The sequence below is a fragment of the Leeuwenhoekiella sp. NPDC079379 genome (assembly GCF_044542075.1).
In the GTDB taxonomy this organism is placed as follows: domain Bacteria; phylum Bacteroidota; class Bacteroidia; order Flavobacteriales; family Flavobacteriaceae; genus Leeuwenhoekiella.
The window spans coordinates 1-57,671 of sequence record NZ_JBITTU010000001.1; the positions used below are offsets into that span (position 1 = coordinate 1).

The window sequence follows — 57,671 nt, forward strand, 5'->3', positions numbered from 1 at the left end:
ATAATATTCCACGATATAAGGAAATCTAATTATCTGCTCCTAAAAGCAAATGCTCAAAATGGTTATTCTAGTCTTTAATTCAAATATTATCTATCTCTAGATAATACGCGTTGTCAATTCAATATGTCAAGGAACTTTCTCTATATCTCAAGAGAATTTCTTCGTTAGATGCTAAGGAATCGAACCTTATTTTTATTACCAAATCACCCTGTTTCAATGTGCGTTGCTCTCTGTGAAAGCGGCTGCAAATATACAACCTTTTTTATTTACCAAACAAGCTAAAAATTATATTTTTTTTAAGCTGATTTTTAATAAATCTCACAAGAACTAATCCTCATTTCGTTGCCAAAATTCAGGAGGGCAAAGATACTACCCTTTTTTAATTCAAAACAAATTAATCGTATCTTTTTTTCAAACCACACTTTCTAAGAACGTAAAACCGATTTTTATACCCGATTTTGGAGGCGCAAATATAGAACGATTATCTAACCCAACAAGCCTTTTCTAAAAGTATTTATAAAGTAATTTACCAAAGCTTTATAATCAACACCTTACAACTCAAATTAATTTTAAAGTATTCTTAATTTTGGGGATCTAGCTTAAGCTAGCTTCCTTAGATAAACATTAAAAAAGATCGATCTACATAAATTAAAGGAATCTACTCGTTCAAATACAATCTTGTAGCGCTTGTTTTATTGTAAAATAAATTTTGAATCTTCGCGAGAATCAAGGGGAATAAAACGGCCTGTTTGAGCTCTAATTTAAAGACCTAAGTCTTTAAATTAAGTGAGTAGTGATAGCCCGGTCGTTACTTAAGGCAGTTAAAACCACTAATAAGATTATAGAAAGAAATTCCACACTAAACCGAATCGTAATGTAAAATCTCTATAAGGATAGCCAGGAGCGCTGTAGTAATTATTATTAGATGCTAATGAATTGATGTGTTCTGCTATAAAGAATATACGGGTCTGGCGAACTTTCATATTAAAAAATAAGTCTATCAATGGAAAGCTTCCTAATTCTTGATCATTCTGAACATAGAATTCTGCTAAAACAGGATCGTAACCATTCATAGCATACTCAGTAAAATAATTAAGACTCACTCCCGTTTGAACAAACAGGGCTTTTTTAAACCAGTTATCTGTGTAATAAACCGTATTACGAGTTGTAATCTCCGGAACATTAAGAAAAGAATCTCCGGAACTTACTGTTTGATATGCAACAGTATTATCTAAAGCAAATTTACCAAACCTAAATTCTTTACTTGCCTTTAACTTCAAATAAGTAATGTTATCATTTGTCTGAAATGAATTTACCTGAGAGGTTGCTGGGTCTATAGCGAAATAAGCGTAATCTTTAATATTCACAAAGCTAGCAGAAGCATTAAGCCATTTATTAGATTTTATACTAAAATCTAAAGAATTCGTTTTTACGGTATCATAGTTTTCGGCATTGTACCAATTGTAATTTTCATAACTACTCTGATATAATAAATGATTATAATTAGCTGCTGCGGCATTTAAATGTATACCTCCAGAAAAAGTTGCATCTTCATTAATTTGATAACTCGCTTCGGCTTTTAAATCATATCCATCAAAATCACCCGAAATATTTGCTTGCGCTTCTCCCTTTAACTGAAAACCTCTGTATGCCTTTTTAAAACTTACCCCAGCAGCAATTAAATTGCCATTTAATACATTAAGGATTCTATTATTTTCTTGAATAAGCACAGAGTTATAACCATACTTATAATAGGTATGGTTTACTTGAAAAGAAATACTACCCAAAATATTATTTGTATACTTTACCCAAAGTTCATTATTTAAATCTGTAACATCTACCTTATCTCTAAGATTTGTGGTTACAAATGAATTGCCAAACAACGACGAAGGAGCAGTCTGCCGATACTCATAATATTTATCATCATAGTTAAATATATGCCCAACTTCAATTCTATTGTTAGAAACACTATCGTTTTGCTGAATTAAATCGTATTTATGGTTTATGTAAATACGCTGGCCATCTAGAATGCTTTCTGCATTTTCAAAGTTTACACTTAATCTAGACCTGTCTTGAAACTGGCTATCATTACCTGCAAAATTAATTAAAGCCTGGTTTGTAAGTCCGCCATTTTCTTGATTGAGCAAATCTTGAGCAACGTAATGCGCCTTTAATTCATACCTGTTATTTTTAGACTTATAGTTTGTTGTAAATCTAAAATTACCGGTGCTCGTTAATATATGCTGATACTTACCTAAACTACGCAACCCTTTATAAGCAATTGAGAAATTAAATCTACGTGAGGTATTCATCGTAAAGAAAGCATCTAAGTTTTGCCCCTGTTCAAATACACTTTTGTAATACAACTCTGATAAAGGTGTAGGAACCTCATAATACAACATATCCTTCACCTCCATATAATTGAAGTGTCGTGCTCTAGCACCAAATAATGGCCTTATGCGTTGAGAAGAAAAACTGTATAAAAGAGTATTATAGGTTTGACCTTCGTTTGAAAACGGAAGTAATCCAAAATTATCTTTTCTTAGATAATTGTATTTATAGAGTTTTTGAATGGTCAACGAGGTATCAACAATAGTGGTATCGTTGTCTACTGTAAACATTTTATATAATTCAATAGGCGGGCGCTCTTGTTCTTTTTTTGCCTTAGGTCTTATCGAGCCACTTTGAGAATCACCATCAGGCTCTAAACCTCTTGGTTCATCAACCTGAGCAAAAAGTGTACTCCCAAAAAATAAACCTATTATAAAAAGTAAGCTATTACGCATCAAAAATGTTTGTGTCAAAAATATAGTTTTTAAACGTAAAGCTGTAAGGAAAATTATGGCATAAAAAAACCACCCGAGTAGGGTGGTTTTTAGATTTAAATATTAAACTATATAAATACTAGTTTTGACTAGTTATATTATTATTATCCTGCAATTCTTGTTGTGGAATTTCAAAAGTCAACTTTTCATCATCAAAAGGAATAGACACACCAACAAAAGATAAGTGATTACTTGCTCTAACAATTGTAGCCTTATTGCGCTTCATTGCTAAATAGCTCTTACCTTCACCCCAAAGTTCTAATCTTGTTTGCTTATAAATCTCATCATAAAGCGCTTGGCCACTAAGTGCTGCAACATAAGAAACATCACCAACTCTATTCTCTAAGAATGTTGTTAATTTAGTTTTAGCTAAACCTTCTTGACCCGATTTTGCCAAAGCTTCAATATTTAAAAGCAATAATTCTTCATATCTCATATAAACATAATCTGCTTTAACAATTTGAGATGTCCCAAAAACAACTTTATCAGAGTCATAAAACTTTAAGTATGGCTGTAAATATCTTGAAGATGTTGGTGAATTTAAGAATTGACCTCTACGAATATCATCTGAAGCCATACTTTCATATAAATCTGCATCCATAGCTTTGTTATCCCCTACTGCTGCATAACTATAGGAGTATAAATCTATTTGACCCCACCAAGAAACTAAACCTAAACCTATATCTGCATTGAGGTCTACACCCCACATCCAAGATCTTGAATTTACATCATTAAAACCTCCTTTAACACCATTAACAACTTGAGTTTCATCATTTGCTGTATTTGGATCATCAATACCAATTAATAAAGATGCACTGGTATTAGCTAGAGCAGCATTAGTAACGGTTGCAGCATCAGCCCATCTAGTTCTAGTTGACCCAAGTACATAACCTAAAATAGTTTGCGCTACAGATATATCTACCTGTGTTTTAGTAGGGCGAGAATACCCTTCTAATAATGTAATCGCTTTTGTTAAGTCATTCTCCATAAGCTCATACACTGCCTGCGTAGTTGATTTAGGATTACCTACAAAACCTGGCTCTGTGTAGATCGGTAAAGTTTCTGAGTTCCATGAAGCTTCGACATCATTTATCATGAACTGAGTCAGATAAAAATAAGAATGCGCCCTCATAGCTAATGCCTGACCTAAGGTATATTTATTGTCATCACTTTCTGGTATTGCGTCATTACCTCCTAAACTTGCAATAACCAAATTTGACTGGTTTATTATACGGTAGTAATATCGCCAAACCTGATAATTCTCCAATTGGGTGAAATCTAATGGAGCTTGATATTCAGTAACTCTAGCACGATACCACCCGTAGGTACTAGTTGATAATGCCATATCACTACAAAGCATATCTGCATAAACATCATAACCTTTTTGACCAAAATCTTGTTGAGAAGTTGTACCCCCAGTTCCGGTGGTAAACATAGTAGAGTAAATACCTGTAACAGTACCTGCTCCCAATGAAGGGTTTAACTCAACAGCATCAGATAATTGATCTGCATTAATTATACTTCCTGTTGGCTCTTCTACAAGAAATTCTTCACTACAACCGACTGTTAAAACGGCAATAGAGACGAGCCCTAAAATTTGTTTAAAATAAATTTTCATATTCTTTTTTTTTAAAATTTAGCTCTTAATCCAAAGGTAAAAGTTGTAAGCGGCGCATACAATCCTCTACCTGAATTACCACTTTCAGATGTAGTAGGGTTAAAACCATCTCTAGCACCTTTAAAATAAAGATTATCACCAGAGGCATATAAATTTAAACCTGCTAGTCCCAATCTATCTAAAGTATTTTTGGGGAAATTATACCCTAAAACAACATTGTTTAACGCAATAAAATCTGTTTTAGTTAAAAATCTAGTCGACTGCGAGTTCACATTAGGAATAACTCGATCTGCAATTAAAGGAACATCGGTAATGTCCCCTGGCTGACGCCATCTATTACGAACATCTGTGTGACGGTTCTGTGCTGTTATACCTCCATTATTATCGTGCATCAATTCGGCATATTGGCTATCGTAACCCCAACCACCTACAGAATACGTGAACTGAGCCGATAAACTAAAATTATAAAAACCAGTATTTAATCTAAATGCACCCTGAATATCTGGAATACCAGATTTATCTACATATTTCTGAGTAGAATTTGCGTAAGTTTTAGTCGTTTGACTCGCAACATTAGCATTGGGATTCTCATCAAGGTAGGGAGTTAAAGATGCTATTGCGTTTTCGCCGGCATCTAAAGTTCCATTTGAATTTGCATCATCAAAATATTGATTCCACATAGGGTAGCCATCCTCAGGATCTACACCCGCATACTCTCTAATGTAAAAATCATAAATTGAAGAACCATTAGAATAACCATAAGCCCCCACAATATTAAGAACTGAAGGCGCACCCGTTTCTGGGTCAAGAGGCATCGTTCTAATTTCATTACTATAAATCGCACCGTTAATTGACAAGTCTACAAAAGCATTAGACGTTTTTAGGATGTGCCCTGTAACATCAAATTCTAAACCACTATTTCTCAAAACACCATCATTAACTGTAATTGTAGCAACCCCTGAAGATGGAGTGATTCTTCTTGAAAAGATAAGATTATCAGTATCCTTAATAAAGTAATCTACTGTCGCATCAATATAAGAACCTAAACCAAATTCGATACCTGCTTGATATTGATTAGCAGTTTCCCAAGTAAGATCTGGGTTTGCGAATAATTCGGGAGCAACCGCAAAATCGTTATTAACATTAGTTACATCAAAAGTGTTTATACCAGTATAAAAATCAACTCCACTTTCATCACCTGTTACACCATAAGAACCTTTAATTTTTAAGAAATTAAATAAGTTACTATCTGCTAAGAAATCTTCATTAGAGATAACCCAAGCAGCACCAACTGAACCAAATGTGCCCCATTTGTTATTAGCAAACCTTGAAGAACCATCACGTCTTATAGAACCTGTTAAATAATACTTATTATCAAAATCATAGTTTAATTGACCAAAATATGATTCTAAAGTTCTAGCTTGACTAAAACCAGTAGGTTGCTGAAGATTAATTATGTAATTATCTAACTCTAAGCCACCAGGAATAATTGCCTTAGCTTTAAACGCTGTTTCAAGAGTTTGCTCAAAATCATTGCTCTCATGTGCAGCTAGAAGCTCAAAAGAGTGAGCACCAAAGTCTTTTTTATACCTTAAAAGCTGTAAAAAATTTGTAGTAATTGTTTCTGTATTTCTACGAAATAAATCCCCACTATTTGCAGTTGAGACACCATAGAATTGATTACCCATTGATTTAAAAACATCATTATAGTACTGCATACCAAATGTTGATTCAAAAGTAAGACCTTCTAAAATATCTAAAGTTAAATTGAAACTACCAATAATCTCATTTCTATCATTTCCATTTATATCATAGAGAGCAGATGCTATAGGATTTAAATTATTAGCATTTGGTCTGTTTCTAAAACCAGAATTTCCACCATAATCATATTGAAAGCCACCATAAATTGGATCTGGAACTCTCTCACCGTTATCATCTCTTAAAAAAACAGGATAAAAAGGGTTTATTTTATCCGCAAATTCAAATAAGTTTTCAGCACCATCAGTTTGACCATTATTCAGGCTTTCAGAGTAAGTGTAACCTAAATTCGCACCTACATTTAACCATTCTTTAACCTGAGAATTCAGATTAAGCCTTGTATTATACCTTTTGTAACCAGTATTTATTGCATACCCATCATCATTAAGATATCCTCCTGATAAGAAATATTTGGATTTTTCATTACCTCCACCCATTCTTACATTCACTTCGGTTCTATATCCAGAATTAAAAGATAGATTTTCAAAACTTTCAGGATTGTACTTACGTGTCACACCTTGTCTTACCTGACCGGTAGCAGGATCAATTAATTCTGCTCCATTTGCAACATTCCACATATTATATCCAGGAGCTAAAATAGTCGTAAATAAGGTATTATTTACCGTCCCAATTGGGTCTGCATTTCCATTTAATCGCTCACGATTAACTTTTGCCTCCCACACTAGACCTATAGATTCTTCAGGAGATCTTATCACATCATACCTAGGTAGTATTTGCATATTCACACCAGTTTTAACATCAACTTCGATGTAATCTTTTGCAGAAGATCCTGATTTTGTTGTTATTAAAACAACCCCATTAGCTCCTCTCGAACCATAGATAGCTGTAGCAGAAGCATCTTTCAAAATTGTTGTAGACTTAATGTCTGAAGGATTAATTGCATTTAAACTACCTGTACTAACATTATTACCATTAGCATCTAGAGAGTTTGTGGTCAAAGGAACCCCATCTACAACATATAAAGGGTCTCGATTTCCATTTACAGAACCAAAACCACGAATACGAACTGTAGATGTAGTACCTGGCTGACCTGATGTATTAATTACTGTTACACCTGCAGCTTCACCAGCCAATGCTTGCGTTACATTAGAATAGTTTTTCAACTCTATGTCTTCCGCCTTAATTGTTGTTGCAGTACCTGCAAAAGCTTCTCTTGTAGATGTACCATAACCTACAACTACGACTTCGTCTAACGCCTCGCCAGCTTGAAGAGAAATATTAATAGTACTAGACGCTCCTATGGATATTGTCTGTTTTTGAAAACCTATATAAGAAAAAACTAATTTATCACCTTGATTAGCGGTGATTGAATAATTCCCATCAAAATCGGTTTGTGTCCCTGTATTAGTCCCCTCAACGAGAACATTTACTCCAGGTAATGCCACTCCGTCTGGATCAGTGATCGTCCCTGTAACTGTTTTTTGCTGAGCGAATGTTAACTGTGTGATAAACAGTAAACAAAGCGCTAAGCACCATGTAATGTTTGATTTCATAAAATTTATTTATTTGAATTTGCCATCGCAAACATCACAAAACTTTCTCACAAATGCAATTAAATTAGTTAAACATACCTTAAATTAACATAAACAATCTTTAATTTTTAAGGGTATTTTGAACTTTAATTACACTTTTAATGGTTCTTTTGCATTTTTAATAATAATAATTTAACTCTTCATAAAACTCTCCTAAAAATTAAATTGAATTATATTTAATTTATAATCAACCATATAACCTTTTTTTTAATAAATAAAATGCCATTAAAATTATTTTCACAAACTAATTTAATTGAATGCGGTACAGACGAGGCCGGAAGAGGTTGCTTATCTGGACCTGTAACCGCTGCTGCAGTAATTTTACCCGCTAATTTTAAAAATAAACTGTTAAATGACTCTAAATTACTTTCACATTCATCTCGTGAACGATTAAGAATTCTAATTCAAGATCAAGCTGTAGCATATGCTATCGCACATGTATTCCCTAAAGAAATTGATGAGATTAACATATTAAATGCTAGTATAAAAGCGATGCATCTGGCCATTGCATCGCTTAAAATCGCTCCTCAACATATAATAGTAGACGGAAATAGATTTAAGGAGTATAGAGATTGTTCTCATGAGTGCATAATTAAGGGAGATAGTAAGTACTTATCAATTGCTGCTGCGTCGATTTTAGCAAAAACCGAAAGAGATAGATATATGATTAAGCTTCATAAATTATATCCTCATTTTAATTGGGCTAAAAATAAGGGATACCCTACCAAAGAACATAGAGCCGCTATTAAAGAGTTTGGCGACACAATATATCATCGCAAAAGCTTTAAACTACTTCCTACTGAGGTTTTATAGACTAGATTTGAAAAGATTTAATTTTAATTGCGTTAGGAAGACTTTATATCTTTACAGTTCAAAAATTTTGATCTCTCTATTTAATCTTATATGAAGAATATTTTCTTGCTTTTAGTGCTTATACTTTTTTTTTCTAATTGCACAAAGCAGCCGGAAGCAGATACAAATCTTCTACATTTAATTCCTCATAAATCAGCGGCGATTTTAAGGGTACCTAATTGGAATACGTTTAAAAACAATTTAAAATCTAATGAACTAGCTAATAAAATAAAACCAACCGGTTTTGCTAAAACTTTAGAAAACTATGCTAGCCTGTTTTCAAAGTTTAATCCCGAAAATGAGAGCTATATCTCTTTTGTAGCTCTAGGAGATAACGATTATGATATTGCTTTATTTACTGAGGTCTCAAAAAACGTTGCTTTAAAAGACTCTACATTTACTAAAAGTCTTAAAAAAACTGATTATGAAGGCACTACTATAAACACATATATAGTTAACGAGATAGAAGTATATTATATAATAAGCAACGAGATTCTAATTGCCAGCACTTCAAAGCTAGTTTTAGAAAACACCATACTTCAAGGCAATACAGGTAGAGATCCCATAGATTCTTCTCTTCAAAAAATGATTAAAACCAGTGATGCCAGTCACGCAAACCTATACATAAAGGGTAGTTACTATAAACGTCTCTTTAAAGATATTTTATCACAGTATAAATTTGCATTGAAAGAAGTTCCTTTTGAGTGGGCAGCTATAGATTTAGAAATCGATAATAAAAAAACTCAATTTACAGGCGTACTTACTTCTGCTATCGAGAATGGCCATACATTATCTCTTCTAAATGAATTGGAGTCTGGTTCTTCTAAAGTTGCTTCAGTAACTCCTGCTTCAAGCATTGGGTTTAGCAGCTTATCTGTTAACAACTGGGAACAATACAAAATTAACTTAGCAGAAAAAAGAGCGATTTTACTCAAAGATTTTAAACTCCCATTAGAGGATTTTTTTCAGTCTGTAAATGAGGTTGGGCTTATTTATACGAGTAATGAAAATTTAATTTTTGCAAATAGCGTAGATAATCAAAGTTCTGAAAAGGCGCTAGCAGCCTATTCTTCTAAAAGATCTGAATATAGAGAAATTCCTATTTACGAATTAACCGACTCACTTGCGTTTAACAGACCATTTTCAGAATTACTAAATCCGCCTGCGGTTCACACTTATTGTAAACTTGACTCTTATTATGTGTTTTCTAAAACAACTAGTGCTCTAGAAGATCTTATTGCTAATTATCAAAATGGTGCTGTTGTTACAAATTCTGATTCCTATAAACAGTTTCAAAAGAAGCTAAGTGATGAATCTACATTATTTTATTATGGGAATGTATCTCCACAAAAAACATTTTTAGAAAAGAAGGTAGACAAGTCTGAAGGTAAAATTTTAACTAAAATTAATCTTGAAGACTACCCTAATGCTGGAATACAATTTATACAAGCAGATAACTTTACTTACGTAAATGCTGTTATTAGCAAATATAATGTTCACAATAAAAAGACTCAGGTTTCTCAAATTGCCAGTATAAAACTTGATAATGATGTATTAGATAGTCCTCAGCTACTCGATAATTATAGAACTAAGGGCAAAAACATTCTTGTACAGGATATTTCAAACAATCTGTATCATATAGATAGCAGCGGGAAAATAGAATGGAAAAAAGAAATAGACGGACCTATATTAGGTAAAATTCAACAGGTAGATCTTTATAAAAACGGAAGATTACAATATGCTTTTACAACTGCAAATCGATTTTATATTTTAGCTAGTGATGGAGAAATTGTAAAACCCTTCGGGCAAAAGTTTGAAAACATAATAACACAACCACTAGCCGTTTTTGATTATGACGGCAGCCGTAATTATAGATTTGTAATTACGCAGGGAGCAACATTACAAATGCTTGACAATACTGCATCTATTGTAAAAGGTTTTGATTACGATAAAACCTCAAATCTTTTAAATGCGCCTCAACACCTACGGTCAGGAACTAAAGACTACATACTAACCCAGTTAGAAGATGGATCTTTAAATATTCTGGATCGCCGCGGAAATAATCGAATAACCATAAATCAGAAATTTAAATTTTCTGGGTATCCGATTTCTATTAAAAATGGAAATTTTATACTTTTTGAAGCTGATGGAACGCAGATTGCAATTTCAGAAAGTGGAAAGATTACAACTAAGAAAAACAAATTAAGTTCTGGCTTCTTATATGATAACTTAGGATCTGTAGAAGCTGCGTTGTTTGAAAATAAACTTGTGATTAATGGCCATGAGAAAGAACTTGAGCTTGGTATTTACAAGGGTCTTAAAGTTATAAGATTTGAGAAAAAATACTATGTTGTTCTCACAGATTTACAAACAAATAAAATATACCTCTTTAACACCGAAGGTATTCTTTTACCCAATTTCCCTGTTTATGGTTCTTCAAACGCTAATGCAGGCAGCCTCAATTCTACCGCTAAAATGGGCCTAGTTACCAAAGGTGAGTCAAACAGCGTTATAATTTATCAAATAAACTGAGTTTTTCCCTGTTAAGCAACCCTTTGTTAAAGGGGGATTTTCCTATTCGATATTCTAAAATAATATAATATTTTTAACTGTACTTATTTGCCTTCTCTAAGTCTTAGATAAATTATCAGTATATAATGTGCTAATTTATAATTCGCTATCAGTTTCCCTAAACTAAAAATGGTAGTCATATATTATAAATGACAATTTTTGATTTACATTAAACTGCCGGGATGTATTATCCTAAATAATATTTAAAACTTTTGATATGAAAGCATTCTACATTTTAATCTGTTTTAATACACTATTGATTAATAAGTGTATTTCTCAAGAAAATTGCTCGAGTCTCTTTACATTAAACACTGATAGTACTTTTGAGATGAGTGCTTATGGAACGGCAAATAATTTACTTTCAGTAACAAATTATGAGGTTTCTCGTATCAAGCAGACGTTAGATGGTAAAAAAGCTTTTCTATCTGCTGTAAATAAAGATGCATCCAAAGAACGGGATACATTAGAACAGTCAAATTATGAGATCGAGTGCACTTCAAAATCTGTAGTTCTTAATCACCGTAACGTAGTACCCGCCTTTTTATATGATGAGTATAGTAATCTTGAGTTTGATATATCAAGAATATCACTTGAGGTACCTAAAAAATTAGAAGTAGGACAATCTCTTGACGATGCTGTTTTAGAAATAGACATTCTTGCTACTCCCATTAAACACAAGATGAAGTATCTATTAAGAGACCGTTGTGTTACGGCTACAGAAACAATTACCACTCCTGCAGGAACTTTTGACTGTATTGTTATTGAATCTAAAACCAGTATGAAACCTCAAAATGAAAATGCAGGCTTCGTAAAACATTGGTTTGCTGAAGGTGTTGGTTTTATAAAACAAGTAGATTATAACAAAAAAGGACAGGTCTCAAGTGTTAATATTCTCACTGAACTTCAACTTTAACTAGCAACTATTTTAAAACTTCTGCTTCAAATAAATTTGCGAAGTGCTTTAAAATTTTTTGCTTAACCTCATCTTCGTCAACTTTGGCTCTGCCTAATTCAACATTTAAAGAGGTAACTGCCTTTTCTTTTATTCCACAGGGAATAATATTATCAAAATAACCCAGGTTAGCATTTACGTTAAATGCAAAGCCGTGCATAGTGACCCATCTGCTCGCACGCACGCCCATTGCACAAATTTTACGAGCAAATGGGGTTCCTACATCTAACCAAACTCCGGTTTCACCAGGTGACCGTTCAGATTTAATACCATAGTCGGCAAGTGTCAAAATTATGGTCTCTTCCAGAAATCTTAAGTATTTATGAATATCTGTAAAAAAATTTTCCAAATCTAAGATAGGATACCCCACAACTTGTCCGGGACCATGATACGTAATATCTCCTCCCCTATTAATCTTATAAAACGTAGCGTTTTTTGCTTTTAATTGTTCTTCAGAAATCAATAAATTACTAATGTCCCCGCTTTTACCTAAGGTATAAACGTGAGGGTGCTCAACTAATACTAAGTAATTAGGCGTCGTAAGTTTTAAATCTTCTCTCCTATTTCTTATTTTGAGATCTAAAATCTCTTTAAAAAGACGTTCCTGGTAGTCCCAAACTTCCTTGTAATCGCGACTTCCTAAATCTTCTAGTCGAATTTTCTTATTCATACTGCAAAGATACAATTACTAAGAGGCAAGCTTAATATTTTCTATTCACAATTATTAATGCTGCAATAATTCCAGGTATCCAGCCGCACAGTGTAAGTAAACCTACAATTAATACAGAACCACAACCTTTATCTAGTACCGCGAGTGGCGGTAAAAAAATTGCAACCAGTGCTCTTAAAAAACTCATTTTTTGATTTAATTTATGATGATTGATGATCTATTTGACACATCTAAGAAGCTTTTGTTACAGTTATTGATTTGTCGCGGGCGAGTTGTTATATTTGCGCTTCAAATGAGTGCCTGCTTTATGAGCAAAACCATTGATTTTAAAATGACATCTATTTTGGGGAGCTCCTCAAATAATTAAATTCCACAAGGTGGATTAAAGACAGCTTATGCAACTTTCAGAACAAGAACTAATACGACGCGAAAAGTTAGGTAAATTAAGAGCGTTAGGGATTAACCCTTATCCGGCAGATTTATACCCAGTAGATCATACTTCAAAACAGATTAAATCTAATTTTACCGAAGGCAAGCAGGTGATTATTGCCGGTCGTCTTATGGTTCACAACATACAAGGCAAAGCATCTTTCGCGCAACTGCAAGATAGCGAAGGTCGCATTCAGCTGTATTTTAATAGGGATGAAATTTGCCCAGGGGAAGATAAATCACTTTATAATGATGTCTTTAAAAAATTACTCGATCTTGGAGACTTTATAGGTGTTGAAGGAACGCTTTTCACAACTCAGGTTGGCGAGAAAACTGTGATGGTTAAAAATTTTAAGCTGTTAAGTAAGGCTTTAAAGCCATTACCTATACCAAAACAGAAAGACGGTAAAACCTATGATGCGTTTACAGATCCAGAAATGAGATACCGTCAGCGCTACGCTGATCTTGCTGTAAATCCAAAGGTTAAAGAGGTTTTTATCAAACGCACCAAGTTATTTACAGCTATGCGTGATTTCTTTAACGACAAAGGTTACTTTGAGGTTGAAACTCCTGTATTACAATCTATACCTGGAGGTGCAGCAGCAAGACCATTTGTTACGCATCATAATGCCTTAGACATTCCTCTATATTTGAGAATCGCTAATGAACTTTATTTAAAACGTTTAATTGTAGGTGGTTTTGATGGGGTTTATGAGTTTTCTAAAAACTTCAGAAATGAAGGTATGGATCGTACTCACAACCCTGAGTTTACCGCTATGGAAATTTATGTAGCGTACAAAGACTACAACTGGATGATGAAGTTTACAGAAAATCTACTAGAACATTGTGCTCTAGCTGTAAATGGTACTACAGAAGCTAATTTCGGAAACCACCAGGTTGACTTTAAAGCTCCCTACAAGCGCATCACTATGACCGATGCTATAAAGCAGTTTACTAATTTTGATATTACCGGTAAATCGGAAGAAGAGCTTCGTAGTGCAGCCCTAGAGATGGGTATAGAAGTAGATAACACGATGGGTAAAGGGAAACTCATTGATGAGATTTTTGGAGAGAAATGCGAGGGCAACTTTATACAGCCTACATTTATCACAGACTATCCTAAAGAAATGAGTCCGCTTTGTAAAGAGCATCGGGAAAACCCAGAGCTTACCGAACGTTTTGAACTTATGGTTTGCGGTAAAGAAATTGCAAATGCGTACTCAGAATTAAATGATCCTATAGATCAACGTGAGCGTTTTGAAGAACAATTAAAACTTGCCGCAAAAGGAGATGACGAGGCTACAGAATTTATAGACAATGACTTCTTAAGAGCACTTGAGTATGGTATGCCTCCTACATCTGGTTTAGGTATAGGTATGGATCGATTGATAATGTTTTTAACAAACAATCAATCTATACAAGAAGTTTTATTCTTTCCTCAGATGAAACCTGAGCGTAAAAAAGTAGATTTATCTGAAGATGAAAAAGTAATCTTCAACATTCTAAAGAAAGAAAAAAACCTTCCGTTAGAAGAATTAAAATCAGCAAGTGACTTAAGTAATAAGAAATGGGATAAAGGAATAAAAGGCCTTACCAGACAAAAACTTGCTAAAGTTGAAAAAGAAGGAAAAACATTAACCGTTTCTATTATAGATTAGCATATAGATTTAAACATTTTTATACTAAGGCCTTTCAGTAAATTCTGGAAGGCTTTTTTAATATAACAATTTCTTTCCCTTTAAAATTATAAGCCCCCATTTAAACCTTTCTCTTTTATTAAAGTCTTAGATATATAACAATAAAATAAATAGATATGAGAAAATTAATTGCAATAGTAGCTTTATTCGTTTCAGTAACTGCTTTGGCACAACAAGGAAATCGACAGGAAAGAAGTAAGAAAATGATGGATGCTACTCCAGAGGAAATGGCAGATATTCAAACTAAACGTATGACCCTGGCATTAGTTCTTGATGAGAAGCAACAAAAGGAAATTTATAATCTTGAGTTAGCCAATGCTAAAGAACGAAAAGCAATGTTCGCAGATCGCGCAGCAAAAATGAAAGATGGTGAAAAACCAACTGAAGCTCAACGTGAGACTATGCGTGCAGAACGCAAAGCAAACTACAGCGCTAGATTAGACAAACAAATTGCACAACAAGAAAAGATGAAAAAAATCTTATCTGAAGAACAATTTGACAAATGGCATAAAATGCAATCTAAACGTCACGATCGTATGGCAAAAAGAGATGGCAAGCGTGGTGATCGTTCTAAGAACAGACGAGGAACTGAAGGTGAACGTAAGTAAACGCATTCCCACCTCATTAAAAAACCCCTGTAACTTATGAGTTACAGGGGTTTTCTATTATATTAGATACATCTAGTTTAACTCTGGAGCAATTTTAGCAACTGCAGCAATAGTCTCGTCTAAATCCTCATAACTCAATGCATCTGTAATAAACCAGGTTTCATAAGCGCTGGGAGCTATGTAAATACCTTCATTTAATAAACCGTGAAAGAATTTTTTAAACGTCTCATTTGCTCCATTAGAAGCAGATGCAAAATCTGTTACCGGCTCCTTAGCAAAATGAACCGAAATCATAGACCCTATTCTGTTAATCGTATGCACTACTTTACTGTCAAAAAGTACCTTTTCTATTCCTTTATGCAAATACGCTGTTTTTTCGGCAAGACGTTTAAAAACTGCGGGGTCGTTATCTAAAGCTTCAAGCATTGCTAAACCTGCAGCCATCGCTAAAGGGTTTCCACTTAAAGTACCCGCTTGATATACCGGTCCTACAGGCGCCAGATAATTCATAATCTCATTACGTGCAGCAAAAGCTCCCACGGGTAGCCCTCCTCCTATAACTTTACCAAAAGTTACAATATCTGCCTGTACTCCTAATAATTCCTGAACACCACCTGCAGCGAGTCTAAAGCCTGTCATAACCTCATCGAAGATAAGTAAGGCTTCGTGTTTATCACACAAATCACGTAGACCTTGTAAAAAACCATCAGCCGGCGGAATACATCCCATATTTCCGGCAACGGGTTCTACTATAATTGTTGCAATCTGATCTTTATTGCTTTCAAAAAGTGCACGCACCTGATCCAGATCATTGTAAGTAGCTAACAAGGTATCTTTAGCTGTCCCTTGTGTAACACCCGGGCTATTAGGAGTACCAAAAGTCACTGCGCCACTCCCCGCCTGAATTAAGAACGAATCTGAATGACCATGGTAGCAACCTGCAAACTTTATAATTTTATCACGCCCTGTAAACCCACGTGCAAGTCGTACGGCGCTCATACAGGCTTCGGTACCACTATTTACAAAACGTATTTTGTCTATACCGGGAACCATTTTTACAGCGAGTTCTGCAATTTTAGTTTCTATTTCTGTAGGCATCCCAAAAGAAGTGCCTTTTTTTGCTTTATCGACTACGGCATCTACAACCGGTTGATACGCGTGCCCCAGTATCATAGGACCCCAGGAGTTTATGTAATCTATTAAACGGTTACCATCCTCATCATATAAATATGCTCCTTTAGCCTCTTTTACAAATATGGGATCACCACCTACTGCTTTAAATGCTCGTACCGGCGAGTTTACTCCACCAGGTATTACTTTCTGTGCTTCAACAAACAAAGCACTGCTTCTTTTATAATTCATCATTAAAATCCGTTATACTGTGGGGTTACATTTAACTGCTGCCCTACGCTTATCGTATTATCTCGTAAACCATTATTTTTTTTCAATTCGTCAACTGTCAGGTTATACATACGCGAGATGCTGTATAGGGTCTCCCCTTTTACGACCTTGTGTAAGACGACTTTATCTGAAGGCTCAGGCTTAAAATCTTTAACCTTAGTCCCTAAAATTTCAGCATCATAATTATACATCGCATAGCGTTCTATAATAGCAACTAATTTTTGAGGATATTTAGGATCTGTTGCATAACCTGCTTTACGCAATCCCTTAGCCCAGCCTTTATAATCGTCAGGATCCAGATCAAATAAATCTGCATATCTAGATCTTCCTGTTAAGAATAATGAATGATCTCTAAATGAAAATTTAGGATCACGATATTTTCTAAAACATTCTCCTGCTTCATCATCATCGTGATAAACAACCTCACCGGTCCAGTTATGACATTTTATACCAAAGTGATTATTTGCTTTTTTAGTAAGATTACCATTTCCGGCTCCAGATTCTAGAACAGCTTGTGCCATAGTAATACTTGCAGGTATTTTATATAAACGCATTTCTTCTTTTGCAATAGGTGCAAAATGATTTATATAATCTTCAACACTAGCAAAAGAAGCATATTCATATGCTTTTTTAGTTTCTCTAGATGTTTCTCCGGGAGTATCATCAACCGGTTTTGCTTTTGGGTTCTCATACGATCTTGAAGGTCTAACAGACAGTTTTTTCTTAGCCGCCCGTTTACTACCACCGCATCCCACGAGCAAAAGGCTCAAAATCAAAACAACTGTAATTTTTCTTATCATATTAAACTTTAATGGTTGATTTTCCAGATTTTTTAAGTCGATAATTAATACCGGAAATTCCTTGTAAACCTCCTGTATGAACCGCTAAAATACGGGTATTTTCAGAGAAAAAAGCATTTGAAATAAGATCTGTCAAGCCATACATCATTTTTCCTGTATATATGGGATCTAATTGAATATTGCGAGCTTTCTTAAAGGAATTTATAAAAGCTATAAGGTCTGAATTTACCTTTGCATAACCTTCAAAATGGTAATTCTTATTTAATTCCCAGTTGTTCTTAGAAGTAAAATTTTCAATCTCTGAGCTTAAAAATTCTCCTTTAAGTGCAGGAAATCCTATTACTTTTTGATGTGATAGACTGCCTTCTATTAAACCTGCTATCGTTCCTCCTGTTCCTACAGGACACATAATGTAATCGTATTCTGCTGTGTTTTCATTCAAAATCTCTGCACAACCCTTTACAGCCAGATGGTTTGTTCCACCTTCAGGGATCTCATAAAAATCTCCAAATTTCTGTTTTAGGCTTTCGCGAAAAGATGTCGAATTCTTCAAACGATAATCAGATCTAGAAACAAAATAAAACCTCATCCCACAATCGTAAGCTAAACGTAACGTAGCATTTTGCTGAAGGGTTTTAGTTAAATCAATACCTAGCTCTTCTCCACGAATTATACCTATAGTTTTGAAACCACAAATTTGACCAGCCTTTGCGGTTGCTGCAATATGATTAGAGAAGGCACCACCATAGGTTAAGAGCGTGTCTTTCCGTTGCTCTTGAGCTTCAATTAAATTGTATTTAAGCTTTCTAAATTTATTTCCTGAAACTTCTTTATGCAGGAGGTCTTCTCGCAAAATAGAAACGAAAACATTATTAGACCTAAATATGTGATCATCTATATTTTGTATAGACACTTGTTTTTCTGAAGAAAAGAGCAATTGAGGATTTGCCATAATAGGTTTTATCATACAAAAATAATGACATTTTTAATCCTAAGAAGTACTATGCCACAAAAGCTTTAAAATACAAACACCTTAATTTAAACGCACTTAATCGGGAACAACTCACTTAAGTAAAACATAACACTCATTTTAACTATACTTAATTAGTTAAAATACAGGTAAAAAGCAACTATATGCCGATAAAAAACATATTTTTGCACACTCCACAAGACTATACATAACATTTAATAGCCCCTAATAATTTTATATGCGAATAAAATTACTTCCCCTAAAGTTTTCCTTTTTAATTATCGTGTTGTGCTTTTCATTAGCTTCACACGCACAGGTAGGTATTGGGACTACCACACCTGCAAACGGATCGCTTCTTGACATAGAAGCATCAGATAAAGGTCTTTTAATTCCGCGAGTAAGTCTTACAGGGATAACAGATAACACTACGATTACACCGTCTGCTACTAAAGGCTTATTAGTTTTTAATCAAGCAGTGACAACAGGAGCTAATGCTGTAACTGAAGGCTTTTACTACTGGGATGGCACAAAATGGGTTGCCCTTACCACTCCCGCTGCAACAGGCGATAATATCTATACTGTAGATGGAACTTTAGCAGAAGATCGAGTTGTTTCTCAAGAAGATAAGAAAATTGAATTTACATCTGTAGGTGCACAAGATGCTTTTACACTCAGACGCTCTGCAAATGCGAATGCATCAGGATTAGCGTTTAGAAATTCGGGAAGTTCATATGATGCCTCAGTTTATATGGAGTCTGGAACAAACACTGGCCTTGCAGTGGCAACAGGAGGAAATAATCCCGATATTACTACTTTAGGTTTAACCGCTGTGTTCAATAATGATCAAACCACCTCATTTAGCAAAAGTTTAAACGTATATGAAGGTGATGCTAATCTTAATGATATTACCGCATCACTTTACTCTACTGCTGATGATGGAGTATTAGATCTGTTTGAAAATAATACATACAATCATCGTATAGCTGCAAATGGACCGACCATATTTAATGAAAAAGGCCTAAACTTAAACTTTAGAGTAGAAACTGATGCTGATGAAAATACACTTTTTATACAGGGTAGTACAAATCGAATTGGTATAAAAACGGCAACTCCACAAGGTAGTCTTCACGTTTATGAAGATACCGGTACGACACTTGCGGGCAACGCAGGGACAATTGTACTTGAGCATGGTAATGCCGGGGGACAATCATCAATCTTGTTTAAAAGTTCTGTAAATGCTGTGAGTGATTACGGTTATATTAAATATTCTGATGATGGTAGTGGTAACGGTTCTACCACAGAAAACAGTCTATTAGAAATTGGAGTACAAAATGATGGTATAGGTGCTAACCAAGATGATATTAATATAACTCCTACCGGCAATTTAGGAATAAGTAATACTGCTCCAAAAGAAAAACTACACATTGGGGGAGCAAATTCTACTATACGTGTTGATGGTTTAAACCGTCCTAACAATACTAACAATGTACAAAATGACCCCATGCCAGTTTATGTAGACGATAATGGTACAATGGTTTTACAGCCCTCGTTAGTGCAAACATTTATGCCTGTAAATCGAGTGAACTTTCTAACTGGCACTAATAATTCAGTAACTTCTGATAGTGGAACTGGCGCTTCAAAAGATCGCCTACTTCTTACTGAAACAATAACACTTTCCCAAAAGTCACTTGTACAATTAATATACTTTTATAGTGTATCAATAACAAGAAGAGACGGAAATGCTATTGTTGATGGAGCCCCTAGATTATACCGTGGTTGGATAACAGTGAATGATGGAGCTGAACACTTTGCATATGATACAGGGACATATACTAATGCAAACGGTGGAAATGGTGGCCCTACAGTCTACGCAGCTGGTTACTATTATTTAAATGGAACATCTTATGTTGAATTGCCGGCAGGTACCCATACACTTAAATTATATGGGAGAGGTTTTGGAGCTGAATATGATTATAAAATGATTTTTGGAGAATCTGATTATGATCGCTTCCAAGTAATTGTTCACCGTTAATTCAAGTACTTCAAAAAACCCCAAACTTGTCGGTTTTTTAAATATTCAAAATCTCGCTCCTTAGCATAAGCTTCTTTTTCAAAACTTATAGCATGATACGCTGCGTGTCTAGATTTTAAATGTATTAGATGTATTAAATACTCAGTGAAATACCAAAGGTAAAATGGGATTATTAGTAATTCTATTTGTTGCCTAAGATGTATGCGCTCGTGATTAATGAATACAGCATCTTCTTTTAAACCCACACGTTTAACGAAAATAAATGGCCAAAAAGCACAGCCTATAAACTTCCTAAACAAGATAGGTGCATGAATTAAAATAGCCATTTAAAGAGTATCATTGTACTTATAAAATTCGAAATTAGATTTAAGTCTTTATTTACACAAGTCTTATTGATCTTTTATACCTTTAATTGTGAGTCAATTTAAAAAACAAATACCGTTAGAAGAAGGCGATTATTATTTAACACCAGAAGGCTATAGATGCTTTACAGAGCAATACCACTTAAAGAGAGGATATTGTTGCAAAAGTGGGTGCAGACATTGCCCTTATGATTATGATAAATCACGCAGCTAATTATCTGATCTTGGTATAATTATTGATACTTATAAAATAGAATTTGCTCATTTTCAATAACCCATAAAATATTTCATATGAAAAAATTAAAACCCTTTATTCTGCTTGCTGTAGCAGTACTGCTTTCGGCGTGTAGCACTGTGCGAGTATCATCAGATTATGATCAGAGCGCAAATTTTAGTGAATACAAAACCTTTGCTTTTTTTAAACCCGGTATAGATAAGGCTGAAATTTCTGATCTTGACAAAAAAAGAATATTGCGTGCAATTGAAGATAATATGCTTGCTAAAGGCTTTGTAAAATCTGACAATCCTGCAATGCTGGTAAGCATCTTTACTACAGCGCAACAACGTGTTGATGTATATAACAATTTTGGTTGGGGCTGGGGAGCCTGGGGTCCCTGGGGACCTTTTGGCGGCGGCTTTGGTAATACCGTTTCAAGAACTACCGAAGGCACTTTATATATAGACCTAATAGATGCCGGCAAAAAAGAACTCGTGTGGCAAGGTCAGGGAACTGGTTATTTAGCTAGAGATGTTGAAAGAAAACAAGAACGTATCAACGAAATTGTAGGAGAAATTATGCAAGAATATCCTCCTAAAAAAATGGCCTCTAATTAAGAGATCCTTTTATTAAAAAAGCCCTCATTGAGGGCTTTTTTTTATGCGTAAGATTTTAATTTTTCTTTAGTAAACTTTGACAAAACTAGATTACCACTTATAGAAGCTCGCTCTTCGAGAAAACTTGACCAGTGGTCTGTACCCTCCCAAAAAATACGCTTTGCCTGCTTCGTAGCTTCCGGGTTATAGGATGCTAGATTGTTTGCTAAATCTTTTATAGCCAGATCCAGCTCCTCTACAGAATTATAAACTTCAGCATATAAACCTTGAGCTTGTGCCCAAGATGCGTCATAAAATGCTGTAGCATTAAAAGTCATCTGTGAACTTGCGGACACACCAATTTTACGAGTTACCGCCGGTTCTATTACAAAAGGTCCAATCCCTATTGTTAATTCGCTAAGTTTAACTGAAGCAAATTTAGAAGCAAAACAATAATCTGCCGCCGCCGCGATACCTACTCCACCTCCTACAGCTTTTCCTTGGATACGTGCTATTATAGGCAGCGGACACGATCGCATTGCTAATATAACCTTAGCAAAACCCATAAAAAAGCTTTTCCCCTCATCTTGATTACTTATAGCAATTAGTTCTTTAAAACTTGCACCTGCACAAAAGGTACGATCACCACCACTCTTTAATATTAGTACTCTTAAATTACTCATCTTTCCGGCTTCAATAATCTTGTTTTCGAGATCACTTAGGATACTGCTGGGCAGCGCATTGTGATCTGGAGTAGAAAAGGTAAGTATGCCTACGGCATTCTCAATATCAAGGCTTACAAAAGAACTTTGCATAAATATTATTTAGTAAATGAATATTATAATTAAATATTCCTCAAATTTAAACTTATAAACTAAGAATGTCTGAAATTTGATTCTATCAACTTGAGACAATCTTTGTAAATTTGATTTATGAATTCAGAATTAGATAAAAATATAGAAACTAATCCACTTATAGAGCGCCTTCCTGCTCATTTAAAGCAATTCATAAAGCCACAGCATTATGACGCTTACACTCCCATAAATCAGGCAGTGTGGCGCTATGTAATGCGTAAAAACTTTGACTATCTCGCTACTGTGGCTCATAAATCATATGTAGATGGTTTAAATAAAACCGGTATTTCTATAGATCACATACCTAATATGTATGGTATGAACCGTATTTTGAAAGAGATAGGTTGGGCTGCAGTTGCTGTAGATGGTTTTATACCTCCGGCAGCATTTATGGAGTTTCAAGCTTACAAAGTCTTAGTTATTGCCTCAGATATAAGACAATTAGAACATATTGAATATACACCCGCACCAGATATTATACACGAGGGTGCAGGTCACGCACCTATTATTGCAAATCCTGAATATGCAGAATACCTAAGACGTTTTGGAGAGATAGGATGCAAAGCTATTTCTTCGGCTAAAGATTACCAACTTTATGAGGCTGTACGTAAACTTTCAATTTTAAAAGAGGCCGAAGATTCTTCTGAACGTGAAATTGAGGAAACAGAAAATGAGGTAGCTCATTTGCAAAATAATATGGGTGAGCCTAGTGAGATGGCGCTTATACGTAACTTACATTGGTGGACAGTTGAATACGGCTTAATAGGTAGCCTAGAAAATCCTAAAATCTACGGAGCCGGTCTTTTATCTTCTATAGGCGAGAGCGCCTGGTGTATGACCGATGCCGTGAAAAAAATACCTTATAGTCCTGCTGCGGCCTATCAAGAGTTTGATATCACAAAACCACAACCCCAGCTTTATGTTACTCCTAACTTTGCCTATTTAAGCGAAGTTTTAGAAGAGTTTGCAAATACCATGGCTGTAAGAACCGGTGGCCCTGAGGGGATTGATAAGCTTATAAAAAGTAAGAATCTTGGTACTGTAGAATTAAGTACAGGACTTCAAATCTCTGGCGTTTTTAAAAATATTATAATTCATAAAAACAAAGTTGCTTATATTCAAACTGAAGGTAAAACTGCTCTATCTTATCACGAGAAAGAGCTTATAGGTCACGGCACGCTGAACCATACTCAAGGATATGGCACCGCATTAGGTAAACTAGAGGGTATAAATCTGGCAATTGAAGATATGAGCCCTAAAGATCTACAAGCTTATAAAATTTTTGAAGGTGAAAAAATTGAATTAAAATTTGAGGGAAATATTTTAGTTAGTGGTGAAATTATTACTGGCACCCGAAATCTAAAAGGTAAAATCATTCTTATTAGTTTTAGAGATTGTACTGTTTCTCAAGGAGAACAAATTTTATTTAAACCTGAATGGGGAGTTTACCATCTGGGTGTTGGAAAGCGAATAGCTTCTGCATTTTCAGGCCCGGCAGATTTTAATTCGTTTAATTTAATAAATCATCAGGTTAGCAGCAGCACGGTTAAAACAGCTTATAATGAAAAACGCCGAGAGCTCGAAAATCTCTATCTGGCCGTTAGAAATTATAGAGAAGGGAAAAACACTCAATTTTCACCTGAAGCTGTTTTTGATATTTTAAAAGAATACCACTCAAATGATTGGTTACTTTCTATAGAATTGTACGAGCTCGCAGTTGCAGATAATATAGAGAATCTAAAATTAGCCGTTTTAAAACACTTAGAACAATTACAATCTCAAAAACCAAAACTAAAACACCTTATTAAAGATGGTTTAGATCTGATTAACAACTCACACGTATTAAATTAAATTTAGGGTAACGAACTTTTAATATCTTCTAATTGCTCTATAGTTATAGGCTTAATAACATAGTTAGACACACTATTAAACTTTTTAGCACGCTTTAAATCTCTGGGGTCTATTGATGAGGTGAGTATGTAGATAGTCATCTCCTTTGGTGGATTAATTTTAGTAAATTCTTCTAGAAATTCCCAACCATCCATCACGGGCATGTTAAGGTCAAGCAACACTAATTGCGGAACGTCTTCCCCTTTATTTAAAATTGCTGTTAATGACTCTAATGCTTCTTGACCATTTGAAAAAACAAGAAAGTTCTCACAAAACTGAGTGAGTTTCATCATCTTTTTAATTCCAAATATAAATATAGGATCGTCATCGACGATGCATGCCAGTTTAATTTTTTTCATGAAGTTTTATTGTAAATGTGGTCCCTTCGCCTACTTTGCTTTGTACAGTTATTGCTCCTCCCATAACCTCAACTTGAGATTTAGTCATATAGAGACCTAAGCCACGTGCATCAGAATGTTTATGAAAGGTTTTATAAAGACCAAAGATGCGATCTCCATAACGCTCTAGATTAATACCTAGACCATTATCTGAAGCAGTGATAATCACATAACCGTTAATACGTTCTGCTGAAATTTGCAACCAGGATTTACGTTTTGGATCTCTGTATTTAATCGCATTTGTAATAATATTTAGAACAATGCTTTCTAAATAGGCTGGCACTGCATAAATTTTAAATCCTTCAGCAACGCGGTTGACAATTTGAAAATTTACCTCGACCATAAGACCTCGTACAGACCGTATTCCATTTTCTATATACTTGTACAAATCTAACTCCTCTTTGTCCTGGTAATTTATATCTACAGATACCACATCGTTTAAATGTGATATGGTTTCTGTTAACATTGATGAGGCTTGAGCAAGCATATCAAATTGCATTTCACGCTCTTCTTCATCTTTTTCATTTTTCAAAAAATCAATTAACATACCTATATTACTAGAATGGGATCTTAAATTATGAGATACGATATGCGCAAAATTAATTAAGCGTGTATTTTGATTTGTAGTAACTTCAATGAAGCGATTTATTTCTTCATTTTTTTTCTTAAGCTCTGTAATATCCTGTATCTGAGCAATAATCTTATTAGGTTTTCCTTTAGAATCATAGTTTAAAGAAAAATAAGTTTTAGCTATTATAGAATTACCATTCTTATGCAGTAAATTCTGCTCATTTTCAATTTTATGAGAGTGTTGATGGTATAAGTTTTTTATTAAAAGATAGTTCTTCTGAAATTCTTCGGGCTTGTATAAATCTGTGATTTTTTTCTTCAGAAATTGATTCTTATTATATCCAAATACGTTCTCACAAGCCTCATTAACTTCTAAAATTTTAAAATTCTCAACGTCGATAATAAGAAATGCAATAGGTGTATTTTCGAAGGCAAGTCTAAATTGTTTTTCACTTATACTTAATTGTTCATTTTTAAGGACCCTATCTGTAATATCTTGAAAAGTACCTAAGAGTCGCACGCAATGACCGTCTTCAAATTCTGCTTTACCTCTGGCGTTTACATAGATTTCCTTACCCAGATAGGTTATGATAGTAAAATCTTCGTCCCAGGACTCACCGTATTCAATAGCTCGATTAATTACTTGCGTAAGACGCGCTCTATCTTCTCCCTCTTTGTAAAAATTAATACCAGTGTCTAAGTCTAGTTGAAAATCATCTGGTATCTCATGTATCTTTCGGGTAACCTCAGACCAATATATATTCTTTGTAATTAAATTTAGCTCCCAAAAACCTATATAAGCGACCTTGTTAGTTTGCTTTAAAAGCTCTTCTTTTCTATATTCTTCTGGTCGTGTACTTAAAATACGTTGCGCTAAAATAAAAGTCTCACCTTCGGTTTCAAATTTGCCAAACTTATATTTGTAACGCACCTGCTTAATTGGTATGTCAACAATAAAATGAGCATTACCCTCAATAAGTGCCTCATTTATTGCTTTCTCAAATCTTACTGATATGTCAATTTGCGTATTGCGAGATTTTTCTAATTCTCGCTTAACCGTATTTTTCCATTCTTTTGAAGATGATAAGACATTACAATCTTTATCAAAAACAGCCAGTGAACCCGGCAACATATTAATAGCTTCTAGTGTGGGAGAAGTAATTTTCATTTTATTGTTCTTGGTATACAAATCAATCTAAAATATTTTTTAACTCCTTAGAATTAGAAATCTCAGTTTGGTTGTATTTTAAAGTCCAACCTAATGTATTAACGGCTACGTATATATTAGAAAGCTCTGCTATAAGTCTATTTTCTGCATTCTCCCGAAATTCTGAAGCTTCAATTTTCTTTTTCAAACCTTCCATAACACGTTTTTTAATAATATTATAATCTGAAGCTCCAAACTGGTTAAGGTAATCCTGCGTAACATCATAATACTCAATATCAGGATTAATGTTAATTTCAGCTTTGGGAATGTGTGTAATTGTAATGGTTTTGTTAGCCACATCAACAGCTGTCTCTAAAGCTCTTAAATCATACGCTATAGTGACTTTTGCATTTACTACGACTAAAGCTTTTTTATTAGCAGTAAGAATATCTAAATACATTTTTTTAGAGTCTTTATACGTAAAGACTTGTGCAAAAGATCCTTCGGTAACAATGAGCTTACCTACATTTTTAATTTCTTTCTCAATTAATGCTGTAGCCTGTGTTAATTCTGCGCGTTGATCGCTTTTATCTTTAAAATAGAGATAGGTAAATATTCCTAAAACAATAATGGTTATAAGAATTAAGATTCTGCGCATATAGAACTGCTGATAAGGGTAAAATAAGTTTTAAATGTAACTACAATTAAAATCAAAAAAAAAGGATCCCCTTTTTTTAAGAAAAAATTAAACCGACCCGCTCTAAACTAGAGTAAACTATTATGTTTTGCGTTATGCATGTCTTATAATGTAACTGGAGTCTTTTTTAACTAGTTTAAAAGTTTTTGTATTTACCTTTTATTGAATAAACAGTCGCTCGCTTTAATAGTGCTTAGCTAAAAGAGTTTACTATATTTCAAAATTATAGCCACTTTCAAGAAGTTCCTGGTATTTTTCTGAATCAAAACGATATAAGTATGCACCACGCTTTGAACTCGTTTTATCTTTTTCGTCAAGCTTAACAAGTACTTTCAAAGACAATACTTTTTTTCTAAAATTGCGAGGATCAAGTTCACGCTGGTATATTGCCTCGTATAACTTCTGCATCTGCGGAATCGTAAATTTTTCTGGTAACAACTCAAACCCTATGGGTTGATAACGTGACTTACGACGCAACATATCTAATGCATCGGTAACCATTTGATTATGATCTAGTGCCAAAACTGGCAAATCTTTTAATGTGTACCAGAATGCACCATGTTCTTCTACTAACTGCTTATCGTAATCATCTATGCGTATAAGCGCATAATGTGCTACAGACAAACAACGGTAACCGGGGTCACGATCTGCTTTTCCGTAAGTTTTAGACTGTTCTAAAAACAATTGATTAAGACCTGTAATCTCTTTTAAAACCCGTCTCGCTGCCTCATCTACATCTTCCCCTAGTTTGACAAAACTTCCTATTAATGACCATATACCAGAGTTGGGTTCTACCCTTCTCTTAAAAACAAGTAATTTAAGATCACCATCATCAAAACCAAATATTATACAATCTGTTGCTACATAAATTTTGTCATTTTGAGCATAAAAATCTTTGTGTTCTAAATGCATGTCACTGGCAGAACTTGGGGTCATACTTATAATTTTAAATGTTTAAAATACGTTTTTTTGACTAAATATAAAGTTAGTTATTATTTGAGTCGAGTACTTTCTTACTATAAAAATCTAATCTAAATAATTTTACATATCATATCTAGCTGGATATCTATTAGATTCAAGAGTTATTAGAACACATTAATTATAATCAAGTTTTAGTTATAAGATGCTTGTAAACACATCCTAATGCTTTCATTAAAGTAATTATCGGGTTAACAATCACTAATAAACTTTACTATTAGAAAGAAATATAATTCTGAAACTTTGACAAAAGTGCCGTAAAGAATTCACACTATTTAAATTTAATGTGTGGAAGCTCCTGCTGTAGACGTGTAATTTTATCACTCAGCTTATCTAAAAATTTCTGATGCTTCTTAGATTCAGGATTGAAAGCTCTATGCGCTAACCCACGCTGAATCTCTCCTATCTTGTTGAAAAGAATGTGTGTGTTTTCAGTAAAATAAGCCATCCTAAAACGTTCCCATATAAAATCTATAGCGAGTTCATTAGGATGAATTAAATCTCGATTATAGAATCTATAATCACGCAATTCATCCATCATTATCTCGTAAGATGGAAAATATTCAACTGTCTCATTGCTATCTACTATTGAATGTATTGCAGTAAGTAAATGAGCCTTACTTCGCTGATTTTCTACAAAACCATCTTTAAGATGGCGTACAGGCGACACGGTAAATATGACCGAAGCTTCTGGGTTTATCGCTGATACAGATTTTAGAATACGCTTTAATGCATCCTCAACCTCAACAACACTTGCTAACTCTTTTGTGAAATTTTTCTGTGGAATCTTATGGCAATTTGCCACAATTTTATTTTGTAAAATACACCTATAACCCCAAGCAGTTCCTAAGGTTACAATTATATGAGATGCCTTTTTAAGTTTATTCTGAAAATCTTCTAATGCTTTATTTAAATTGAGAATAACAGCATTATCTGTAGTGGCATTTAGATTAGAATGTGCGTCTAATGAAACATAATAGTCATCTACTAACGTTGCGTCTGCAACGGTAAATTGCTTTTGAAGAACAGCGCGTTCAAAAAGACGGGCGATTGCTTCGGGGTGAAACAAAATTCCAAAAGGATTAGTAAGCGACTTAAATTTAAAGTCGCTTAACTTAGCTCCTATATGCTCAACAAAACAACTCCCTACTAAAAGCAATTCTGAATCGTAGTTTATATGACGTTCAGATTGTTTCAGCGGTATAATTGTTTGTAATTTCAATACGTAGTTTTAGATAATATATGATTTTACCGCATTCAAAGCAGCGTCAATACCTTCAGGATTTTTACCTCCGGCTGTTGCAAAAAATGGCTGGCCGCCGCCGCCGCCCTGTATATGTTTCCCTAATTCGCGTACAATGGTGCCTGCGTTTAAGTTTTTAGCTTTAGCTAAGTCTTTATCAATATAACAACTTAGTAGAGCCTTACCTCCCTGTCGAGAAGCTAACAGAAGAAAGAGATTATCTACCTCACCACCTAACTGAAATGAAAGGTCTTTAATTCCGTTTGCGTCAAGATCTACCTCTCGTGCCAGAAAATTAATTCCATTTAATGCTTCTAATTCTGTTTTAAGTTCGCCTTTAAGACCCTTAGCCTTTTCAGCTAATAAAGATTCAAGTTGCTTTTTAAGTTCGTTATTTTCTTCCTGTAAATTTTCAATAGCTTTTGCAGGTTCTTTAGTATTGTTCAACAGATCTCTTACCGCCTCAAGTTGCTCATCTTGCTCTTCAAAATACTGCATTACCGCATCACCGGTAATGGCTTCTATACGACGTATCCCAGATGCTACAGCACCTTCTGACTTCACTTTAAAATACCAGATGTCTGCGGTGTTTGCAACGTGCGTTCCTCCGCACAACTCCATAGACTTACCAAAACGAATAGCACGTACAGCATCTCCATATTTCTCACCAAAGAGTGCAATTGCACCTTCTGCAATTGCCTGATCGTAAGGAATTGCGCGTTGCTCTTCTAAAGCTAATTGTTCTTGAATACGCGCATTTACAAATTGCTCTACCTGTTTCAATTCGTCTGCATTTACTTTTGCGAAATGCGAAAAGTCAAAACGCAAATACCCACTGTGTACCATAGATCCCTTTTGCTCCACATGAGTACCTAAAATAGATCGCAATGCCTGATGCAATAAATGGGTCGCCGTATGGTTAGCAGCAGATCTGCTGCGTTGTTTCTCATCAACAACAGCAGTAAAGGTATTCTCAAGATCTTTAGGAAGGTTCTTAGCAATGTGTATAATAAGGTTGTTTTCTTTCTTTGTATCGGTAATGTAAACTACATCACCGTTAGCAGCTTCTAAATATCCTTTATCACCTACTTGCCCACCACCTTCAGGATAAAATGGAGTAAGACTAAAAACAAGTTGATATTGATCACCTTCTTTAGCCGTATTTATTTTACGGTAACGCGTAATTTTTACAGGAGTTTTTAACGTGTCGTAACCCACAAACTCTTCTTCTGCATCATCGCTCAAAATAGACCAGTCTCCTGCTTCTATTTTACCGGCTGCACGAGAGCGGTCTTTTTGCTTTTGCAATTCAGTTTGAAAGCCTTTTTCATCCAGACTAAAACCTTTCTCACTTAGAATAAGTGCTGTTAAATCTATAGGAAACCCATAGGTATCATATAATTCAAAGGCTTTTGCTCCAGATACTTCCTTACCTGTAGTCTCTGCCAGTATCGAATCTAATAAAATTAAACCCTGATCTAAAGTGCGTAAGAAACTTTGTTCTTCTTCCTTAATAACATTGTAAATTAAATTCTGTTGCTTTTTAAGCTCGGGAAAAGCTTTGCCCATCTCATCAGAAAGAACATTTACCAGTTTGTAAATAAAGGGTTCTTTAGTATCTAAAAAGGTAAAACCATAACGTATTGCACGACGCAGTATACGGCGTATTACATAACCGGCACCAGTATTACTTGGCAGTTGCCCATCTGCGATAGAAAAAGCCACAGCTCGTACGTGATCTGCTATTACTCGTATTGCAATATCAGTTTCTTCTGTAACTGCGTATTTAGAATTAGTAATGGTTTCAATCTCTCGAATTAAAGGTGTAAAAACATCGGTATCGTAGTTTGATTTTTTGTCTTGCAACGCCATACATAAGCGCTCAAATCCCATCCCGGTGTCAATATGTCTTGCAGGAAGATTTTCTAGACTTCCGTTAGCTTTACGATTGTATTGTATAAAAACTAAATTCCATACCTCAACAACTTGTGGGTGATCTGCATTTACCAGTGAAGCTCCATATACTTTTGCCTTTTCTTCCTCGGTACGTAAATCAACATGAATTTCTGAACACGGCCCACAAGGTCCCTGATCGCCCATTTCCCAAAAGTTATCCTTTTTGTTTCCGTTAAGGATACGGTCTTTGGCAACGTGTTTACTCCACAAATCATAAGCTTCAGTGTCACGATCCAGATTTTCACTGCTGTCACCTTCAAAAATGGTAACATATAATTTGTCTTTATCTATTTTATAAACTTCAGTTAGAAGCTCCCAGGCCCAATTTATAGCTTCGGGTTTAAAATAATCTCCAAAACTCCAGTTGCCCAGCATTTCAAACATCGTATGGTGATAGGTATCCTTACCTACCTCTTCCAGATCGTTATGTTTTCCGCTCACGCGCAAACATTTTTGCGTATCTGTCACCCGCGTATTTTTTGGAATACTGTTACCTAGAAAAAATTCCTTAAATTGGTTCATTCCTGCGTTTGTAAACATCAACGTAGGATCATTTTTAATAACCATTGGCGCAGAGGCTACAATGGAATGATTTTTGGATTTAAAAAATTCTAGAAATTTATCGCGGATTTCTTGAGATTTCATGTGCAGATTTTAATAGCGTTTAGTTAAACTAAAAGTGACACTAAACTATTTTTTATATTTGTTCGTTTTCCCCTTGGTAAAAGCGGATTTTGAGCCGAAAATTTTAACGCAAAAATAGAATAAATTAGCTAATGTCTAAGGTTAAATATTATTACGACAGAGATACCCTTTCTTACAAAAAGATTGAAAAGAAAAAAGGCCGTAAACTAGGCTATGTTTTACTATCTATTGGCGCTTCTTTCTTAGCCGGTTTTATCTTACTTCTTATTTATCTCAATATTCCAGATTTGGAAACACCCCACGAGAAAGCCTTACAACGCGAATTGCAAAATATGAAAATGCAATATGGCGTACTTAATAAAAAATTAGATCAGGTGCAGACGGTTCTGGGCGAGATAGAAGAACGAGACAATAATATTTACCGCTTGTATTTTGAGGCAAACCCAATACCAGATGAGCAGCGCAAAGCTGGTTTTGGCGGGGTTAACAGATACAAAGATTTAGAAGGCTATGACAATTCTAAAAAAATCATAGAGACCAGTAAACGTCTTGATATTTTAACTAAACAACTCGTAGTACAAAGCAAATCTCTAGATGAGATTGCTGTTTTAGCAGAAGAAAAAGAAAAACTTCTTGCTGCGATACCAGCAATACAACCGGTTGCTAATAAAGACTTAACGCGCATTGCCTCAGGTTACGGTTTACGATCTGACCCATTTACTAAAGAGCGCAAAATGCATTGGGGTATGGATTTTACTGCCCCACGAGGCACGCCTATTTATGCTACAGGAGATGGCGTTATTGATCGTGCAGATAATAATGCTACTGGTTACGGTAACCATATACGTATTAACCACGGTTATGGTTATGAAAGTTTATATGCCCACCTTTACAAATACAATGTAAAACCGGGACAAAAAGTTAAGCGTGGAGATTTAATAGGTTTTGTAGGTAGCACAGGCCGTTCTGAGGGACCTCACGTGCACTATGAGATTTTTAAAGACGGTGAACGTATAAACCCTATTAATTTTTACTACGGAAACCTTTCGCCAGAAGAGTTTGATGTAATTTTACAAAAAGCACAACTCGAAAACCAATCTCTGGATTAATGCATATTCAACTGCCCGAAAAACTATATTATAGCATAGGCGAAGTAGCTGATGCCTTTGATGTAAACACATCACTTATACGCTTCTGGGAAAAAGAATTTGATGTCTTAAAACCAAAAAAGAATGCCAAGGGCAACCGTAAATTCACTCCAACAGATATAAAGAATTTGGAGCTAATTTATCACCTGGTAAAAGAACGTGGCTTCACCTTAGAAGGTGCAAAAACACATTTAAAAGAAAATAAACAACAAACACTAAACAAATTTGATCTTATTAGAAAGCTAGAAAACATAAAAGCTCAGCTTCAAGAATTAAAAGATCAACTCTAATCAATCTAACATGAAAAAAGGAATTATCGCAATTATCGTAGTTGTAGTACTTGGAATCATTGCTTACTCATTTTTTAAAGGTTTTTACAATACCGCAATCACATTAAAAGAAGATGCCGTTGCACAATGGGGTAACGTTGAGAGCTCGTACCAGCGTAGATCTGATCTTATTCCTAATATCGTTAATACAGCAAAAGGCTATGCAGAATTTGAGCAGAAGACACTTACAGATGTTATCGAGGCACGTTCAAAAGCTACAGGTGTTACTATAGATCCTACAAATATTTCTCCAGAACAACTGGCACAATTTCAACAGGCACAAAGCGGTGTTAGCTCAGCATTATCAAGACTTTTAGTTACCGTAGAACGCTACCCAGATTTAAAAGCAAATGAGAATTTTAAAGAGCTTATTAATGAGTTAGAGCGTACAGAAAATCGTATAAATGTAGAGCGTAACCGTTATAATGAGGCTATTGCTCCTTATAACAAACACATTAAAACATTCCCAAATAATATGGTAAATAACTTCATAGGTAACTTTGAAGAGATGGGTTATTTTAAAGCAGATGAAGGTGCACAAAATGCTCCTGAAGTAAATTTTGACTTCAACGATAAAGAAGCAGCATAATGGCATCTTTAGTTGAAGAATTTTTAACTGCGGAAGAAGAACAGGAAATCGTTGAAGCGATACGACAAGCAGAGCTTAAGACTTCTGGCGAGATACGCGTTCATTTAGAACGCGACTGTGAGCAAGAAGCTTTAGATAGAGCTAAGGTACTTTTTCATCAATTAAAGATGGATAATACTAAAGCCGAAAATGGTGTTCTTATTTATGTTGCAGTAGATGCAAAGAAATTTGCTATTTGTGGGGACCGTGGCATTAACAAAGTGGTACCTACAGATTTTTGGCAAAGTACAAAAGATCTTATGCAAGCTGAATTTAAAAATACTCACTTTAAAACCGGCCTTGTAAAAGGCATAGAATCTGCCGGAGAGCAACTCGCGCATTTCTTCCCTTGGGATGATGATGACGTAAATGAACTCTCTGACGAAATATCGACCTCTTGATTTATTTACCTCAATTATATACCATTCGGCATTTTTTAATTCTGGCTTTGTTCTTTTGTCTTTCAGCAAAAGGCTTTGCTCAGTACGATATCCCTGAAAAACCTTCAGAGCAAACCAGTGTTTATGATTATGCAAACCTGTTAAATGCAGGTCAAAAAGCTGCTCTAGAAAATAAGCTTGTCAAATACAGTGATACCACCTCAACACAAATTGTTGTCGTTGTAATTCCTAGCACAAAAGGGGAAGACATTAGTATGCTAGGAGCAAAATGGGGGCAAAAATGGGGAATAGGTCAGGCAGATAAAGACAATGGTATTCTTATCACTTTAGCTACTCAAGATCGTAAAGTAGACATCAATACCGGTTACGGTATTGAAACTATTATTACAGATAGAATGGCAGAACAAGTCGTAAACCGGGTAATGATACCCCAGTTTAGAAATGGGGATTTTTATGCAGGTTTAGACCTGGCTGCAGATGCTATTTTTCAAATGCTACATGGCGAATATGAAGGCACACGACAGCAAGAAAATTCTAAGCCGTTGAGCTTACTGCCCATAATTATAATCTTCATCGTAATTGTCTTTATTTTGAGCCGTTCACGCGGCGGCGGTGGTAAAAATGGCGGTAGTCGCAGCGGCGCCGGCAGTTTACTTGACGTAATCATACTTAGCAGTATGGGTCGTGGTGGCCTAGGGGGCGGTGGCTTTGGAGGTTCTTCCGGTGGTGGCTTTGGAGGTGGTGGCGGTTTTGGAGGCGGCTTCGGCGGTGGTGGCTTTGGAGGCGGTGGCGCTTCTGGAGGCTGGTAGATACTTTATCTAACTCGCAAGACTCAACATTTAAAAACGCATTTCTTGAATTCTTTTATAGACCTTATTCATCAAGTCACACAGTTCGGAACTAAAACTGTGATCCTAGATAACAAACACAAAACACTTAAAAAAGCACTTGCAGACGTTTATGCGCTTTATATAAATCTTGATTCAAATTTTGATCAACAGGTGTACAATGATGTAAAACGTTTAGACTATGGTCTTGTGTACGCTCAGGTAAAATTGAATTTCCCAGATTTAGGATTCTATTCAAATTTAGATGGAATATTAGATCATAATAATAAGCTTCAAATCGAAAAAGGTGATGCCTTAGACGACCTTACAGACCTTATCTTAGATTTAAGCGAAGTGGCTTGGCGTTTAGAGAATACTAGCTTAAATGACGGTCTCTGGTATTTTAATACATTGATGCGTGTTCACTCAGAACAACATTTATTAAATCTTCTTAAGTACCTAAAAGCATTAGAAGCTTAAATTTATTAAAATACAAAACGACTCTACTGTAGAGTCGTTTTGATCTAACTATCAAAACCTGTTGTGTAACCAAAACAGGTCTTGATGTGTGTTTCTTAGTTGTTTTTTTGATACAGTTTTAAATCGCGTGTATTTTTCTGAACGGTTACCGCAGCAAACATACTTAGAGTAAAAGCCATACCATAGAACCCTTTTTCACTAAGCATAAGATCTGCATTCCACAGCCCTACTATTAATAATAAGATTGAAGCAATTGTCGTAAACCAGCTTATACTATAATAAATATCTGTAACTTCTATTCCCTCCTGTCTATCCCTAACACTTTTTTGTACAGATATTACCGAGAATAACCCAAATAGTAAAATCGTAAAATAATACCCTTTCTCGTTGAGTAACATAGAGGCATTCCATAAACCGATGCAGAATGCAGTCATACCAATAAAAAGAGCTGACCAGGCAGCAGATACAAATGCAGATGTAGGTTTACTGTTTAATACGCTGTTCTGCACTTTACTTTCAGAATTTAATGTACTTTTTTCATTTTCAAATGTAGTTTCCATACTAGTTGTTTTTGATAATTAGATGACAAAGATGCCATGACAAAATATAAACTGAAACTTCATTTTTTTTAAATACTTACTATTTAATTCATACTAATCAATATTCATTACTTAAATTTATTGGCTTTATCTCATCAATAACTTACGATTAAATGTCTGCTCTATTTCAATTAATAAATACTTTTACTGCTGAAGAGCAACATCAGGTTATACAGTTTTTGAAAAATAAAAACAGGCGAGGCGACACAAAAAACATTGAACTGTTTAAAAAAGTTTGTAAAGGCGAAACCACAAATCTTCACGAGTCACTCTATAAAAAACCCAACCGAAATGCATATCACGCATTAAATAAACGGTTATTAGATAGCCTCCTAGATTTTATAGCTTCTAAAAGTTTTTCTGAAGAATCTGGCGAAGAGATGATGACGCTAAAACTAATTATGGCAGGTAGAATTCTGTTTGAACAAAAGCTTATTAAACTAGGCTGGAAAACAATTTGCAAAGCAGAAGCACTTGCTGTTAATTATGAATTATATACCGCATTACATGAGATTTATGATACGCAGCTGCAATATGTACATCTAATTGAGCATATTAATTTTGAAGATGTTTTAGTTAAAAGCAGTAAAAATTTAGAACATCTTAATTCTGCTTTTAAATTACAACAAGCCTACGCATCATTAAAAAACCAATTGCAAAACACTACACCAAACGCATTAAACATTTTAGAAGAAACGTTTAAGCGCTTTGAAATTATGCCTAATGAGGAATTCACGTATAAATCTTTGTTTCAGTTTATGGATTTATTGAGTGACACGGCAGAATTAGAGAGCGATTATTACCATATAGCCCCATTAATGGAAGAGGCTTTTACTTTTATAAAACAAAAAAACACTTCAGAAAAACACAGCTATTATCATTTGCAGATTTTATATTTAATGGCTTCAAATGCATTTAGAAATAAAAAATTCAAAAAATCAATTGCTTATCTTGAGGAGTTAAATACACAACTCACAGATAAGTATCGCAATCAATTTTACATTTCGGCTCTGGTGCTTAGATCGCTCGCATTAAACTATCTGGGACATTATAATCAGGCTATTTTACTTTGTGAAAACGTAAAAGATAAGTCTCCCAGAGTGCAATTGCTTTTAATGACACTGTATTTTCATCAAAACAGGTTTAAAGACGCTTATACAACTTATAAAAAGCTGAATCATAGTGATCAGTTTTATGAGAAACAGCTGGGCCTTCTTTGGGTTGTTAAGAAAGAAATCATTGCGCTGCTTTTATTAATTGAGTTAGATAAACTTGATCTTGTACTTCAGAAACAAAAATCTTTACATAAACGATTCTTTAACAAACTCCTTGCTTTAGGAGAAGAACGAGCGATGCACTTTATTAAACTTGCAGGTATGTACTATGATAATCCGCAGATTGTAACAACAGTATCTTTTTTAGAACAGGTTGAAGGGTCTTTTAAATGGGTAGGTAATGACCGTGAAGATCTATTTGCCATGAGCTTTTATGCCTGGCTGAAATCTAAAATGTACAAGCGCAATCTTTACGAGGTTACTCTAGAACTCGTTAATCAAACCAATTATTCTCTCTTACCTCACCTTTCTTACCCAGTGTATTAAACTTATAGCTATAACTCAACATAAAATACTGCTGTAAAACGGTGCTTTGTACATCTTCTACATACGACTCTGTAGCATTACGACGCGAGTTTGTATTCTGGTCAAGCAGGTCATATACTTTAAAGGTAATTAACGATTTATCTTTCATAAAAGAATATGCAAGAGAAGTATTCCAAAAAATAGCGTCTCGCTGAAAATCTGCACCTACATTAGGGTTATAAACATATCTGATGTCATTTTCCCAGGTGAGCCACTTTGGAAAATAGGTAGTGGTACGTATGCGCATGTTATGCTGTGTAAAATTTCGGCCTTCGAAGAAATCTCTATTAAACGAAGTTTCAGTAAAACTAACTCTGTATTCCGGTCGAATCTCAAAGAGATCTTTCCACGTAAACCGAAGTCCTAAAGCTGGTGTATAACTCTTAGTCAAACTCGCATATTGATCTGCATTAAAGAAATTTACAAACCTATTTAAATTTCCGTAGGTGCTTAATTCTACTGTAAGAGAGCGTAAACTGTCTAATTTAAAAATCTTATTATAACTGAGACTCGCATATGCATTATAGGTACCATCTACATTTGTAAAGGTGGTATTTCTTACAAAATTGTCATCTACCTGCGTTTGATTAACAACTTGATTATTAGTGACATTTACACTAAAATAACTATAGTAACCGGTTCGCGAAGCCCAGTCATAGTTATTTAAGCCTAAGTTAAATGAATGCCTGTTTGTGGGATCAAGGTTAGGATTACCCTGTATTGTATTCAATGGATCTGAAACATCTACATATGGCGACAATTGTCGCACGTCTGGGGCATCGTTATTAAGACGATAACTCGTCCATAAACTCATTTTTTTATTAAACCTGTATCTAAAGTTCGCATTTGCCTCAACCGCATCAAAATCATTCTCAAAATCAATATCCCGCACCCGGTCACCATTCTCATCTGTAAGACGATCTTCACCGGTAAGCTTCCTCATAACATAACCTGCACTTAAACCTGCATTTAATTTTTCTCCATTATAATTAAATCCTAGCTCTGGTCGTTGATAGGTATTTTCACTTTTAAAATCGGTACTTTGAGGTAATATGATTTCGTTATACAATTGGTCTGTTGCGTCAAAACCATAAACGAGCTGCGTATTTGTTCTGCGTTCTGCATTATACTCGTATTTAGTCTCTACAAAAAGCTTTTTAGCGATAATAGGTAAGCGCCACGATACACTTGAATTAAATTTTTTAACCAGATCGTTTCCGTCTGTAAATTGATTTCGATCTATTTCTTGCGGGTCATTGCCAAAGACATCTGTTTGGGAATTTAAAAAATCATCTCGCTCATTATCATTACTACTCACATTTGCATTGGCTCTAATAAAACCACCTCCATTACCATATTTTTTAGTTGTGGTTAATCGTGTTTCAAATTCGCGATTGGTTCTAACACCACGGTTGTTGTATTCACTAACATTTACCTGCTCACCATCTGCATTTGTAGTAGATGATCTCCCAAAGTTGTTATTTCTTCCTTCAACATATTTCAATTTTGGTAAGATCTCAATCATAAGCGTAGAATCTATTTTAGCCTGAAAACGCATATTTGCGCTATGATTGTCTGTGCTGGTATTTGAAGAAGAAAAAGACTCTGAAAAAAAACGATTCTGAGGTAGAATATTTTCGCGTGAGCGGTTTGTTTCTTCAAAGCTATCTGCTGCCGAATAGAAATAATCTGCAGAGGTTTCTATCTTTTCTCCAAAATCATTAGCGAGATTTGCTCCCGCTGTACGAGAATTAGTCACTCCCTGACCTCCTCCAAAGCTTCGGCCATTAATATTAAATGATCCATTGTCATTAAAAGCAATATAGTTAGCCCCGCCAAACATTTTCTCAATTTCTCCAAAACTAAATCCGGGGGAATTAATATTGTTTCCTCCTCCCAGAACGCTTACGCGTAAGTCATTGTCAAAATAATTAACCAGACCGGCATATTCAAAACGGTCATCTGTACCCGCACCTGCCGCAACTCGCCCAAAAATTCCCTTGTTTTTATCTTCGTCTATTGTGATATTTATCGTTTTATTGTCTGCATCTCCCTCTTCTCCCGCAAATTCTTCAGACTCAGTTTTTGTATCTACAACCTGTATTTTATTAATAATTTCTTTAGTAAGGTTACGTGTTGCTATGGTAGGATCGTCGCCAAAAAATGGCTTTCCATTTACTAAAATTTGGTTTACAGGCTTCCCATTTATACGTATTTGCCCGCTTTCATCAACTTCTGCTCCCGGTAATTCTTTTAATAAATCTTCAAGCGTAGCATCTGGTTTAGTCTTAAAGGAGGCTGCATTAAATTCTAACGTATCTTTCTTAATAATCACAGGTGGAGTTCTCGACTTAACAATAACATCTCCTAAAGATTCTACCTGAAAATCTAAGAAAACCGTTCCTAAATCTAGATTGCTACTTTTAGAAATGTCTATTTCCCGTTCATAGGACTCATAACCTACAAAAGTTACAAAAAGATTAGCCTTTTCTATTTGTGTACGTCCTTTTAGCTCAAAGCCACCATTGCGATCACTTATAGTATAAGTAATAACTGTGCTGTCTTTAATAGTTTCTAATACGACAGTTGCCGCTTCTAAAGGGGTTTTCTGCTCACCGTCTTTAAGATTTCCGGTTATTTTAAAATCTTGACCAAATGTACAAATGGAGATTAAGCTTATTAATAAGCTCAGTAGATAGCGATTATTCATGAATGATTTTGATTGATGTACGAATTACAGCAATTAATTTATAACTATAAGATTAGTTATAGTATTTAAGATAATTTTAACACGTCGATCAGACTATTAATTAGAACTAATTCAAGGTTTTATCTTCTTCTACGAGACCCACCGGGTGAGCCGCCGCTTTTACCTCCAAAGTTACTTAGCTTATAAGTTAAGCTCAACATCGCATATTGCGTTAAGATAAGACTATTTGTATCCTGCACATAATCATCTCCCGTAATTCTCTGTGTATCTACAACCTGATCTAAAAGATCATATACTTTAAGCTTTAACGTTGCTTTCTCATCTAAGAATTGATATCCAAGACTAGTATTCCATAATATAGATGAGTTCTGAAAACCCGGAGAAACATTGCCATTATAGTTGTAGGTGATGTCATTACCAAATATGATATTTTTCGGCCAGAAGCTTGTTGCTTCAAATCCCACTCTATGGTTTATGAACTCTTGATCACGATTAGCATTTATGGAATATTTTGTATCGTTGTAAGTTAAACTATAGCTAGGATTAATATTAAAAAGCTCCTGTATCGCATACGTAAAACTAATGCCGGGACTTATACGCAGTCTTTTTGAATCGAATAATGTACCATTAGTAAAACCTACGTTCTTATCGTGATTACCCGTTAGACTTAATCTATATCTAAATTCACGCGCTTCTTTACGCGTACTTTTAGTATAAAAAACCCTTGCCGAAGCAGACATCGCTCCGTTTACATTTGCATAGGTAGTAGTACGTCTCAAATCTTCTCCAATAGTACTCACAGATACAACTTGATTTTCAGTAAAATCTAGAGAGAACGAACTAAAAATTCCGCTTCCTCCACCAGAACCAAAATTGAAACTTCTAAAACCACCTCCTATATTGTGGCTATAAGCAGGTCGCAATGCCGGGTTACCTATTACAATATTTAATGGGTTTGTACGGTCTGGAACTGGTTGTAATTCTCGTATAGACGGTGTATTTGCATTTGTGCGGTAATCTATATATATGCTTTTAGAACGTTGTAATTCATACCGAATACCTGTACGTATATACAGATTATTGTAGGTATTATCAAAACTTACAGGACTAAGCAGGTTGTCATTTTTTAAAATGGTATTTAAGAGACCTACATCTGCATTTATGCGCCATCCCTCGTGGTCGTAATTTAGTCCTACACTGGGTGTATTTCTATAGGTTTTTACTTCAAAATTACTACTAAGTGTATCATTACGTACGGTATAATCGCCGGTAGCATCAGCCTCAAAAACATATCTCGAGTTTGTAGACGTTGATGATGATAAATTATAGTTCAAATCCAGATAAAAGTCTGTTGCCAAAACTAATCGTTGCTCAATACCTAGCCCATATTGATATTCTTTTTCATCTTCAGCAATAAACTGATCTTGTGTTTCTGTACGGGCATTTGCACCAAAAAAGTTGCTTTCAGAAAAATATAAATTATCATTTTCCTGATTGTTATATTCCTGCGAAAGGTCTAATCGCAAATAGGCGCCTCTACTCCCAAAACGTTTTATAAAATCAAGATTGTTACGCACACTTAAATTAAACACATCTTCCTGGTCTGAAGTTTCTGTGTTGTTTACTAAATCGCGGTTTCCATCAAGTGAGTTTGCATTTGATGTGCGCATAGATTTTAAGCTGTTTGTATTAAAACGTGGTGAGAATGAAAGTCTGGTTAGCGTATCAAACTCTACTTCTACACGCGCATTAGCACGATGTCTATCATTTAAAGCGTTACTACTGCTTTCAGAATTTGAGAAATAGGTCGTGTCAGGTAAAATATTTTCCCGCTCTCTGCGGCTGCGAGTATCGGTATTCGTTCTGTCAAAAAAGTAATCGCCATTAAACTCGTATTTATCAGCCCACTCATTACTGTAATTTATCCCTGCAGTTTCAGACTTTGTAATACCTCCACTTCTATTTCCTGCTTCAACCGCCCTTGCGCCGCTACGCCCCATCATCCCATACACATCATCAAAGTCAAACCCAGAGCTATTTATATTATTTGACCCTGCCAGAACCGTTATACGCTCATTATCTTTAAAAATATTACCTATCCCGCTCATCTCATAGCGTTCATTTGTGCCTGCTCCCGCAGTTGCTCTGGCAAAATATCCCTTATTCTTATCTTCTTTGATGGTTATATTAATGGTTTTATTATCAGGATCACCCGCCTTACCGGTAAATTCTTCAGACTTAGTTTTTGTATCTACTACCTGTAATTTTTCAATGATTTCCTTCGGAAGGTTTTTAGTTGCAATTTTAGGATCATCTCCAAAAAATTCTTTTCCGTTTACGAGAATACGCGAAACCGGCTTTCCATTAATCGTAATGGCTCCGTCAGAATCTACTTCGGCGCCCGGAAGTTTTTTGAGTAATTCTTCAAGATTAGCATCTGGTCTGGTCTCAAAAGAGGCTGCATTAAATTCTAGCGTGTCTTTTTTTATAGTTACAGGAGCACGATTAGCAACCACGAGAACCTCATCAAGTAAGTTATCCTGAACTTCTAATTTTAAAACCTCAAGACTTAAAGTAGGCTGTATGGTTAATTTCTTGCGGTACGGTTTAAAGCCGGCGTAAGAAATAAAAAGGTTAACCTGCTTTTCTTTTGTAGTCCCTTCCAGTTTAAAGACTCCATCTTTATCTGTTATCGCATAGGTGACTAAACTACTATCACTTACATTCTCTAAATATACCGTAGCAGATTCTAATGCAATACCCTGAGCATCTACTGTTTTCCCATCTATCAAAAAATCTTGAGCCTGAAGTGTTAAGGTTAAAAAACAGAAAGTGAGAAGTAGTATTTGCTTCATAAGTCAATATATGTACTATTTACATTTATCGTTGGACTTACATAATGCGAGAAGGTTTAAAACAAAAAGCCACTTTTATTAAAAAGTGGCTTTTAAATCTATATTACTAATCTGTAATTTTATTTTTTACGGAAATATACCGCTATAGGAACACCTTTAAAATCGAAGTGCTCACGAAGTTTATTTTCGATAAAACGCTTATAAGGTTCTTTTACATACTGAGGTAAATTACAAAAGAATGCAAACTGCGGATGCGGTGTAGGCAATTGCATACAGTATTTAATTTTTATGTATTTACCCTTATTCGCCGGTGGAGGATATGCTTCAATTAAGGGGAGCATCGTATCGTTAAGCTCACTGGTTTTAATACGTTTGCTTCGGTTTTCAAAAACCTGCACAGCCGTTTCAATAGCTTTATAAACACGTTGTTTTGTGAGCGCAGATATAAATACAATAGGCACATCTGTAAAAGGCTCCATCTGCTCCATAATAGCTTTCTCAAACTCCCGGGTAGATTTATGATCTTTTTCAACTAAATCCCATTTATTAACGAGAATCACAATACCCTTTCTATTACGTTCTGCAAGCCAGAAAATATTCTGAACCTGCCCGTCAAATCCTCTTGTTGCATCTAAAACGACTAAACATACATCACAATGTTCTATTGCACGTACAGAACGCATCACCGAATAAAACTCAAGATCTTCTTTTACTTTAGCCTTACGACGTATTCCTGCTGTATCTACAAGATTAAATTCAAACCCAAAACGGTTATAACGCGTATCTATAGAATCACGAGTAGTACCCGCAATATCTGTAACAATATATCTGTTCTCTCCTATAAGTGCATTAATAAAAGAAGATTTTCCCGCATTAGGTCTTCCTACAACTGCAAATCGAGGTAAAATTGTTTCTTCAACAGGCTCTTCTTCTGGTAACGCTTCTACAAGAGCATCTAATAAATCTCCTGTACCACTACCACTTATACTGGCGATGGTAAAATAATTGCCCAGACCCAGACTGTAAAATTCTACTGCGTTTTCTTCACGCATTGCATTATCTACCTTATTCACTACAAGAAAAACAGGTTTATTCACCCGTCTTAAAAGCGTTGCCACGTCTTCATCCATCCCGGTAACACCTGCCTCAACGTCAACAATAAAAAGAATTGCATCTGCCTCATCAATCGCAAGTTCTACCTGCTTGTCTATCTCTGCCTCAAATACATCATCGCTCCCTTTTACATAACCCCCGGTATCAATTACAGAAAACTCACGTCCGTTCCAATCTGTCTTGCCATAGTGGCGATCTCGGGTTACACCGCTTACGGCGTCAACAATCGCCTCACGACGTTGAATTAATCGATTAAAAAAAGTGGACTTCCCCACATTAGGTCTCCCTACAATAGCTACAATACTCATAATGCTGTCTTAGTGCTTTTAGCGCTGCAAAATTACGACAATTAAATACATCTGTAATACTGCAAAGAATATTACGTAAAAATCATTAAATCAATGAAATACCTAAGAACAAGCGCGTTTATAATTAAAGTTGACCTAAATAGTGTTAATAATGATGTTAATATGCAACTTCTAAAATCTACATGCTGTTACCTTGCGTATGTATTACCAAATAACACAGATATGTATTTACTTATGAAACGATTAATAATATGCCTTATAGCAGCTTTTAGCTTACAAAGTTGCAATTTACTTTCTGCAGCCGGGCTAAGCAGCGCTGGCCAACCTACAAAAGAAGTGCCTGCAGATTTGACTTCAACAACAGCAAATTCTGCTGTTAATGTAGATCATAGTGGTTGGAATGCATTACTTAAAAAACACGTAAACGCCGCCGGTCTTGTAAACTATGAAGGATTTAAAAAAGACAAAACTAAACTTGACGCATACATTCAAAAATTAGCGGGTTACAATCCAGGAAATGACTGGTCTGTACAAGAATTATTAGCGTATTATATAAACTTATACAACGCCAATACAGTAAGTCTTATCGTTGAAAATTACCCTACTAAAAGTATTAAAGATATTGATGGCGCCTGGACAAAAGCAATTGTACCTGTGGGTGATCGCAAACTTTCTTTAGGTGGAATTGAAAATGGTATCCTTAGAAAAATGAATGATCCTCGTATTCATTTTGCGATTAATTGCGCTTCTATTTCTTGTCCCATACTTTTAAATGAAGCATACACCGCCGGAAAAATTAATGAACAATTAGATAAGGTTACTAAAGAGTTTATTAATTCTGATAAAAATGAAATTTCTGCTAAAACTGCAAAAGTTTCTTCTTTATTTGACTGGTATAAGAAAGATTTTATCACCTCAAAAACTCCTACAGTTATTGATTATATAAATCAATACAGTAAAAGTAAAATCAATGCAGGTACGACTGTAACCTATAAAGATTATAACTGGAATTTAAACAAGCAGTAAAAAGCTGATAATGCCCTAAAACGAAAAATCCTGCAAATTGTGGGATTTTTCATTTCCTATAAGTTCTTATTTATAGTAGCTTTGAGACCAACTACTTCTCCTAATTTCCTACAGATTAATTTTTTATGTTAAGCATAGTTATTCCGGTTCTTAATGAATCCCATAATTTACCTATAGTACTAAATTACCTTGTGGTTTACGCTGCAGACCCTCAAAACTTAGAGGTTTTAATTGTAGATGGAGGAAGCTGTGATGATACGCTTAAAATTGCTCAAGAATTTAAAAATGTAGGAGGTGTAACCACTAAAATAATAAATTCTGGTCGTGGTCGCGCTAGGCAAATGAATGCCGGTTCACGAGAATCTAGCGGTGATATCTTATACTTCTTACATGCCGATTCTTTTCCGCCTAAGAATTTTGACTTTTACATATTAGAAGAAGTCAATAAAGGTAACCCTGCGGGCTGTTTTAGAATGAAATTTAACAGCAATCACTGGTGGCTCAAACTGGCAAGTTACTTTACAAAATTTAGCTGGCGTGTAAGTAGGGGCGGCGATCAGAGTCAATTTATTACGCGAGATCTTTTTGAAGAAATAGGAGGTTTCGATGAATCTTATATTATTTATGAAGACAATATTCTAATAAATGAGTTGTACGCTCGCAAGAAATTTGTAGTCATTCAAGAACCGCTGGTTTCATCTGCGCGACTATATGAAACACACGGTGTATGGTTTGTTCAATATCATTTTTTAATTATTTATATAAAAAAATGGCTAGGGGCTAATGCTGAAGAACTTCACGCATACTATCGCAAAAAACTAAAGAAATAAACTTTATCTAATTATAAAAACCCCGTAAATAAAATTTACGGGGTTTTAAATTTCGTACTATTTTTTTTTACTCGTCGTAGTCTCCTATCAATTCAATAAAAACTCCGTCAGGATCTTTTACTAATAGTAGATACCTATCTTCTGCTAATTTAATCGGAGTCTCACCTTCCGTTTTAATTCCTTCTTTCTTCACAGCTTCCATTATAGAATTTAAAGAGTATACATTTAAGGTTAAGTATTGAAGACCTAATTGTTTTTCTATAAATGTATTTACGGGTTCTCTCTTGTTTTCAGTTTTAAAAGAAACGATTTTCAAATTCGGTGAATCAGGAGAATCAGAAAATTTTAGAACATCTACGTGAAAAGGGATGTTGTCTGACAGACCTAATTTTTTTGAAAAGTTGCTGTCTATTTCAATAACACCAGCGTCTTGTAAGCCTAATATATCTTTGTAAAAGTGCAGCGACTTCTCACTATAACTTGATATGATCGCTGCAGTTAAAGCATTTGTCTTAAAGTTAGATTCCTGAGCGTTACTCATAAAATAGGATAAGAAAATTATTGATACTAAATAGAATTTATTTTTCATAAAAAAAGGTTTTTATAAATGTACTTATAAAAACCCTTCTCTAGATTGTATTATTTTTTAACCCCTACTATTTACATAGAAAGCGTGTATTACACCAGGCAACCAGCCTAATAAAGTTAATATTACATTAATGATAAAATCTTTTCCTATACCCTTATTCATAGCTACAGCCAGTGGTGGAAGTATAATGGTAATTAAAATAGTAAGTATTGACATTGTGGTTAGTTTTATTGATTAGGCGAACAAGGTATTAAGAATACATTTTTAAACCACTTAAACAAATCTTAATTGGCAAGAGTTTTACATTCTAGAATACCATTTTTTGAGTACCTCTTCTGCAGGTTTTCCCTGAGGTGTAAATCGGTTATTTTCTTCTAATGCTGCCCGCTCGTAATTATGAAACCATTTCCAGACAAAGCCTCCTGCAAACCAGGGTTCGTCCCAAAATTCTTCAAAGACGGCTTCATATAAATTTGATTGTGCTTTAGCGTTCATTTTACCTTCGTGGCGATCACTTGTCCACGGCTCTTTGCCAGCATAGTCTGCACTTCTGTAACCAAATTCGGTAAATAAAACCGGTTTATTATGCTTTTTAGAAAGTAATAGAAGTAACTGTTTGTGATGTTCCCAACCTGCTTTAGCATCACTAATTGCCGGTGTTTCTAATTCCGAAACCGGAAAATAAGCATCTGCGCCTATATAATCGAGTTGACTCCAGAATGTAACTTTATCAACCTTATCCCAATTTTCGGCATACGTAAGTTTACCTGTATAAACTCCCCTAACTTTTTTAATGAGCTGTTCCCAAAAAGCTTTTCGCGCATTTGTAAAATTATATAACTCGGTACCTATACAAAATATTTCAACATTTGTCTCTTCAGCAAGAGCAGCATATAATAAAATATAGGTTTCATAACTCTGCTCAAAAATACCCCATTCTTCTTCCGTATTCATTTCCATATCGCCCGTAAATACACCTTTCCAAATCCAGATATGTGGTTTAAGCATCACCTTAATTTTATTAGTATGAAGTGCTTCTATATATTGTCTGGCTCCCTGGTAACGCTCACCATACCATTGCCTTTCGGTATTAAATATAAGTTCGGGATTGTTTTTATCTCTTACAAAAGCAAATGGCATTATGGCCGCATGACTTGCCTTTATCTTTAAGACGGGCTCAATATGAGATTGTACAAGAGTATCTCTAGACGACACAAAACTTACTCCATTAATCTTATCCTGAATAACCGGCGTAGCAGAACAACCTATTAATACAAATAAAATAATGTTAGTTATAATTAAGGAAAGCGACTTTTTCATAGATATCAAAAATACTTGAAATTTAGACAAGTTCTATTTTAAAATGCATCTTTAAAATAGCAGTATTGCCCGCTGTTTAATGCGAGGTATGTCTTATCTTTAAATACAACCACATATGATATACCGCTATTTATGGAGCATATAGTTATTGTAGGTAATGGCATTGCCGGGGTTACAGCTGCCAGACATCTGCGAAAAAATTCTGATAAAAAAATAACAATTATCTCTGCAGAAAGTGATCATTTTTTTTCACGTACTGCCCTTATGTATGTCTATATGGGACATATGCGCTTTAAAGATTTAAAACCCTATGAAGATAAATTTTGGGTTAAAAATCGTATCACATTAAAAAACGCCTATGTTGAAAACGTTGATGCCACTAATCAAACCTTGATTTTAGCCGGTGGCGAAAAATTGACCTATGACAAACTCATTTTAGCCACAGGTTCTATCCCTGCTAAATATGGCTGGGAAGGTCAGGATCTTAACGGTGTGCAAGGGCTTGTTTCAAAACAGGATCTCGAGCAGCTCGAAAAAACAGCCCCAAATAATCAAATTTGTCCTAAAGCTGTTATTGTAGGTGGTGGTCTTATAGGAGTAGAAATGGCAGAAATGCTACATACCCGTAAAATAGATGTTACGATCTTAGTTCGTGAACACGCATTCTGGTCTGGAGTTCTCCCAGATGGGGAAGCTAATATGATTTCAAAACACATAATCGCTCACGGAATTGACCTGAGACACGAAGAAGAACTTGATAAAATACTTGATGATGGTAATGGCAATGTACGTGGCGTACTCACAAAAAAAGGTGAGGAAATACCCTGTAATCTTGTAGGTATAACGACTGGTGTAAAGCCTAAAATCGATTTTCTTAGCGATTCAAGTATAGAAACAGATAAAGGTATTCTGGTAAACCGTTTCTTAGAAACAAATATTAAAAATGTATATGCCATAGGTGATTGCGCCCAGCAACGGGAAGCCATAGGCTTACGCAAACCTATTGAAGCGGTATGGTATACAGGCAGAATGATGGGTGAGACTGTTGCTCAAACTATCTGCGGAACTCCCTTTGAATACAAACCCGGAAACTGGTTTAACAGCGCTAAATTTTTTGATATTGAATACCAGACCTATGGTTGGGTTTTTAGTACTAAAAACAAAAAAGAGTACGAGGAGCACTTTCATTGGAAACACGACAATGATAAAATATGCATTACTATAGCGTACCATAAAGAAAACAGAAAATTTCTAGGAATAAACACCTTTGGAATACGGATGAAACACGAGGTTTTTGACCGCTGGTTAAATGAACAACGCACTATAGATTACGTTGTTGAAAATCTGCAGTTGGCAAACTTTGATCCTGAGTTTTACAGAAATCACGAAAATAAAATTAAAGAAACCTATACGTTAAGCTCTAAAGCTTAAGTATAATCTATAATTACAAACTACCCTACCAATACCTATAAAATATGAGTACAGTACAACGCGACATGTCACTTACCGGGCAACCTCCGGTTTCTATAAATACCATTCAAAAGTTAGGAACTGCATTGGGAGTTGCGGGACTTTTAATTTTACTTCTTGCTTTGTTTAATGTAAATCTTCCCAATAAAGCACTTTGGCTAAGTCTTTCTTTAGGAGGGATTTTTATAGGTATTGTTCTCTTTGCTTACGGTGCATATACAGACAAACAGGAAGGAATAAAAAATGATGCAGTATGGTTTAAATCTATATCCAGTCGTGGTATCCTTGCTTGGATTGCCGGTCTCGCTCTTACCGGTTTTTATATTATCTTATATTTTAAAGCAGATTTGTTAGGCCTTAGTGCCGAAGGTGCAAATACGGGTCTAATAGCTCTTTTTGACCCTCTAAGCAATTTACTGAATGGCGGTCCCGCGAGCCAATGGTTTGTTTATGGAACTTTATATACTATAGCAATACTAGCTTTTGGTATAAAATTTATCTGGAAATACCGCCACAATAAATATGAACGTTTACGCACGCTTAGCGTAATGTTTTTTCAGACTGCATTTGCATTTTTAATTCCTGAGTTTATGGCACGTTTAAACTCTGAAGAATTTAGTCTGCCCTACTACGATTTAAAAAATATATGGCCCCTTAATTATTACAATTTTGAACAATACAGAATAGATGATTTTATCTCTGCAGGTGATATAGGCTTGGCTTTATTAATATTTGGTATCGCTTCAATTTTTATCATCACCCCTATTCTAACCTACAAATATGGGAAACGTTGGTACTGCTCGTGGGTATGTGGTTGTGGAGGTCTTGCCGAAACAGCCGGGGATTCTTTTAGACAATTAAGTGATAAAAGTGAATCTACATGGAAAATAGAGCGTTGGGTAGTACACAGTGTGCTGGTTTTTGTAGTGGTGATGACAACTGCGGTAATTGCTACCTATTTAGGTTACGACCCCGATAAATATTGGCTTACTAAAGATGTATTTCTAATAGGTGTAGCTGTTTTTCTCACAGCATTATTTGGTCTCATCTGGCTATTTAAGAAAGAAGAATTAAAGCAAGATGCACGTTATGGTGCAATAGGGTATTTAGTAATTGTACTTTCATTAATAGGTATTCACTATGGTACCGGGAACACCTTATTTTTTATTCCTGCGGAAACTTTACGTACTTCTTACGGCTTTTTAATAGGTTCAATTTTTAGCGGAGTAATAGGAACCGGCTTCTACCCTATATTTGGGAACCGGGTTTGGTGTCGCTTTGGTTGCCCTATGGCTGCTATTTTAGGATTGCAACAACGTCTTTTTTCTAAATTTAGAATTACCACAAATGGTGGTCAATGTATTTCTTGTGGCAACTGTTCTACCTATTGCGAGATGGGTATTGATGTACGTGCTTATGCTCAGAAAGGAGAAAATATTGTACGCGCAAGTTGTGTAGGCTGTGGGATTTGTTCTGCTGTTTGCCCTCGTGGGGTTTTAAAATTAGAGAATGCGGCTACAGATAATCGAATTAACAGCCGCGAAGTATTATTAGGAAACGATGTTAACTTGATGGATTACCTTAATCAAAACTAATTTAGAATCAATTTTGTACTTTTAAAATTCACTAAATAAATATGTTATGTTATTAGTAATGATAGGGCCCTGGCAAATTTTACTTATTCTTATTTTTATGGGTCTGGGCGTCATTCTGCCTATTGTAGCATTAGTGGATATCGTTAAGAACGATTTTAAAGGCAATAATAAAATTGTGTGGGTATTAATTGTGATATTCTTCAACCTCTTGGGGTCGATTCTTTATTTTACAATAGGTAAAAAACAACGTATTCTATAAGATATGTTTTAAACCAAAAAAAAGGCAAGGATCTCCACCCTTGCCTTACTAACAAATCATCTAACAAACAAACTACCTTTATTAAAACCATCAATTAAGATGGCCTTATATTCTTATGTTTTAGATAACTATAGCTACATTCTCGTATGCATATATGTTAGCTTTTGGCTATATTCTATAAGAATAGTTGCTTTAAAGTCTCTTCAATTTATTTACGATAAATCATTCTGTTTGGTTTTCAGTTTTAGTAAATAAAAACTAATCTAAACAAACTAGTTTTAGAATTTTCAGTAAAAAATAAAGGCGGAAATTGATATTTCCGCCTTTATTAAAAATCAACAAACAAACAATCTATTTTTATAAAACTGGTAATAAAACCTGATCAATTACGTGTACAATACCGTTTGTAGTTTGCACATCTGGAATTACCATATTTGCAGGAGTTGCGTTACCAGAACCACTTACAGTAAGTGTTCCGTTATTAAATGCTCCTAGTGTAATAGTATCAGAACCTAAAGCATCGTAAGAACCGGCACTTAATTCTGAAGTAAACTTGTCTGCAGAAACATCAGCAAAAACGTGGTTTAACAAAACTGCAGTTACTAAATCTTTATCTAACTGTCTTACATCTGAAGGCTGCGTAAAAGTCAAGCCTAAAGCGGCACCTAAGTTTATAAATGCTTGATCATTCGGTGCAAAAACAGTGAAGTTAGCATCAGGATTACTTAAAGCTGTAGCAAGTTCTGCGTACAAAACCGCTTCAACTAAATAGCTTAACTCAGGTGTTTTAAAAACCTGAGCGCTTTGTAAGGCAACCGCAGATTCTACTACATTACCACCCGTAGCAATCATTACTTTATCTATAACGTGTACAGTACCGTTTTGAGCACGCACATCTGTAGCTAGAATTTTAGATCCGTTGATGTACAGATCTCCATCACGTTGTACAAATCTTCTTGTAAGTGTTAATGCAGATGCCGAAGTACCACCTCCTTGAATAGCACCACCTAAAAGATTTCCGTTAGATACGTGATATAAAAGTGTATTTGTTAAGAAAGGAGTAGTTAGAGCCCCTAATGTTGCTTCATTTAATCCTAAACGCGCAAACGCGTCATTTGTAGGAGCAAAAACAGTATAGTCTCCAGAAGGATCTCCTGGGTTCGCATTACTTAAAACACCTACAAGATTTGCATTAATTGCAGCAGATTCTAGTGTACTAAACGCTGGGTTTGCAACTGCAATACCAGCTATAGAAGTTAATTGATCTTCGTAAGCAGATTCGCTTTCGCAAGAAGTGGTAAGTACAACGCTTAAAAGTGCGATTGCAATACCGGTATATTTATATAAGTTTTTCATGATATCTTTTGTAAATAATTAATGATTAAAATGAGTAAGTAAGTCCCCAGTTATAACCGTCTGAGTCTCCAAGGTTACGACCATTTAAGTAGGTGCTATACCCACCAGATACACCTATTCCTCTGTATAGAGGCACATAAGCAGTAAAGCCTAAACGCGTGTAGTTAACGCGGGTTGCAGGAAAAAAACCTGTAAAACCTTCACCAAAAATATCTACACCATCTTTATCAGATAATTGGTTAGCTACATAAGCATCTAAATAAAATAACTCCTGTGCATATCCTAATTTAAATTCACTTAATAGTGCGTTAGGAACATCATTACTACGTAAGCTGTATCCCATTTGACCAGTTGCAAAAAAGCCTGAATCATTTTTATAAGATGCAATTGCAAGACCGGTAATATCTGTAGAACGGTTACCTATAGCTATAATAGATTGAAAGCCTGGATCTGCACTATAGTCACCCACAGGAAGTTCTACCCCTGCTGCAGCTATTAAATCTATAGATCCTTTAGGAGTTTTTAAAGAAGTAAATCTATATTTCCCATATACACTTAAATCCTGAAATCCTTTAACTTCATTAGAAAGACCATTATTAGCTAATGTTTCTGCAGTTGCTTCCCCTTCAGCTCTAATGTATGGTAAATTAATTATTACATCAAGATCGTCAGAAATTCCGTATTCACCGTAAATTGAATAACTTGTTGTTTGTACTTCATTAAATACAGGTACACCTTTAACCTTTTGAGGTATAAAAAATACTTCATCGTATTCTTCAGAAGAAAAAGATAGTGTCAAGCTACCTTCACCTTTAGCTTTCATAAAGCCGCTAACCGGGCTTTGAGCCATCATTAGAACAGGAAGCATCAAAAGCGTTCCCGTAATTAAGCGTAAGTTTAAATTCATGATTCTTTGTTTTATAGTTTACAATAAGAGATACGCATAACTTCTCAACGTGGTTTTCACAATGAAATGTTAAAAACCTAATTGACTATTTTCTCGTATACATTGGGACTGAATAATAAGAAATACAATCCACCATTATTTAAAATAAAAATCATGTTTCTTTATAAGTATATTTTCATTTTATTCTTAATCCCTAGTAATCAATTAGAAAAGGATTATTATAAAGAGTATTTTGAAAATGGTAATCTTAAATCTGAAGGATGGATGCTTAATTCCCAAAAAACTGATTACTGGTATTACTATTTTGAAAATGGCAATGTGAAAGGAAAAGGATCTTATGAGACTAATAAAAAAGACGGGTACTGGTATTACTATACAAAAAATAATAAACTAGAAAGTCAAGGTCATTATAAGAATGGAAAACGTGTGGACTGGTGGGTAGTTCAAAAAGAAAACAATGTGGTAGAAAAAGTAAAATTTGTTAACGACGCTAAAGAAGGGTTCAGTCTTTTATATAAGAATGGTCGCCTTTTTAAAGCACAACATTATGAAAATAACGTGTTAACCGGTGCGTGGACAAGTATCGCCACTTTTAAAAAAGATAATCCTAACGCCCGTTTTTAATGCATCAAATTATTAAGGTCATCATACCCGCATACAATGAAGAGCAGTCCATAGGTCTCGTTGTAAGGGCTATTCCTCATCTTGTAGACGAGATTATAGTTGTGAGCAACAACTCTTCAGACGCTACAGCAGCAAAATCTGTTGAAGCTGGCGCCACCTCCCTAACAGAAACAACTCCGGGTTATGGCAATGCGTGTTTAAAAGGGATGAGCTACATCGCTGCACAAGAAGAAAAACCAGATATCGTAGTATTTCTTGATGGTGATTATAGCGATTACCCACAACAACTAACCCAACTGGTAAAGCCTATTTTAGAAGACAATATTGACTTTGTGATAGGTGCACGGGTTAAATCATTACGCGAACCGGGAAGTATGACGTTTCCGCAGCGATTTGGAAATAAATTGGCTACAACCTTAATGCGGTGGTTTTTTGGATCACGATTTACAGATTTAGGTCCTTTTAGAGCTATTAAGTATGAGAAACTATTAGCCCTTAATATGCAGGATAAAACGTACGGGTGGACAGTTGAGATGCAGTTAAAAGCGCTAAAACAAAAACTCACTTACACAGAAGTACCTATGAAGTACCGAAATCGTATTGGTGTTTCAAAAGTTTCAGGTACCGTCAAAGGTGCTATATTTGCGGGAATTAAAATTCTCGGTTGGATTTTTAAGTACAGTTTCAAGTAATGCAGACAATTATAATCATACTTTATACCCTATCACTAACTGTGATTTTTCTTTACAGTTTAGCTCAATTAAATCTGCTATTCAATTACTTTAAAGCGAAGAAGAAAATAGATAATTCTCCAGTTTACGACTTATCTAATCCCGAACAAACCCCATTTGTCACTATACAATTACCACTTTATAACGAACTGTATGTTGTAGAGCGGCTACTGGTGAATATCGCAAAAATTGACTATCCTAAAAACAAGCTAGAAATACAGGTTCTCGATGACTCTACAGATGAAAGCCTTGCTGCAACCCAAATTTTAATTGATGACTTAAAAGCAAAAGGTTTACCTATACATCATATTACCCGTACTAACCGTACAGGTTTTAAAGCTGGCGCTTTAAAAGAAGGTTTAGCTATTGCTAAAGGTGAATATATCGCAATTTTTGATTCAGATTTTGTACCTAATCCAGACTGGTTACAAAAAACGGTCCCTTATTTTAAAGATGCAAAAATAGGTGTAGTACAAACCCGCTGGGCCCATCTTAATCGTGACTATTCAATACTTACAAAAATACAGGCCTTTGCACTCGATTTTCACTTTGTTTTAGAGCAAGTAGGTAGAAATTTTGGGCATCACTTTATAAATTTTAACGGTACAGCTGGTATTTGGCGCAAAGAATGTATTCTTGATGCCGGCAATTGGCAGGGCGATACGCTAACCGAAGATCTTGATCTAAGCTACCGCGCCCAGCTCAATAAATGGGATTTTAAATATCTAGAAGAAGTAGAAACCCCTGCAGAACTTCCTATTGCGATAAGCGCAGCCAGGTCGCAACAATTCCGATGGAATAAAGGAGCGGCAGAAAACTTTCAAAAGCTCTATGGCCGCTTATTAAAAGATCCTACAGTATCATTTAAAACCAAATTTCATAGCTTCTTTCACTTACTAAACAGTAGTATGTTTTTACTCGTTTTATTAGTTGCTATTTTAAGTGTTCCCGTATTATATATTAAAAATAGTAACCCAGCATTTAGTTCTATTTTTAGAATCACTGCATTTTTTGCGGTAAGCACCATAATTTTTTTCATCTGCTATTGGGTTACTTACAAACGCATACACGGCGGCGGATTCAAAAATTTTATAAAGTATATCGCTATGTTTATTGCGTTTTTTTCTATAGCAATGGGTTTTAGCGTACACAATTCACTTGCTGTTTTAGAAGGTCATTTTGGTAAAAAATCAGAATTTATACGCACTCCAAAATTTAATATTAACGCACTTAGCGACAGCTGGAAATCCAACATCTACCTAAAGAAAAGCTTTTCGATAAATACTGTTTTAGAGAGTTTATTATTTCTATACTTCGGCTTTGCAATCGCCAGCGCATTCTATATGGGAGATTACGGGCTTATTACCTTTCACATTATGTTGTTTTGCGGTTTTGGCTTTGTAGCATTTAAATCTATTTTTTCTAGGATTTAGTTAGGGCACTTGCTGCCTTGTAAAAACTACGGCATCATCGCGCTTTGCGCTATATCTTTGAGACCTAAAGAGTCACAAAGGATGCCCCTTCAATCGCTAGTGCAAAAAAATGAAAGTACGCCTCCGGTAATAGTCTTAAGTTTAAGTTTTGATTTTTAACTAATTATGTTTCAAATTCTCAAAGATTATAAGATTTCGGTTTTA

General features: G+C 35.1%; 50 protein-coding genes and 1 pseudogene (1 of these 51 running past the window's edge). 25 read left to right on the forward strand and 26 right to left on the reverse strand.

The genetic code is table 11. From position 1 onward, the window contains the following. Window positions 1–839: 839 nt before the first annotated feature. The 3 genes from ACIGAM_RS00005 to ACIGAM_RS00015 all read right to left on the reverse strand — a co-directional run bounded on the left by ACIGAM_RS00005 (window position 840) and on the right by ACIGAM_RS00015 (window position 7,715). Window positions 840–2,804, reverse strand: coding sequence for a putative porin (locus ACIGAM_RS00005; protein ID WP_396509438.1), 1,965 nt, complete (start codon window positions 2,802–2,804; stop codon window positions 840–842). Window positions 2,805–2,904: 100 nt separating this feature from the next. After that, window positions 2,905–4,443, reverse strand: a complete 1,539-nt coding sequence (locus tag ACIGAM_RS00010; RefSeq protein ID WP_396509439.1) for a RagB/SusD family nutrient uptake outer membrane protein — start codon at window positions 4,441–4,443, stop codon at window positions 2,905–2,907. A gap of 11 nt (window positions 4,444–4,454) precedes the next feature. Then, entirely contained in the window at window positions 4,455–7,715 is a 3,261-nt protein-coding gene (locus tag ACIGAM_RS00015; RefSeq protein ID WP_396509440.1) for a SusC/RagA family TonB-linked outer membrane protein, read from the reverse strand. A gap of 258 nt (window positions 7,716–7,973) precedes the next feature. On the opposite strand from ACIGAM_RS00015, the gene ACIGAM_RS00020 reads away from it, so the two are divergent. The 3 genes from ACIGAM_RS00020 to ACIGAM_RS00030 all read left to right on the forward strand — a co-directional run bounded on the left by ACIGAM_RS00020 (window position 7,974) and on the right by ACIGAM_RS00030 (window position 12,090). Beyond that, window positions 7,974–8,567 (forward strand): ribonuclease HII, encoded by a 594-nt coding sequence (locus ACIGAM_RS00020; RefSeq protein WP_396509441.1) that lies wholly within the window; start codon window positions 7,974–7,976, stop codon window positions 8,565–8,567. Between the two features lie 90 nt (window positions 8,568–8,657). After that, the gene (locus ACIGAM_RS00025) at window positions 8,658–11,138 is read left to right on the forward strand and encodes a hypothetical protein (RefSeq protein WP_396509442.1); all 2,481 of its coding nucleotides are present in this window, start codon (window positions 8,658–8,660) and stop codon (window positions 11,136–11,138) included. Window positions 11,139–11,394: 256 nt separating this feature from the next. Beyond that, window positions 11,395–12,090 carry a hypothetical protein gene (locus ACIGAM_RS00030; RefSeq protein ID WP_396509443.1) on the forward strand — a complete coding sequence of 232 codons (696 nt, stop codon included), beginning with the start codon at window positions 11,395–11,397 and terminating at the stop codon, window positions 12,088–12,090. 7 nt (window positions 12,091–12,097) lie between these two features. On the opposite strand, the gene lipB is transcribed toward ACIGAM_RS00030, so the two are convergent. Then, window positions 12,098–12,799 (reverse strand): lipoyl(octanoyl) transferase LipB, encoded by a 702-nt coding sequence (lipB, locus tag ACIGAM_RS00035; RefSeq protein WP_396509444.1) that lies wholly within the window; start codon window positions 12,797–12,799, stop codon window positions 12,098–12,100. Window positions 12,800–12,830: 31 nt separating this feature from the next. After that, a complete protein-coding gene (locus ACIGAM_RS00040) occupies window positions 12,831–12,986 on the reverse strand; it encodes a YqaE/Pmp3 family membrane protein (protein ID WP_396509445.1) in 156 nt (51 codons plus the stop codon). Between the two features lie 208 nt (window positions 12,987–13,194). Between ACIGAM_RS00040 and lysS the strand changes: the two genes are divergently transcribed. Then, window positions 13,195–14,886 (forward strand): lysine--tRNA ligase, encoded by a 1,692-nt coding sequence (gene lysS / locus ACIGAM_RS00045; protein WP_396509446.1) that lies wholly within the window; start codon window positions 13,195–13,197, stop codon window positions 14,884–14,886. Window positions 14,887–15,041: 155 nt separating this feature from the next. Beyond that, the gene (locus ACIGAM_RS00050; RefSeq protein ID WP_396509447.1) at window positions 15,042–15,533 is read left to right on the forward strand and encodes a hypothetical protein; all 492 of its coding nucleotides are present in this window, start codon (window positions 15,042–15,044) and stop codon (window positions 15,531–15,533) included. Window positions 15,534–15,605: 72 nt separating this feature from the next. Here ACIGAM_RS00050 and hemL read toward each other — a convergent pair whose 3' ends face one another. From hemL to ACIGAM_RS00065, 3 genes are read right to left on the reverse strand one after another with little or no spacing between them, the layout of a single operon-like run. Beyond that, window positions 15,606–16,895: a glutamate-1-semialdehyde 2,1-aminomutase gene (gene hemL, locus ACIGAM_RS00055; RefSeq protein WP_396510068.1), complete on the reverse strand. Its 1,290-nt coding sequence runs from the start codon at window positions 16,893–16,895 to the stop codon at window positions 15,606–15,608. A gap of 2 nt (window positions 16,896–16,897) precedes the next feature. Then, window positions 16,898–17,734, reverse strand: coding sequence for a glucosaminidase domain-containing protein (locus ACIGAM_RS00060; RefSeq protein WP_396509448.1), 837 nt, complete (start codon window positions 17,732–17,734; stop codon window positions 16,898–16,900). Between the two features lies 1 nt (window position 17,735). After that, the gene (locus ACIGAM_RS00065) at window positions 17,736–18,701 is read right to left on the reverse strand and encodes a 1-aminocyclopropane-1-carboxylate deaminase/D-cysteine desulfhydrase (RefSeq protein WP_396509449.1); all 966 of its coding nucleotides are present in this window, start codon (window positions 18,699–18,701) and stop codon (window positions 17,736–17,738) included. A 241-nt stretch (window positions 18,702–18,942) separates the two neighbouring features. Here ACIGAM_RS00065 and ACIGAM_RS00070 point away from each other — a divergent pair, with 241 nt between their 5' ends. After that, on the forward strand, window positions 18,943–20,736 hold the full coding sequence (locus ACIGAM_RS00070) for a hypothetical protein (RefSeq protein WP_396509450.1): 1,794 nt from the start codon (window positions 18,943–18,945) through the stop codon (window positions 20,734–20,736). Here the strand turns inward: ACIGAM_RS00070 and ACIGAM_RS00075 are convergent. Then, complete coding sequence (locus tag ACIGAM_RS00075) at window positions 20,733–21,062, reverse strand: hypothetical protein (RefSeq protein ID WP_396509451.1); 330 nt, start codon at window positions 21,060–21,062, stop codon at window positions 20,733–20,735. The two genes, ACIGAM_RS00070 and ACIGAM_RS00075, sit on opposite strands and share 4 nt — an antisense overlap. Window positions 21,063–21,150: 88 nt before the next feature. Between ACIGAM_RS00075 and ACIGAM_RS00080 the strand changes: the two genes are divergently transcribed. Further along, entirely contained in the window at window positions 21,151–21,312 is a 162-nt protein-coding gene (locus ACIGAM_RS00080; protein ID WP_159106028.1) for a DUF5522 domain-containing protein, read from the forward strand. Window positions 21,313–21,389: 77 nt separating this feature from the next. Continuing rightward, window positions 21,390–21,932, forward strand: a complete 543-nt coding sequence (locus ACIGAM_RS00085; RefSeq protein WP_396509452.1) for a DUF4136 domain-containing protein — start codon at window positions 21,390–21,392, stop codon at window positions 21,930–21,932. A gap of 41 nt (window positions 21,933–21,973) precedes the next feature. Here the strand turns inward: ACIGAM_RS00085 and ACIGAM_RS00090 are convergent, their stop codons facing one another. Continuing rightward, complete coding sequence (locus tag ACIGAM_RS00090) at window positions 21,974–22,726, reverse strand: enoyl-CoA hydratase/isomerase family protein (protein ID WP_396509453.1); 753 nt, start codon at window positions 22,724–22,726, stop codon at window positions 21,974–21,976. Between the two features lie 117 nt (window positions 22,727–22,843). Between ACIGAM_RS00090 and ACIGAM_RS00095 the strand changes: the two genes are divergently transcribed. Beyond that, complete coding sequence (locus ACIGAM_RS00095; protein WP_396509454.1) at window positions 22,844–24,616, forward strand: aromatic amino acid hydroxylase; 1,773 nt, start codon at window positions 22,844–22,846, stop codon at window positions 24,614–24,616. Between the two features lie 2 nt (window positions 24,617–24,618). Here ACIGAM_RS00095 and ACIGAM_RS00100 read toward each other — a convergent pair whose 3' ends face one another. From ACIGAM_RS00100 to alaS, 6 genes are all read right to left on the reverse strand, one after another. Continuing rightward, window positions 24,619–25,014, reverse strand: a complete 396-nt coding sequence (locus ACIGAM_RS00100; protein ID WP_396509455.1) for a response regulator — start codon at window positions 25,012–25,014, stop codon at window positions 24,619–24,621. After that, window positions 25,001–26,791 (reverse strand): PAS domain S-box protein, encoded by a 1,791-nt coding sequence (locus tag ACIGAM_RS00105; RefSeq protein WP_396509456.1) that lies wholly within the window; start codon window positions 26,789–26,791, stop codon window positions 25,001–25,003. The genes ACIGAM_RS00100 and ACIGAM_RS00105 overlap by 14 nt, the downstream gene beginning before the upstream one ends. Before the next feature lie 22 nt (window positions 26,792–26,813). After that, entirely contained in the window at window positions 26,814–27,428 is a 615-nt protein-coding gene (locus ACIGAM_RS00110) for a DUF4230 domain-containing protein (protein WP_396509457.1), read from the reverse strand. A gap of 249 nt (window positions 27,429–27,677) precedes the next feature. Then, window positions 27,678–28,403, reverse strand: coding sequence for an NUDIX hydrolase (locus ACIGAM_RS00115; RefSeq protein WP_396509458.1), 726 nt, complete (start codon window positions 28,401–28,403; stop codon window positions 27,678–27,680). A gap of 313 nt (window positions 28,404–28,716) precedes the next feature. Beyond that, window positions 28,717–29,667, reverse strand: coding sequence for a GSCFA domain-containing protein (locus ACIGAM_RS00120; protein WP_396509459.1), 951 nt, complete (start codon window positions 29,665–29,667; stop codon window positions 28,717–28,719). Window positions 29,668–29,676: 9 nt separating this feature from the next. Further along, window positions 29,677–32,289, reverse strand: coding sequence for an alanine--tRNA ligase (alaS, locus tag ACIGAM_RS00125; protein WP_396509460.1), 2,613 nt, complete (start codon window positions 32,287–32,289; stop codon window positions 29,677–29,679). Between the two features lie 131 nt (window positions 32,290–32,420). Between alaS and ACIGAM_RS00130 the strand changes: the two genes are divergently transcribed. The 6 genes from ACIGAM_RS00130 to ACIGAM_RS00155 are packed head-to-tail and all read left to right on the forward strand — an operon-like array spanning window position 32,421 to window position 36,102. After that, window positions 32,421–33,398: a M23 family metallopeptidase gene (locus ACIGAM_RS00130; RefSeq protein WP_028376492.1), complete on the forward strand. Its 978-nt coding sequence runs from the start codon at window positions 32,421–32,423 to the stop codon at window positions 33,396–33,398. Beyond that, window positions 33,398–33,727: a MerR family transcriptional regulator gene (locus tag ACIGAM_RS00135; RefSeq protein ID WP_028376493.1), complete on the forward strand. Its 330-nt coding sequence runs from the start codon at window positions 33,398–33,400 to the stop codon at window positions 33,725–33,727. The genes ACIGAM_RS00130 and ACIGAM_RS00135 overlap by 1 nt, the downstream gene beginning before the upstream one ends. 10 nt (window positions 33,728–33,737) lie before the next feature. Continuing rightward, window positions 33,738–34,355 carry a LemA family protein gene (locus tag ACIGAM_RS00140; protein WP_396509461.1) on the forward strand — a complete coding sequence of 206 codons (618 nt, stop codon included), beginning with the start codon at window positions 33,738–33,740 and terminating at the stop codon, window positions 34,353–34,355. Beyond that, entirely contained in the window at window positions 34,355–34,795 is a 441-nt protein-coding gene (locus ACIGAM_RS00145; protein WP_396509462.1) for a TPM domain-containing protein, read from the forward strand. Before ACIGAM_RS00140 ends, ACIGAM_RS00145 begins: the two co-directional genes overlap by 1 nt. After that, on the forward strand, window positions 34,795–35,604 hold the full coding sequence (locus ACIGAM_RS00150; RefSeq protein WP_396510069.1) for a TPM domain-containing protein: 810 nt from the start codon (window positions 34,795–34,797) through the stop codon (window positions 35,602–35,604). Before ACIGAM_RS00145 ends, ACIGAM_RS00150 begins: the two co-directional genes overlap by 1 nt. 45 nt (window positions 35,605–35,649) lie before the next feature. Then, complete coding sequence (locus ACIGAM_RS00155) at window positions 35,650–36,102, forward strand: DUF5063 domain-containing protein (protein WP_396509463.1); 453 nt, start codon at window positions 35,650–35,652, stop codon at window positions 36,100–36,102. 95 nt (window positions 36,103–36,197) lie between these two features. Here the strand turns inward: ACIGAM_RS00155 and yiaA are convergent, their stop codons facing one another. Then, the gene (yiaA, locus tag ACIGAM_RS00160; protein ID WP_396509464.1) at window positions 36,198–36,662 is read right to left on the reverse strand and encodes an inner membrane protein YiaA; all 465 of its coding nucleotides are present in this window, start codon (window positions 36,660–36,662) and stop codon (window positions 36,198–36,200) included. Between the two features lie 152 nt (window positions 36,663–36,814). Here yiaA and ACIGAM_RS00165 point away from each other — a divergent pair, with 152 nt between their 5' ends. Continuing rightward, the gene (locus tag ACIGAM_RS00165) at window positions 36,815–38,302 is read left to right on the forward strand and encodes a hypothetical protein (protein ID WP_396509465.1); all 1,488 of its coding nucleotides are present in this window, start codon (window positions 36,815–36,817) and stop codon (window positions 38,300–38,302) included. On the opposite strand, the gene ACIGAM_RS00170 is transcribed toward ACIGAM_RS00165, so the two are convergent. The 4 genes and pseudogenes from ACIGAM_RS00170 to der all read right to left on the reverse strand — a co-directional run bounded on the left by ACIGAM_RS00170 (window position 38,250) and on the right by der (window position 45,330). After that, entirely contained in the window at window positions 38,250–41,051 is a 2,802-nt protein-coding gene (locus ACIGAM_RS00170) for an outer membrane beta-barrel protein (protein ID WP_396509466.1), read from the reverse strand. The genes ACIGAM_RS00165 and ACIGAM_RS00170 overlap by 53 nt on opposite strands. Window positions 41,052–41,170: 119 nt before the next feature. Then, the gene (locus ACIGAM_RS00175; RefSeq protein ID WP_396510070.1) at window positions 41,171–42,643 is read right to left on the reverse strand and encodes an outer membrane beta-barrel protein; all 1,473 of its coding nucleotides are present in this window, start codon (window positions 42,641–42,643) and stop codon (window positions 41,171–41,173) included. Between the two features lie 933 nt (window positions 42,644–43,576). Beyond that, window positions 43,577–43,906, reverse strand: a pseudogene (locus ACIGAM_RS00180) (carboxypeptidase-like regulatory domain-containing protein); the annotation flags it as partial. A 119-nt stretch (window positions 43,907–44,025) separates the two neighbouring features. Continuing rightward, on the reverse strand, window positions 44,026–45,330 hold the full coding sequence (gene der, locus ACIGAM_RS00185) for a ribosome biogenesis GTPase Der (protein ID WP_396510071.1): 1,305 nt from the start codon (window positions 45,328–45,330) through the stop codon (window positions 44,026–44,028). A gap of 219 nt (window positions 45,331–45,549) precedes the next feature. Between der and ACIGAM_RS00190 the strand changes: the two genes are divergently transcribed. Continuing rightward, window positions 45,550–46,353 carry a DUF547 domain-containing protein gene (locus ACIGAM_RS00190; RefSeq protein WP_396510072.1) on the forward strand — a complete coding sequence of 268 codons (804 nt, stop codon included), beginning with the start codon at window positions 45,550–45,552 and terminating at the stop codon, window positions 46,351–46,353. A gap of 125 nt (window positions 46,354–46,478) precedes the next feature. After that, complete coding sequence (locus tag ACIGAM_RS00195) at window positions 46,479–47,183, forward strand: TIGR04283 family arsenosugar biosynthesis glycosyltransferase (protein WP_396509467.1); 705 nt, start codon at window positions 46,479–46,481, stop codon at window positions 47,181–47,183. A gap of 67 nt (window positions 47,184–47,250) precedes the next feature. On the opposite strand, the gene ACIGAM_RS00200 is transcribed toward ACIGAM_RS00195, so the two are convergent. From ACIGAM_RS00200 to ACIGAM_RS00210, 3 genes are all read right to left on the reverse strand, one after another. Continuing rightward, entirely contained in the window at window positions 47,251–47,772 is a 522-nt protein-coding gene (locus ACIGAM_RS00200; RefSeq protein WP_396509468.1) for a VOC family protein, read from the reverse strand. A 57-nt stretch (window positions 47,773–47,829) separates the two neighbouring features. Beyond that, on the reverse strand, window positions 47,830–47,988 hold the full coding sequence (locus tag ACIGAM_RS00205; protein ID WP_081817369.1) for a YqaE/Pmp3 family membrane protein: 159 nt from the start codon (window positions 47,986–47,988) through the stop codon (window positions 47,830–47,832). Window positions 47,989–48,072: 84 nt separating this feature from the next. Continuing rightward, window positions 48,073–49,092, reverse strand: a complete 1,020-nt coding sequence (locus ACIGAM_RS00210; RefSeq protein ID WP_396509469.1) for a glycoside hydrolase family 113 — start codon at window positions 49,090–49,092, stop codon at window positions 48,073–48,075. Window positions 49,093–49,224: 132 nt separating this feature from the next. On the opposite strand from ACIGAM_RS00210, the gene ACIGAM_RS00215 reads away from it, so the two are divergent. Genes ACIGAM_RS00215 through ACIGAM_RS00225 form a run of 3 tightly spaced genes read left to right on the forward strand, consistent with a single transcriptional unit; the run spans window position 49,225 to window position 52,416 of the window. Continuing rightward, window positions 49,225–50,523: an NAD(P)/FAD-dependent oxidoreductase gene (locus ACIGAM_RS00215; protein WP_396509470.1), complete on the forward strand. Its 1,299-nt coding sequence runs from the start codon at window positions 49,225–49,227 to the stop codon at window positions 50,521–50,523. Between the two features lie 44 nt (window positions 50,524–50,567). Then, on the forward strand, window positions 50,568–52,157 hold the full coding sequence (locus ACIGAM_RS00220; RefSeq protein ID WP_396509471.1) for a 4Fe-4S binding protein: 1,590 nt from the start codon (window positions 50,568–50,570) through the stop codon (window positions 52,155–52,157). 46 nt (window positions 52,158–52,203) lie between these two features. Then, window positions 52,204–52,416 (forward strand): PLDc N-terminal domain-containing protein, encoded by a 213-nt coding sequence (locus ACIGAM_RS00225; RefSeq protein ID WP_396509472.1) that lies wholly within the window; start codon window positions 52,204–52,206, stop codon window positions 52,414–52,416. Window positions 52,417–52,773: 357 nt separating this feature from the next. Here the strand turns inward: ACIGAM_RS00225 and ACIGAM_RS00230 are convergent, their stop codons facing one another. Further along, window positions 52,774–53,772 (reverse strand): fasciclin domain-containing protein, encoded by a 999-nt coding sequence (locus ACIGAM_RS00230; protein WP_396509473.1) that lies wholly within the window; start codon window positions 53,770–53,772, stop codon window positions 52,774–52,776. Between the two features lie 25 nt (window positions 53,773–53,797). Next, window positions 53,798–54,679, reverse strand: coding sequence for a hypothetical protein (locus ACIGAM_RS00235; protein ID WP_396509474.1), 882 nt, complete (start codon window positions 54,677–54,679; stop codon window positions 53,798–53,800). A gap of 153 nt (window positions 54,680–54,832) precedes the next feature. Between ACIGAM_RS00235 and ACIGAM_RS00240 the strand changes: the two genes are divergently transcribed. The 4 genes from ACIGAM_RS00240 to ACIGAM_RS00255 all read left to right on the forward strand — a co-directional run. Beyond that, window positions 54,833–55,303 (forward strand): toxin-antitoxin system YwqK family antitoxin, encoded by a 471-nt coding sequence (locus tag ACIGAM_RS00240; protein WP_396509475.1) that lies wholly within the window; start codon window positions 54,833–54,835, stop codon window positions 55,301–55,303. Then, window positions 55,303–55,995, forward strand: a complete 693-nt coding sequence (locus tag ACIGAM_RS00245; RefSeq protein WP_396509476.1) for a glycosyltransferase family 2 protein — start codon at window positions 55,303–55,305, stop codon at window positions 55,993–55,995. The genes ACIGAM_RS00240 and ACIGAM_RS00245 overlap by 1 nt, the downstream gene beginning before the upstream one ends. After that, window positions 55,995–57,467, forward strand: coding sequence for a cellulose synthase family protein (locus ACIGAM_RS00250; protein ID WP_396509477.1), 1,473 nt, complete (start codon window positions 55,995–55,997; stop codon window positions 57,465–57,467). The genes ACIGAM_RS00245 and ACIGAM_RS00250 overlap by 1 nt, the downstream gene beginning before the upstream one ends. Before the next feature lie 165 nt (window positions 57,468–57,632). Continuing rightward, window positions 57,633–57,671: the 5' portion of a mannosyltransferase gene (locus ACIGAM_RS00255; protein WP_396509478.1), read on the forward strand. Its footprint extends 1,365 nt past the window's final position; 39 of the gene's 1,404 nt are visible here — the first part of the coding sequence; it begins with the start codon at window positions 57,633–57,635; the stop codon falls past the right edge of the window.

Coding starts and splice junctions, on each gene's coding strand:
- ACIGAM_RS00010 (WP_396509439.1), bottom strand. CDS start 4,443: ATGAAAATTTATTTTAAACAAATTTTAGGGCTCGTCTCTATTGCCGTT.
- ACIGAM_RS00015 (WP_396509440.1), bottom strand. CDS start 7,715: ATGAAATCAAACATTACATGGTGCTTAGCGCTTTGTTTACTGTTTATC.
- ACIGAM_RS00020 (WP_396509441.1), top strand. CDS start 7,974: ATGCCATTAAAATTATTTTCACAAACTAATTTAATTGAATGCGGTACA.
- ACIGAM_RS00025 (WP_396509442.1), top strand. CDS start 8,658: ATGAAGAATATTTTCTTGCTTTTAGTGCTTATACTTTTTTTTTCTAAT.
- ACIGAM_RS00030 (WP_396509443.1), top strand. CDS start 11,395: ATGAAAGCATTCTACATTTTAATCTGTTTTAATACACTATTGATTAAT.
- lipB (WP_396509444.1), bottom strand. CDS start 12,799: ATGAATAAGAAAATTCGACTAGAAGATTTAGGAAGTCGCGATTACAAG.
- ACIGAM_RS00040 (WP_396509445.1), bottom strand. CDS start 12,986: ATGAGTTTTTTAAGAGCACTGGTTGCAATTTTTTTACCGCCACTCGCG.
- lysS (WP_396509446.1), top strand. CDS start 13,195: ATGCAACTTTCAGAACAAGAACTAATACGACGCGAAAAGTTAGGTAAA.
- ACIGAM_RS00050 (WP_396509447.1), top strand. CDS start 15,042: ATGAGAAAATTAATTGCAATAGTAGCTTTATTCGTTTCAGTAACTGCT.
- hemL (WP_396510068.1), bottom strand. CDS start 16,895: ATGAATTATAAAAGAAGCAGTGCTTTGTTTGTTGAAGCACAGAAAGTA.
- ACIGAM_RS00060 (WP_396509448.1), bottom strand. CDS start 17,734: ATGATAAGAAAAATTACAGTTGTTTTGATTTTGAGCCTTTTGCTCGTG.
- ACIGAM_RS00065 (WP_396509449.1), bottom strand. CDS start 18,701: ATGATAAAACCTATTATGGCAAATCCTCAATTGCTCTTTTCTTCAGAA.
- ACIGAM_RS00070 (WP_396509450.1), top strand. CDS start 18,943: ATGCGAATAAAATTACTTCCCCTAAAGTTTTCCTTTTTAATTATCGTG.
- ACIGAM_RS00075 (WP_396509451.1), bottom strand. CDS start 21,062: ATGGCTATTTTAATTCATGCACCTATCTTGTTTAGGAAGTTTATAGGC.
- ACIGAM_RS00085 (WP_396509452.1), top strand. CDS start 21,390: ATGAAAAAATTAAAACCCTTTATTCTGCTTGCTGTAGCAGTACTGCTT.
- ACIGAM_RS00090 (WP_396509453.1), bottom strand. CDS start 22,726: ATGCAAAGTTCTTTTGTAAGCCTTGATATTGAGAATGCCGTAGGCATA.
- ACIGAM_RS00095 (WP_396509454.1), top strand. CDS start 22,844: ATGAATTCAGAATTAGATAAAAATATAGAAACTAATCCACTTATAGAG.
- ACIGAM_RS00100 (WP_396509455.1), bottom strand. CDS start 25,014: ATGAAAAAAATTAAACTGGCATGCATCGTCGATGACGATCCTATATTT.
- ACIGAM_RS00105 (WP_396509456.1), bottom strand. CDS start 26,791: ATGAAAATTACTTCTCCCACACTAGAAGCTATTAATATGTTGCCGGGT.
- ACIGAM_RS00110 (WP_396509457.1), bottom strand. CDS start 27,428: ATGCGCAGAATCTTAATTCTTATAACCATTATTGTTTTAGGAATATTT.
- ACIGAM_RS00115 (WP_396509458.1), bottom strand. CDS start 28,403: ATGACCCCAAGTTCTGCCAGTGACATGCATTTAGAACACAAAGATTTT.
- alaS (WP_396509460.1), bottom strand. CDS start 32,289: ATGAAATCTCAAGAAATCCGCGATAAATTTCTAGAATTTTTTAAATCC.
- ACIGAM_RS00130 (WP_028376492.1), top strand. CDS start 32,421: ATGTCTAAGGTTAAATATTATTACGACAGAGATACCCTTTCTTACAAA.
- ACIGAM_RS00135 (WP_028376493.1), top strand. CDS start 33,398: ATGCATATTCAACTGCCCGAAAAACTATATTATAGCATAGGCGAAGTA.
- ACIGAM_RS00140 (WP_396509461.1), top strand. CDS start 33,738: ATGAAAAAAGGAATTATCGCAATTATCGTAGTTGTAGTACTTGGAATC.
- ACIGAM_RS00145 (WP_396509462.1), top strand. CDS start 34,355: ATGGCATCTTTAGTTGAAGAATTTTTAACTGCGGAAGAAGAACAGGAA.
- yiaA (WP_396509464.1), bottom strand. CDS start 36,662: ATGGAAACTACATTTGAAAATGAAAAAAGTACATTAAATTCTGAAAGT.
- ACIGAM_RS00165 (WP_396509465.1), top strand. CDS start 36,815: ATGTCTGCTCTATTTCAATTAATAAATACTTTTACTGCTGAAGAGCAA.
- ACIGAM_RS00170 (WP_396509466.1), bottom strand. CDS start 41,051: ATGAATAATCGCTATCTACTGAGCTTATTAATAAGCTTAATCTCCATT.
- ACIGAM_RS00190 (WP_396510072.1), top strand. CDS start 45,550: ATGTATTTACTTATGAAACGATTAATAATATGCCTTATAGCAGCTTTT.
- ACIGAM_RS00195 (WP_396509467.1), top strand. CDS start 46,479: ATGTTAAGCATAGTTATTCCGGTTCTTAATGAATCCCATAATTTACCT.
- ACIGAM_RS00200 (WP_396509468.1), bottom strand. CDS start 47,772: ATGAAAAATAAATTCTATTTAGTATCAATAATTTTCTTATCCTATTTT.
- ACIGAM_RS00205 (WP_081817369.1), bottom strand. CDS start 47,988: ATGTCAATACTTACTATTTTAATTACCATTATACTTCCACCACTGGCT.
- ACIGAM_RS00210 (WP_396509469.1), bottom strand. CDS start 49,092: ATGAAAAAGTCGCTTTCCTTAATTATAACTAACATTATTTTATTTGTA.
- ACIGAM_RS00215 (WP_396509470.1), top strand. CDS start 49,225: ATGGAGCATATAGTTATTGTAGGTAATGGCATTGCCGGGGTTACAGCT.
- ACIGAM_RS00220 (WP_396509471.1), top strand. CDS start 50,568: ATGAGTACAGTACAACGCGACATGTCACTTACCGGGCAACCTCCGGTT.
- ACIGAM_RS00225 (WP_396509472.1), top strand. CDS start 52,204: ATGTTATTAGTAATGATAGGGCCCTGGCAAATTTTACTTATTCTTATT.
- ACIGAM_RS00230 (WP_396509473.1), bottom strand. CDS start 53,772: ATGAAAAACTTATATAAATATACCGGTATTGCAATCGCACTTTTAAGC.
- ACIGAM_RS00235 (WP_396509474.1), bottom strand. CDS start 54,679: ATGAATTTAAACTTACGCTTAATTACGGGAACGCTTTTGATGCTTCCT.
- ACIGAM_RS00240 (WP_396509475.1), top strand. CDS start 54,833: ATGTTTCTTTATAAGTATATTTTCATTTTATTCTTAATCCCTAGTAAT.
- ACIGAM_RS00245 (WP_396509476.1), top strand. CDS start 55,303: ATGCATCAAATTATTAAGGTCATCATACCCGCATACAATGAAGAGCAG.
- ACIGAM_RS00250 (WP_396509477.1), top strand. CDS start 55,995: ATGCAGACAATTATAATCATACTTTATACCCTATCACTAACTGTGATT.